This window comes from Synechococcus sp. H70.2 (assembly GCF_047462275.1).
Lineage (GTDB): Bacteria > Cyanobacteriota > Cyanobacteriia > Thermostichales > Thermostichaceae > Thermostichus.
The window spans coordinates 1-54,794 of the sequence record NZ_JANSIU010000008.1 but is presented as its reverse complement, the minus strand read 5'-3'; the positions used below and the strand labels follow the sequence as shown (position 1 = coordinate 54,794).

Sequence of the window (54,794 nt, the reverse complement as noted above, 5' to 3'; positions counted from 1 at the left end):
GCGCCTGCAGGGGAGAAAGCGGCTGCGGCAGGGGTGCCATCCAGCGGTAGGGCTCAGCGTTGTACTGGCGCAGGAAATCCCGCGCCTCCCGGTTGCTCTTGAAGTAGGGAGCGTATTTCTGCACAAAAGGCTCTGGCGGCCAGTAGGGCAGGTGGGTCTCCATGAGGTTGACAAAGCAAAAAAAGGGGGGCGCCCCCGCCGGCCGGCGGGCCATTTGCTGTAAGTAGCGATTGAGGTCGGCAATGGAGGCGGCAGTGTTGCCCTTGAAGTTCATCAGGCGGGTCCAGAGGGAGGCAAACCAGGGGTGCAGCGCCAACTGAAACAGGGTGTCGGAGCGAGCAAAGGCATTTTGCACGGGGTAGGAGAGGCGGCGCCAAAACTGGGTGTAGGCGGCCAGCCAGTGGTTGAGGGGAGCGGGCAGAGGGTTGCCCTCGGGGGGGCGGGTGGGTAGAGCCCCGCCGTAGTTGTAGAAGGTGTCAAAGCCGCGCCGCAGGCCGTTTTTCAGGATCCCCACTAGGGGGTTGTTGCAAAAGCCCACGGTGGTGTAGCCAACCCGCTTCAGCAGCTCCGCCAAGGTGGGTAGAGCAGGACTTAGCTCTAGGTCTGCCTGAACGATCTGGTGGGTGCTGGGGTACTCTCCTGTAAACAGGGAGGCGTGGGAGGGGATCGTCCACTGGGCAGGGGCAATGGCCCGCTCGAAGAGGGTGGATTCTGCAGCCAGCCGATCCAGGTTGGGGCTAGTGGGCACTTGGCGAGCCCGCTCTTCCTCCGACCAGTAGCAAGAGAGACGATCCGCCCGCTGGGTATCGAGGACAATCAGCAGGATGTTAGGACGCTCCCCCACAGGGATCTCTGCCATTTCTGGAAACCTCACCGCAACCCACCCCAGAGGGTTCTTCTATCTATCCTGACATGCTCCCGCCTGCCTTTTGGCCCTCAGGGCAGGGTGAGATGGGTTTGGCTGTTGCCTTGCATCCGGACAGTGCTGGTCTGCCAGTCCAGGAAGCCCCTGTCGCCACTCACGGTAAAAGCCTGGCCAGGCTGGCGGTAGCGCACCTTGCCCAGAGCTTGCAGTTGGGTGGAGCCGACGCGCCAACGGATCTCCTGGGCCTGGAGGAACCCCTCCCCGCTAGCGCGGGCAATTCTGGCTTTCCCATTGCCCCGCAGGCGCAACTCAGTTAGAGGCAGGGGAGCCCACAATTCCTCGCCGCTAAGGCGCACGCCTTGCTGGGGGGCATATACCTCTACGGCTCCCAGGGCCCGCACTTCCTTCCTGCCAAATTGCCACCAGAAACGGCTAGCAGCCAGCTCCAGCTTTGGATCCTGATATTCTGCCCGTACAGGTTGAGTGGGATCCCGGTTTTCCAACTGCATCTGCGCTTGGCCAAAGTCGATGCGCAAGCAATCCCCCCACAGGGATCCCTGGCCGTCCAGCAGCTCCACCTGCACCTGACCCTCAGCTTCGAGGAGGCGCTGTTCTGGCAGCCATTGCAGCCGCTCTGCCTGCAGGCGCAGGTTATCCCGCTCGGATTCCACCTCGACTTGTCCCCTCAATTCCAAGCGCCGTTGGCTGGGGTAGGCGGATCCCTGCTGGGCCCGGACGCGAATAGCGCGGTCATCTTCGTCAAAAAACTCTCCCTCGATAGCCTGCAAATGGGCGGATCCCAACTGCACGGGGGTGCCCTCGGGCGAGGGAGGCTCGTATTTGGCTAGGCGTGCCCGCAAGCGCCACAGCAAGCCACCGTCAGGCTGGGCCTGGGTGAGGGTGATGTCTTCGTAAATCAACTGGGGGGTGGAGATAGGCTGGCGCGGGGCCTCGGGATCCCTCTCCGGCCCGCCACAGGCAGCGCTCAGCAGGGCCAAAACCACTAGCCACCCTAGGATCTGGGAAGAGGGGGGCTGCATGGATCTCTCTTATGGGCTTTCTCCTACCCTAGCTCTACCCTGCCGCATCCCGCTGGCGGCAAACCCGTGGCATCATCAGGGCAAGGTATGGCAGGTACAGGTGTGGAGCAACTGTTGCAACTGTTCGTTTACGGCCTTGTCCTAGGCAGCATCTACGCCCTAGGGGCCATTGGGGTGTCGCTGACGTTTGGCATTTTGCGCTTTGCCAACTTTGCCCACGGGGATCTGATGACCTTGGGGGCCTATTTTGCCCTAACCTTTGTTGGCTGGGGCTGGCCTTTGGGGATCAGTTGGATCCCGGCCGCCTTGGCCACGGTGCTGTGCGCGGTGGGGATCGACCAATTGGTCTATCGCCGCCTACGCCGGGAGGCCCCCGTTATTTTGCTAATCTCCTCCTTTGGCACCGCCCTGATTTTGCGCAGTCTGGTGCAGATTCTCTGGGGACCCAACAACCAGGTGTATCGCCGGGGTATCCAAGTCCCCTGGGAGCTGGGTGGGCTGCGCATTAAGCCGGACTGGCTGGTGATTTTAGTGGGAACGGCGCTGCTGGTGGTGGCCCTGCACTTGTTTTTGCAGCACACGCGGGTGGGTAAGGCAATGCGGGCCATGGCCGACAATTTTGACTTGGCCAAGGTAACTGGCATCGATACGGAGCAGACTATTCTCTGGACCTGGGCCATCGGGGGGGCTTTGGCCTGTTTGGCAGGCATCTTTCTCGGCCTCGACACCCGGCTCCACCCCACGATGGGCTGGCGACTGTTATTGCCCGTTTTTGCCGCAGCCATCCTCGGCGGCATTGGTCGCCCCTACGGCGCCATTGCGGGAGGGTTAGTGATTGGCTTGGCGGAGGAGTTCTCTACCTTGGTCATTAGCCCCGCCTACAAGACAGGGGTGGCCTTCGCCATCCTGGTCCTGCTGCTGATCTTCCGGCCTACTGGGCTCTTGGGAGGGCGAGCCTGATGCTAAGCTATGCCATTTTCTTCTTGATCCTGGTCGGGATCTACGGCGTACTGGTGCTGGGCCTCAACATCCAGTGGGGCTACGCTGGCATGTTCAACATTGGCGTGGGGGCCTTTTTTGCCGTGGGGGCCTACGCCAGCGCTATTGTCACGACACCACCGACCCCTGAACACCTGGGGGGCTTCGCGCTCCCCTTTTGGGTGGGCTTTGCGGTAGCAGCGGTGGTGGCGGGAGCAATTGCTTTTTTGATTGGCTTGATTACCCTGAAGCTGCGCTCTGACTACCTGGCGATTGCCACCATTGGCATTGCCGAGATTATTGGCCAAATCTTGAAAAACGAGGGCTGGCTAACCAACGGCGTACGCGGTATTACCCGCATCCCCCGGCCCTTTCGCGGTTGGATCCCGGGGCAGGATACGCTGCTGTACCTAGGCTTGGTGCTCTTGGTGGTGGCAGGCGTCTACTGGTTAAGCGAACGGGCCTATCGCTCCCCTTGGGGACGGGTGCTGCGGGCTATCCGCGAGGACGAGCCAGCAGCCCTGGCTGCTGGCAAAGATGTCCTCCAGTTTCGCCTGCAGGCGTTTGTCCTGGGATCCATGCTCATGGGGTTGGCGGGGGCGCTCTATGCCCACTTTGTCAACTTCATCAGCCCGGAAGCCTTTCAGCCGGAGTTTGCTACCTTCATTGTCTGGGTGATGTTGATTGCCGGGGGCAGCGGCAACAACCGCGGCGCTCTGCTGGGGGCGCTGGCTATTTGGGGAGTGTGGTCGGCCAGTGAGCTGTTCACCAATCGCCTGCCGCCCCAGTGGGCTACGCGGGCCGGCCCCTTGCGCATTCTGCTCATCGGGATCCTGCTCCAGGTGATTCTTCTTACCCGCCCTCAGGGGCTGTTGCCAGAGCGCCCGCCCAAGCCTGTTTTGAACCCTTCTGCTTCCTCCAAGCAGAACCCAGCAGGATAGGATTGGGTCGGCTCCAGCCGTTGTTGACGCTTTGAGGCAACCCAGATCTCTGCCAGCATGACTCCGCGCTCCAAGGAAACGGACTCCTCCCTGTCGCCCCGCCACCCCGATGGGATAGGGTGCCCCCCAGCTGCGCCCATCAAAGAGGGCTATGCCCTGCCTGAGCATTACTTTAACCGCGAGCTCAGTTGGATTGAGTTCAACGCCCGGGTGTTACACGAGGCCCTGGACGAGCGCACCCCTCTCTTGGAGCGGCTGAAGTTTCTGGCTATCTTCGAGAGCAATCTGGACGAATTCTTTATGGTGCGGGTAGCGGTGATCCGCCGTCAGTTGGAAACAGGCGTGCTGCTACCAACCCCCGATGGCCTCACGCCCCAGCAGCAATTGCGCCAGATTTCTGAGCACCTGCGCCCCCTGCTTCACAAGCTGCACGAGTGCTTTCGACAAGAGTTAGTGCCCAAGCTGGCAGAGCAAGGCATTCACATCCGCAACTTCAGCGACCTGTCGGAGTCAGAGCGGCAGGAACTGCGGGAGTATTTTGATCGCCGCCTGTTTCCCGTGCTCACCCCCCTGGCGGTGGATCCAGGTCATCCTTTCCCCTATATCTCCAACCTCAGCCTTAACCTGGCGGTGGTGGTGCGGGATCCAGAAACGGGCAAGGAGCATTTTGCCCGCGTCAAAGTGCCCAACACCCTGCCCCGCTTTGTGCCCCTGCGGGATGGGGTAAGCTTTGTCCCCCTGGAGCAGGTGATTGCCCACCATCTGGAAGCGCTGTTTGTGGGCATGGAGGTGCTGGAGTACCATCCCTTCCGCATCACCCGCGACGCCGATCTGGAAATCCAAGAGGACGAGGCCGACGATCTGCTCGCGGCCATTCAGGAAGAGCTGCGCAAGCGCCGCTTTGGCTCGGTGGTGCGCATGGAGATTGCCAAGTCGATGCCCCCTGCCATTCGCCAGCGGCTGTGTGAGGAGCTCCATTTGGATGCTGACTTGGTGTACGAAGTGGATGGCCTTCTCAACCTGGGCGGGCTAATGGCGTTTCTTGACCTAGACCGGCCCGACTTGAAGGATCCGCCCTGGCGACCCGTCACGCCCCCTCGCTTACACACCACTTCGGTGAGGGAGGAGCCGGTGGATATTTTCGCGGTCATCCGGGAAGGGGATCTGCTGGTGCACCACCCCTACGAGTCTTTTACCGCCAGTGTCGGACGATTTTTGGAGGAAGCGGCCAACGATCCCCAAGTGCTCACCATCAAGCAAACCCTCTACCGCACTTCCGGTGACTCCTCGGTGGTGGGATCCCTCATCCAGGCTGCCGAAAACGGCAAGCAGGTAGCCGCTTTGGTGGAACTCAAAGCCCGTTTCGAGGAGGAAAACAACATCCTCTGGGCCAAGAAGCTGGAGAAAGCCGGGGTCCATGTGGCCTATGGCCTACCAGGGCTGAAGATCCACTGCAAGCTGGCCTTGGTGGTGCGGGAGGAGGAGGGAGCCCTGCGCCGCTACGTCCACATTGGCACCGGCAACTACAACCCCAAAACTGCGCGTATCTACACCGACCTAGGCCTATTTACCTGCGATGAGACTCTCTGCAACGATGTTACCGAGTTGTTTAATGTGCTAACCGGCTACTCGCGGCAGCGGCACTTCCGCAAGCTCCTGGTAGCTCCCCGCACTCTGCGCCAGGGAATGGAAGCCCTCATTCGCCGCGAAATGCAGCACGCTCAGGCGGGGGGCCAAGGGCGGATCATTGTCAAGATTAACTCCCTCACCGACCCGGAAATGATCCGGCTGCTCTACGAGGCTAGCCAGGCAGGGGTGGAGATCGATCTCATTGTGCGCGGCATGTGCTGCCTGAGGCCCGGGATCCAGGGTTTAAGCGAGCGCATCCGCGTCATCAGCATCATCGGGCGCTTTTTGGAGCACTCCCGCATTTTTTACTTCTACAACAATGGCCAGGAAGAATACTTCATTGGCAGCGCCGACTACATGACCCGCAACCTGGATCGCCGCGTCGAAGTGGTCGCCCCCGTGGAAGATCCGGTGTTGAAGCAGGAGCTAAAGGTAATCTTGGACATCTGCCTAAGGGACAACCGGCAGGCGTGGGAGCTGCGTCCCGATGGCACCTATGTGCAGCGACAGCCCAAGCCAGGCGAGCCTGTGCGCGCTACCCATCAATGCCTGATGGAGCGGGCTGCCCGTCGCGCTTAGCTGCAGCGCTCTGTGCCGAGCCCTGGCCTCTCTCCCAAAGGAGGGGCAAGTTCCAGGGCAGCTCAGGAGCGAGGCGGCTGAGCGGCTTCGCTCTCCGCTTGTAAGGAAGACTGCAAGCTCTCCAGCTTCTCTCGGCTGCTGCGGTTTAGCCACGCTTCAATTGCCTTCACCAAAAGCTGATCCCCTGAAAACCAGCCGCCGCCATTTACCGCAAAGGCCAAGAAGATGGCTGCATAAATGGCCGATAGCTCCAGGTAGGGAATGCTGAAGCCGGCTACTTTGATGTGGTGAAACATGGCCACCGCCATTGTGGCCACCAAGCTCAAGGCAGCAGGCCGCGTGAACAAGCCCAAGGCCACCAGAGGGGCTGCAATTAGCTCAGTGTAGGCGGCTACATAGGAGAAAAAGATTGGGAAGGGCAAACCAATGACTTCTACGTAAGCTGTTGCAAATCCTTCGATGTCCGCCAGCTTGTCAAGGCCGTTGTGGATCATGAATAGCCCTGCCACCACCCGCAGGACCGTCCAGCCCAACTGGGACCACCGCTGGGCAACGCTGTCCTGACGTAGGAGGGAAGCTAGCAGCAGGGGAAGCCGCTGGAGAAGTGTCATAGAGGAAACCTGCTCTGGGAGGGTTCGTTAATCATTGTAACGATTCTGAATTGTCTGTAACAAGAGGAGGCCTTTACAGGGGCGGCCCTCTGGCTAAGAGCGGGGATCCCTCCCCCCTCTAGAGCAGTTCTCGGGTAGGTGCCAGCGGGATCTTTCTGGCAGCTGCAGGCGAGCCCTTTTGAAAAGCTCCCTCACCGCAGCTCCCTGCGGCTGCAGGATACCTCAGGGGCCAGGTTGAGGCCAAAGTAGCTGCTGCCGGAAGCTCCTCCGCTCAGGGCTTCTCAAGCGCTTTTGACTTCGGGAGCGGCCTCTGTTCTGGAATGCTCTACCGTCCTAGACGAGAGTGGAGCTGCGGCTCAGATTTTTCAGTAAGCGAACAGGACGGCTCCAGGTGCAAATTGAGATCCGACTCTTCTAGCAGCAGGGGCACTCGTTCAGCTACCTCTAGGCCAAACCCTTTCAAGCCACTGATGTGGCGGGAGGTGTTGCTGATGAGACGCATCTTCCGCACCCCCACATCCCGCAGAATCTGGGCGCCGATGCCGTAATCGCGCAGATCCATCGCTGCTGGCGGCGCAGTTTCGGCTAGCCCCAGATCTTGACGGGCATACAACTGAATTTGCTCGATGAGGCTAAGCTCTGGTCGGCGCAGGTACACCAGCACTCCCTTGCCCTGGTGGTTAATCATTTTCAGGGCAGCAGTTAGTTGACGACGACAATCGCAGCGCAGGGATCCCAGCGCATCCCCCAGGGGGCACTCTGCCTGCACGCGCACCAGAACGGGCTCAGCGGCAAATTGGGCTGGATCCCCTTTCACCAACGCCAGGTGTTCTACCTGGTTGAGGGTGTCGCGGTAGCCGTAGACTTGAAACTGGCCGAACTCCGTGGGCAGGGTGGCGGTAGCCCCCCGCTGGACCAACCGCTCCGTGCGCAGGCGGTACTCAATGAGATGGGCAATGGTGATGATTTTGAGACGGTGCTTGCGGGCAAACTCAACCAACTGGGGCAAGCGAGCCATGGAGCCATCGGGGTTTTGGATCTCGCAGAGCACTCCCGCTGGGTAAAGCCCTGCCAACAGGGCCAAATCCACGGCTGCCTCGGTGTGCCCAGCTCGCTTGAGCACCCCACCCTCCCGCGCCCGCAACGGAAAGACATGCCCCGGTCGGCGCAGGTCTTCCGGTCGCGTACGGGGATGGATGGCTGCCTGGATGGTCCGAGCGCGATCGGCAGCGGAGATGCCCGTAGAAACCCCTAACTCTGGCCCAGCATCGATGCTGACCGTAAAGGCAGTCTGCTGACTGTCGGTGCTTTGCCCCACCATCAGCGGGATCTTCAGCTCGTCAAGGCGGGATCCCTGCATGGCCAGGCAAATGAGGCCCCGCCCATGGGTGGCCATGAAGTTGATGACCTCTGGCGTGGCAAACTGAGCCGCACAGATGAGATCCCCTTCGTTTTCCCGATTTTCGTCATCGACCACGATGACCATGCGGCCCCCTCTAAGGTCTTCCAGGGCCTCGGGAATGGAGTGGAAGAGGGTCTCTGTCTCTGCTGGTAGAGTGGTGCTCATGGAAGAAGCTACCCCAGGCCGACGCCTTCAGGACTTCTAGGACCTAGTACTTTGGAATAGAGGGATCGTAGGCTGCAGCCCAGGCGAGGATACCACCGCGCAGGTTTTTCCCCTCGATCCCGGCCGCCTTGAGGATCTTCAAGGCTTTGGCCGAGCGCGCCCCGCTCTTACAGTGGACAATGAGCTCTGAGCCGTTCAGGAGCCGACGCACCTGCTCCACCCCATCGCCGTTTTCAATCTGGGGCAAAGGGATCAGGTGGGCGCCTGGAATCCGGCCAATCTCCCACTCGCTGGGATTGCGCACATCTACCAGCACAAAATCCTTACCGGCGTCCATCCAGGCTTTCAGCTCGTCCACCGTAATCTCGGGGATCTCCGTCTGTTCTGCAGCCCGCGCCTGCGGGATGCCGCAGAACTGCTCGTAGTCTATAAGCTGGGTGATGGGCGGGGTGGCAGGATTCTTGCGCAGCTTTAGCTCGCGGAAGGTCATCTTGAGGGCATCGTAAAGAAGGAGCCGCCCACTGAGCGTTGTGCCGATACCCAGCAGGATTTTCACAGTCTCAGTGGCCTGGATGAGGCCAATGATGCCAGGTAGGATCCCCAACACTCCCCCTTCCGCACAGGAGGGCACCAAACCTGGTGGGGGGGGTTCGGGGTAGAGGTCGCGGTAGTTGGGACCGCCCTCATAATTGAAAACGGTTGCCTGCCCCTCGAAACGGAAGATAGAGCCGTAGACGTTGGGCTTGCCCGTCAAAACGCAAGCGTCGTTAACCAGGTAGCGGGTGGGAAAGTTATCGGTGCCGTCGACAATCACGTCGTATTCAGCAAACAGCTCTAGGGCATTGTCAGCCTTCAGGGCGGTGTTGTAAACGTCCACCTGGCAGTAGGGGTTGATCTCCAGGATACGGTTTTTGGCCGATTCCACCTTGGGCTTGCCCACCCAGGAGGTGCCATGGATCACCTGCCGCTGCAGGTTGGACACATCCACGACATCAAAGTCAACAATGCCAATCCGCCCCACGCCGGCTGCAGCCAAGTAGAGCAACAGGGGCGAGCCAAGACCCCCTGTGCCAATGCACAACACCTTGCCCGCCTTTAGCCGCTTCTGTCCTTCTAGGCCCACCTCCGGCAGGATCAGATGGCGGGAAAACCGCTCCATCTCCTCGCGGGAGAGAGTGACTTGGCTAGTGTCTAGGTTCAACATAGTCACAACCCTCCAGCAATGGCAGGAACGATGCTAATGACAGCCTTTTCGCCTACAGGAGTGTCTTCGCCCTGGGCTAAGTTGCGCACATCCTCGTCATTGAGGTAGATGTTGACGAAGTTACGCAACTTGCCGTCCTCCGTGTAGAGGTGGCGCTTGAGCTCGCCGTAGCGGGTAATTAGGTTGCGCATCACTTCGCCAACACTGCTGCCTTCGACTTCAACCGCTTCCAGGTTATCGGTGTAAGGCCGTAAGGGGGCAGGGATCAAGATCTTGGTTGCCATAGGAGTTTGGGGAAGGACTCTAGCAATCTCGAGTTAACTCTTGAGGCTTTGGGCCCAGCAGGCCAACCTGGTAGTCACCTCACCTCTCCAGTCCAGACTAGCGCCTTTTCCGACCCTCGCCCCCACGCACCCATTAGTCAAGATTCCGCTGGGGAGGGCTGCCAACGGCTGGCTCTAGCTGGCCAAGGCCCAAGCCAAGGCAGGGGGTGCCTCTGCCCAAACCTGGATTGGCTCCTGCTGAGGTTGTTCCTGCTCATCCAAAACCCAGCTTGCCACCTCCCCTGCCTTGCCGTTGTGCACGCTTACAATTACGCAGGAAAAGCCCCAAGGAAAAGCGTGCTGTCGGTCAAACTCGGAGGGGATGGCAGGGTGATTGGGATGGGAGTGGTAGGTGCCCAGGATCCCTAGGCCCTTGGCCAGAGCATGGTCGCTGGCTCGCTTGAAGTCAGCTGGCTCAATTAGGAAACGGCGGCGGCTGGATTCCCCATCCGCCAAGGGGTTTTCGGCCCGCTGCCAGCTGTTGGCCACTGGCCAAAGCTCGTAGACGACCTTGTCGGATCCGTTGAGCTTGCCAATTAAAATGCCACAGCCCTCGTCGGGGAAGGCTTGTTCGCCGTGCTGGCGGATGGCGCGAAGGTGCTCTGTCGAAAGGTGGAGGGCCATGAATCTCGCCTTTGCCGATGGAATTATCGTCCTTTTATTGTGACACAGAAAAGAGGCTTGGGAGCCTTGCAGAACCCCGAGCTGCGGTTTCGAGAAGAGAGTGACACCCTCCTAGCGCCAGCCCTAAGGAGGGGGCCGCGCCTTGCGGCAAAGCCTTGACTTGGCTCCTACAACTACTCCGGCCTGCCGTGGCGGGCAGCTGGCGCTGGAGGGATAAGAGGTAAGTAGTGGGGGCAGCCCTGGCAAGGCCCCTGGGGGTTGACAGCGCAGCGCAACCAGGCTGAGCGGGCGTTAAAAACACAGGAGGGATCCCCTAGCGGTTGGCCGAATTCTCCGGCCCGCTGGCGGCGCAGCAGTACTACTTGCCGGCGCCAGTCCCGCAAAAATCGGCTGTAAGCGCGTTCTTGCCAGCGGCGCTTGGCCGCATGGTGCAAGAGATGGGCAGTGAGGTTAGCCAACATGAAGCAGTCACCCAAAAAGAAGGCCAAGAGGCGTGGGGTCGTGGTGGATTGGCTTGGATCCTCCAAGATGGCACACCCCACAAGGAGAGGGGAAAATTGCAAACTCTCTTTGCCGTAGCTGCAAGGCTGCCTGGCCAACTGGAGGGGCTAGGAGCTGCTGAAGGGGTGCCAGCCGCTGGCTAGTAGGCAGGGGGATAAGCCGCCTATGATGGGGGTATAGAACAAGCTGGCTCCGACTTCTAGGAAGTTGCAGCGAGGCTCTCTAGTCAGCCGCCAGGGGATCCCGGCAAGCTAGCCCCTTAGAGGAGTATCGAGGTTGCAATGAAAGGTGCCTCTGGATCAGCGCAAGGGCAAAGTTCTCCCCCCTCTCCTTCGGATTACCTGATCCGAGGTACGGCGGCAGAAGGCAAAATTCGTGTGGTGAGTGTTGTTTCCACCCAGGCAGTCCGGGAAGCGAGGGAGCGGCACAAGCTCTCCTACGTAGCCACGGTGGCCTTGGGGCGAGCCATGAGTGCAGCCCTGCTGCTAGCGGCTGACCTGAAGGAACCCCAAGCCCGGGTTAGCTTGCAGATCAGGGGCGATGGCCCCCTTGGTGGCATTCACGTTGATGCCGGCGTGGACGGTACAGTACGCGGCTACGTGAGCAATCCGGCCATTGAGCTTCCCCTCACCCCTGAAAGCAAGTTGGACGTGGGCCAGGCGGTTGGGCGCTACGGCTATTTGCACATCGTGCGGGACTTAGGCTACGGCCAGCCCTATACCAGCACCGTGGAGCTGGTTTCGGGAGAGGTGGGAGATGATGTTAGCTACTACCTCACTTCCTCTGAGCAGATCCCCTCGGCAGTCCTGCTTGGGGTAAACCTTGATTCCCAACGGGTGCGCGCTGCCGCGGGAGTACTGGTGCAGCTTCTGCCAGGGGCACCAGCCAGCTTGATCTCGGAGGTGGAGGCGCGTTTAACCCAGGTGGGAGAATTTAGCCCCCGGCTGGCCCGCGGTGAGGGGTTGCGGGAGTTGTTGGAAATTTGGCTAGGCGACTTAGATCTAACGCTAGTGCCGGAGAGGCTTCCTGTCCGCTTCCATTGCCCGTGCAATTCCGAGCGAGTGAAGGGGGCGCTGCGCCTGCTAGGACGGGATGAGCTTATGGATATGATCCAAACCGACAAGGGAGCGGAGGTAGTTTGCCAATTCTGCAACAAGGTCTACTACTTTTCGGAAGACGAGCTGCGCTCCCTTGTGGCCGAGGTGTCGGCAAGCCAGTAAGGGCAGGGGTTTGATCCTCAGCTTGCCCGGCAAGCTTGGTTGGACAAGCTTTCATCCCTGTCCTAAGTTATGTCCTAAATTAGACTTATCCAGCTGGTGGCAAGATTAAGCTTTAGGGGGAGTTACGCCTATGAAGATTCCTCTACCACAGTTGGATCAAGAGCCCCCCTGGAGAGGAGTCCGAAGACAAAGCGGCAACAGGGGTTTAAAGTCCACCTGCGATAGTTGCCAGAAAAGGGATCCCTACCTTTTGCCCCATGTCCCCCGTTACTCCTGAGCTCTCGGTTGTCATCCCCTGCAAAAATGAGGCAGACAACCTGGAGCATCTGTTCGAGCGCCTGCGACTTACCTTGGATCCCCTAGGGATCCCCTACGAGATTATCTGTGTTAACGACGGCAGCCAGGACGACACGCTGGAAAAGCTCATTGCCTTCCATCGCCAGGATCCCCGCATCAAGGTGGTCAACCTTTCCCGCTGTTTTGGCAAGGAGATTGCCCTCACAGCGGGTCTGGATTATGCCTCCGGCAGAGCCGTTGTTCCCATCGATGCCGACCTGCAAGACCCACCAGAGCTGATCCCGGAGATGCTGCAGCTGTGGCGGCAGGGGTACCAGGTGGTGTACGCTGTGCGCCGTAGCCGCCGAGGGGAAAGCTGGCTAAAACGCCTGACAGCCAACGGGTTTTACTGGGTGATTGACCAGCTCAGCCAGGTGCCGATCCCGCGCAATACGGGGGATTTTCGGCTATTGGATCGTCAGGTGGTAGACGCCATTAAGCAACTGCGGGAGCGCACCCGCTTTATGAAAGGGATCTTCGCCTGGGTGGGCTACCGGCAGACGGCCATTTTTTACGACCGCGCCCCCCGCTTTCGCGGCAAAACCCAGTGGAACTACTGGCGGCTGTGGAACCTGGCCATAGAAGGCATTACCTCTTTTAGCTCTTGGCCGCTGCGGGTGTGGAGCTATCTGGGCTTGGCGATCTCGCTGGCGGCTCTGCTCTATGGCCTTTTCCTCGTCATTCGTACTTTGCTGTTTGGCTCCGATGTGCCCGGCTACGCCTCTTTGGCGGTAATGATCTTATTTTTAGGTGGGATCCAGTTGATTAGCCTGGGCGTGATTGGAGAGTATCTGGGCCGCATTTTTGAAGAAGTGAAAGGCCGCCCCTTGTACCTAGTCAATGGCTCCTTTGGGTTCGAGGCCCTGCAGCCTTCCCCTGCTCCAGAATCAGATCCAATGTCCACTCCTATTTGAGGGTTTTGCGTCCCGAAGCGGCATATTCTCGGTACTCGCGCACAAAGATCTCTTGCATCTGGGCTTGGGAAAGCTGGATCCCTTGGATTTCGGCGCGGGCAATAGCCTTCATGAGCTCAATATAGGCCAGGCCCAGGGAAAGGGTTAGGGTAGCCGCTGTGGTGGACTGGATAAGGCCGCCCACAAGGGATCCCGCGCCAGGAATCATCTTCAGCAAGTTCGAGACAATGGTCCGACCGGTCACCACTGCACCTCCAATCCCTGCCAAAGCCGCCATCAAAGAGTAGTAAAAAGAAGGGGAGGCTTTATAGCCGAAGATAAAGCTGATATTGGCAATCATGCCCACTTGTGCTGCTGCCAGTAGAGGGGCATCGGCAAAAGGAAGGGGTGCGGCGCCGATGAACGCTGCGCTGGCCACATAGCCCGATACATACTTAAAGGCAGCATCGGCCTTGAGATCCACCCGCAGCAACTGCTGCCGGATAAAGGCAAGACGTGCAGCCTCGGGCAGCAGCTCCGAGGTACAGCCAATCAGGTGCTCCAGTCCGTGGGCGGGGATGGTGAGGTGCCGGTTAATAACTTTTTCACGGGCCAGGAGAGGAACGATGTAGCGAACAGGCAGGTTCTGGTGCTGCAAATACTGGAAAAACTCGCTCTCTTCGGGATTGGGGTATTCCAGGCATTGGGTCAAGACTAAGATGACCGGTACATCTTTGAGTTCTAACTCTCTCAGCCACTCACGCTCGGTTTCCTCCAGCCGCTTCAGTTCGTGGTGGATGCAATACCAGACAATGTGGATGTGATGTTCGGGATCCTTGAGGCGCAGCTCGTCAATGAGCTGGGACACCTCGAGCCGAACCTGGATATTCTGGTCTCCCGCCAACTCCAGACCAGGTGTATCGTAGATGGTAATTGGGCAACCCTGCTTCGAGTATTTGCGAATGTGGCGGGTAACAGGGCTGCCGATCCCAGTACGGGCCAGCTCATCTTTAAACACCGCATTGACCAAGGTACTTTTGCCCACCCCGCTTTTGCCAATCACCAGGACATTGCAGTGGCCCATTTCTGCCTCTGCTTCCAGCAGGCTCTCTTTGAACAGCTGGCTGGCCCAATCCCAGGATTCCTGCCGCTTCGCTGCGGCCCGCCCAATTGCCCGCTGGGTTAAGTGAATGAGCTTTTCTACCCAAGAGTGGCTTTCCGGCCCTGCTGCAGACATGTTCTGTCCCTTCGCTAGGGAGTTATTGAGCTGACACCCCCTCCCAGTGTAGATCCTGGGGGAGACGGCAGCGGTCTAGGAACTAACACTTTATTGAGAGCTATTCACAAGAAATATGAGGCTGGACTATGCTGGGACAAAGAGGGTGCCAAGAGCTCCCGGATCTGCCCAGTCGAGCGAGTAGACTGAGGGACTAGCTCTTTTATTTTGGAGAAGCTCTATGTCTGAAACCTCAACTTTGCGCCAGGCCTTCAACAGCGTACGTGACAACCCCATCCTGCTTGGCCCCGAAGTGACCCAGCCAATCTGTGAAGGGATGAACACTCTCCTGGCCAGCTTTCAGGGGCTGTGCCTGCAGTACCAAAAGCATCACTTCGTGGTGGAGGGCACTGAGTTCTACCCGCTACACCAACTGTTCAAGGATCACTACGAGCAGACGAGGGAGCATGTCCACGACCTAGGAGAGCGCCTGCAAGGGCTAGGGGGTGTACCTGTGGCCACCTTCGCCACCTTGGCCCGCCTCTGCTGCTTTACCCCTGAGCCGGATGGCGCTTTCGCGGCGCGGCAAATGCTGCAAAATGACCTGGCGGCAGAGCAGGCCATCATTGATGTGCTGCGGCGCCAAGCCGCCCAAGCGGAAAGCCTAGGGGATCGCGCCACCCGCTACCTCTACGAGCAGATTCTGCTCAAGACAGAGGACCGCGCCTTCCACCTCAACCACTTCCTAGCCAACGACAGCCTAGTGTTTGGCTTAATGGACGGCAGAGCCTAGTCAGGATCTGGGGCAGGTTCGCCGGCCAGGTGACTTGTCCTTAGGCCTGAGGGCTTATTTTTGTAAGCATTTGTTGAAAATTTATATCATTACTGCTCGATTGGGTTTAGATTGATTTGCCGAGGTTTTGCTCCTGGCCATGAGCCCTGTATCTTTTGAGGGCGGCTATTGTTTGCAGATCCCCTTAGGGGAACGCTGGCGCATTGGGCGGCGGCTGGTGGAGTTGGGGATCCCGGCGGTTTGTACGAAAGAGGGCCATTTGCAGGTGCAGGTGGACACGCCTCTGGCCCTATTGCAGGTGCGCAGTGTTATCCGGCAGCATATGGCGCGGCGGCAAGAGTTGCTGGAAGAGCTGGAAGCTTGTTGGCGCTTGAGCAGGGAGGGTCGGGGAGAAGGTGGGCAAGTTGGCTAAGCAAAGGATCCCCTTTGAGGCGGAGGGCTATTTTTTGGGATTTCTTCCTGATAAGGATGGCCAGCTCAAGTACCTGCGCTGGCAGGTCGGCTCGGAAGTGTTTGCCGGCAAGATCCCCAAGCCGCTGCGCTCTGAGCTCTACCGCAGCCTCAAGCCGGGGGATAGGGTGCAGATTGCGGGGGAGCGGGAAGTGAATCTGCTGAAGGGGCGAGAGAAATGGGTGCTCTACCGTGTGGTTCGGATCCCAGCCATATCTCCCCCAAAAGCTGCTCCAGAATCAAAGGAAAAGAGGCAAGGGGTCGTCTTGGTCTGCCAGAAGTCCGACTGCTGTCGGCGGGGGGCGCTGGAGGTGATGCAGGCTCTGCAGACTTACCTAGCAGTCTATGAGGGCATCCGCGTGCAGGGGGTGGGCTGCCTGAAGAACTGCAAGCGGGGGCCGAACGTGGTGTTCCTGCCCGACAAGGCTCGCTACAGCGGCGTTTCTTCGCAAGAGATCCCGGCTCTGTTGGAGCGGCACTTTCCACTGGCGCACACAGGCACTCTAGGTGGCAACATCTGCCAGAAAAGGGGGCCGTAACCCTGCCTGCTGCCAGCAACCTCCCTGGGATCTAATCCTGGACGCGGACAACCTGCTGAGCCTGGGCAGAGTGCTCGGCGGCCTCGGCCACAGCCAGGGCGTGGAGCATTTTCCCAGTATCCACGTAGAGAGGACTGCCGCAGCGCAGGTGAGCCAGCACCAGGCGGGTATCTTGCTCAAACAAGCTGTGGCGGGATCCGGTCTCCAAGGGGTGGGCGCTGCCGGGGCGCAACAGCATTGCCTCTTCGCCGTTGATCAGCAAGCCGCCCCGCTGGCCATGGAACTCCAACAGGCGCTGGGAACACCACAGGGAATCCCCTTTGCCATAGGTCAACACGGCCAGTAGCCCATTGGCAAAACTCAGTTGGGCAGTGCAGTAGCAACTGTTGTAGCGGTGGGGCAAGTCTGGGCCCTCATAGCGCAGCTGGCAGCTCACCCGCTCGACCTTTCCCAACAAGTCCACCAGGCGGTGGATGCGGGAGACAGCCCCCATGAGGGGGAAGCCAAACAGCTCGGGCCGATAAGTCCAGCGGTCGGGGGCAGGGTGGGCGGCAGTAAGAGTAAGGTAGCGAACGGCAAACAACTTGCCCAGCCCTGGCAGCTCCCGCCTCAGCAGCTGGTGAACGCCGCTGAGGAGCTCAATGTGCTCCACGTGCAGCAGCAGCTGCCGCTCCGCTGCCAATTGCACCAGCGAGCGAGCTTCGGCAACGCTGAGGGCGAGGGGATATTCCACAACAGTGTGGATCCCGGCCTCCAGAGCGGCACGGGCAATGGCCGCGTGATCCCGATTGATGGTGCTAACAAACACCAAATCCAGCTGCTGCTCGCAAAACAGGGAAGACCAGTCGGAATAGGCAGCAGCCCCCAACTCAGCGGCAAAAGCAGCACTCCGCTCGGGCGTTCGGCCAGCAACTGCCACAATCTGCACCTGTCCATCTTTGCGCAAGGCTTCTGCCCGTGAGCGAGCGGCGTAGCCAGTGCCGATGATCCCCACCCGCAAGGCCTGGTTCCTCCCCTAGCCTGTTTCTGTCTGTAGCATCCCACAGAAGGGATCCCTTCCACCACCCCAACTGGGGGCCTTGGCAACTGCTCCCAGGCTATGGCCCCGGCTGCTTAGCTGCCGAACACGCGAACAATGCGGCGCATGGCTTCTTCTACGTTGGCGCGGCTGTTAAAAGCCGACAGGCGCAGATAGCCCTCGCCGGCGCTGCCAAAGCCAGATCCGGGAGTTCCCACCACATGGCAGGTGTGCAGCAGCTTGTCGAAAAACTCCCAACTGCTCAGTCCCTCCGGAGCCTTTACCCAGACATAGGGAGCGTTGACGCCGCCGTAGGCCTGGATGCCGGCTTTGGCAAGCTGCTCACGAATGATGCGGGCATTCTCCAGGTAAAACTGCACCAAAGCCCGCACCTGGGCTTGCCCTGCCTCGGAATAGACGGCTTCTGCCCCCCGCTGCACAATGTAAGCCACGCCGTTGAACTTGGTGGACTGGCGGCGATACCACAGGCTCCAGAGATCCACCCAGGAGCCATCGGCAGCCTGGCCCCGCAGCGACTTGGGCACCACTGTAAAGGCGCAGCGGGTGCCGGTAAAGCCGGCTGTCTTGGAAAAGGAGCGGAACTCAATGGCGCATTCCCTTGCCCCTGGGATCTCGTAGATGGAGTGGGGGATCCCAGGCTCCGTAATGTAGGCCTCGTAGGCGGCATCAAAGAGAATGAGGGAGTTGTGGGCGCGGGCATAGTCCACCCAGGCCTGCAGATGCTCCCGGGTTGCTACCGCGCCGGTGGGGTTGTTGGGAAAGCAGAGGTAGATGACATCAACTTTTTGCTCGGGCAGGCTGGCAGTAAAGTGGTTTTCTGCGGTCAGCCGCAGATAGACCAGACCCTCGTACTCACCCCGCTCGTTGGCCGGCCCCGTGTGGCCGGCCATCACGTTGGTGTCCACGTAAACCGGATAGACGGGATCCGTAATGGCAATGGTGTTGTCGTGGCCGAGAATATCGAGGATGTTGGCGCAGTCGCACTTGGAGCCGTCGGAAATAAAGATCTCAGAAGCGTCGATGTCGCAGCCACGGGCCTGAAAGTCGTGCTGGGCAATGGCTTGGCGCAGCCACTCGTAGCCCTGTTCTGGGCCGTAGCCGCGGAAGGTAGCCCGATCCCCCATCTCCTCCACAGCCCGGATCATGGCTGTCCGGCAGGCTTCCGGCAGCGGCTCGGTAACATCGCCAATGCCCATCTTGATGATCTGAGCTTCGGGATGGGCGGCGGCAAAGGCCTGTACCCGCCGGGCAATCTCGGGAAAGAGATAGCCAGCCTTGAGCTTGAGGAAATGGTCGTTGATCCTGACCATAGGAGCTGAGCGCTGCTGAGGAAAAAGAGCCGTCGGCCCTCCAGTGTAGCCGAAGCCAATTCCCTGCTGCTTCCGTCAACCCCCGTAACCTGCCTGGCTCACTGCCCCAGGCTATCTAGACTGAAGGCGCCCAGTGGCGAGGTCAGTTGCAACTCTCCCCGCTCCTGGGTTAGGCCGAGGGGGCGGCTGGGAAAGGCCACCAGGATTCCTTCTAGGCGCAGCGACGCCGCCACGGGATCGTAGGCCAAGCGCAGCTCGAGATCCCGCAGGTCGCGGCGCACCTCAATGCGGCGGATCCCTGCCTCCGTTAGGCCCAGGCGGAGCCGCCAGTGGTTTTGCCACTGCGTGCCAAGGGTCGCATCCAACTCCAGGCCATAGGTAGAGAACTGGCCTAGCTGCGGATCGTAAACTGCCTGCAGCGCGTAGCTGATCCCTGGCTCATAGCTGTCTAGACCCGAGCGTTGCTCTCGGTTGAAGGTGGTACTGCTGCGCCCCCGGTATTCTAGACGAATTGGCTGCAACTGCCCTTTGTTGAGGTCGTAGGACGTTTGCACCTGGATATTGAACAGCTCAGGGGTGGTGTTCCAAGTAAAGTTGGCGTTGAGGGTATCCCACTTTTGAGCGACAAAGTCATAGCCCAGGCTGGTGTCCAGGCGCAGCAGGTTTTTTACTTCCGCCTGCAGCTCCTGCAAGTTGCGGGAGGCAATCGCTTCCAAATCCTCCGGCGTGTCGTCGGGGAAAGTCAGGGCTATGGGCAGCTCCCCCGGCAAGTCATCTTCAAAGGCAAGGTAGCCAGGGGGCACGTTGAGCAAGAAGTTGCGGGGGGTGAAGAAGCTAATGCTGGCATTGAGGCGATCCACATCCTTGGGGCTGACAGAAAGGGTTTGAAAAGGGGCAGAATTGTTGCCGTAGAAGGTGCGGCTATACCGCAGGTCAATGGTGCTCCAGTCGGCGGGCTTGAGGCTGAGGCGGGGGTTGAAGCTGAGGCTGGATTCCTGGTCGGGAGTGGAGTAGAGGACTTGGGTGTAATCGATAGAGCCGGGTGCAAAGGTTATCCAGGGAGCCGGTTGTATGTCAGTGAACTGAAGGCTGGAGCGCAGCTCGTAGCGATTGAAGAAGTGGAGCTGGGATCCCCCCGCCTGAGCCGGCTGTTGCTCCTGAGTGAAGGTGAAAGCACTGTTAAGGAAGATATCGGGCGTAAGGCGAAGGGGATCGGCGCTAAAGGCCAGCTCAAAATTGCGGCGCGGCTCGGTGTCGCCATTGGAACTGCTGTAGCTGCGGTAGGTCAGGCGGTAGGTGCCGCCCCAGCCGGGTGGGGTGAGTTGGGCACCCAGGGTCAGCCGTGCGTCGGCAAAATCTGGCCCATCTTTGACACTCACCCGCTGGTTGTAGTCCAAGCGCAGATCCGACTGCAGCCAAGGCACGCCCCCGTAGCGCTGGGTGTGGCTGAGGGTGAGGGGAAAGCTATAGGTGCCATTTTCCTGGGATCCGCTGCGGTTGATGTTGAGGGTGGTGGTGGAGAGATCCCCCTGAAAGGTGGCGTTGAGGCGGAGGTCGGCATTGTCGTTGCGCCCGCCGGCAGGGCGGTAGGTGTTGTCTAGATTGAGGTTGAGCTGGCCCCGCAGTTGGCCTGCTTGGCCGAGGAGGTTGGCGGCGTAGAAGTCGAAGTTATGGTCGAGGCGGAAACGGCTGGAAAAACGCTGCTGGTCAGCTTCAGTTACCAAGTAAAACTGGGCTCGCCCGTAGTTGACGCTGTCGGGGATGGGGAGAATGTAGTCGTGCAGAAAGCCGATGCCTAGGCCTTTCTTCTGCAGGAGATCCAGCCGCAGGCCGCCGAAGTTGTACTCGTCGAAGCGGTAGGCCCAACTGGATTTGACAAACACCCCTTCCGCCTCACTGCGCCCCGGCAGCACCCATTGGTGATCCCGCAGGCTGTAGACAAAGAGGGGCAAGTAGGCAATCTGCAGCCCCGCCCGCAGATCGCCCTCTTCGCTGAGTTCGCCGCCGGCAAAGACGCGGGCGTCGTAAACGATAACCTGATCGTCAGGAAACACCTCCACCCGATCCCCTTGCACGTAGTAGGTAATGGGCGGCTCGGGCGAAGTGGTGATGGTAGCCTTCTTGAAGAAGATCCGCTCTCCCAGCAGGGCGGTGGTCTCTTGGCTGCGCACAAAAACCTGGGTACCCGGCTCCTCCCCCGGCAGGATCACCAGCGAGTTTTCAAATTGAGCGCTGCGACCGGGGATATCCAAGTCCAGGTTGCGCCCCTCGATTTGCCGGATCCCGCGCCCCTGGGGTCCGGGGGGCCACTCCATGCGAAAAGGGCCCTCGCTGCGCAGACGCCGTTCCCGCCGGTAAAACAACAGCCGCTCGCCAGTGATGCGGGTGCCGTCGGCCAACTGGATCTGGGCGTTTCCCTCAGCAATGCCCAGGTCTTGTTCGGCAATGTAGCTGAGTACATCCCCACTGACATTGACTTGATCCGGGTCAAGAGGGATCTGCCGTTGGGCAGTGGCTGCCAGTTGCTGACGAATTTGGGATCCCTGGCTGGCAGGCGGAGCGGCTTCTGGGCCGGTGGCAGAAGCGCCCAGATCCCGCAACAGGGGGAACCGCTCCAACAACTGGGGAGCCAGTAGAGATCCGGCAGTGGGGGTGAATGACTCAGTTCCGGTTTGAGCTGCCATCTGAGTGCCGGTGGAAGCAGGTGCAGGGGAAGGGGCGCCGCCCAAATTCCAGCTCCCGCCGGCTTGCGAGAGCAAGGTTGGGATTCGCTGCGCCGCCTCTTCCGAACCAAGCCCCTCTTGCCCTTGAGGGGTAACCGGATGAGCAGTAGCTAAGCTCTCGCCAGTGGCTCCTAGGCCGCGCCTAGCCTCGGTGGGACGCAGGCGGCGTTCTTCTTCCATCCGCAGGGCAGCCGCTTGGGAACGGGGAGAGCCGAGGGAGTCCAGAGTCGGAACAGTTGCAGGGGGCATCGCCGCTGAAGCGGGCCGGGAAGACGGCGTTGCCTGGGCCTGTTGTGCCTGTCGCCGGGCGTGGGCCGCTGCCCCCTCGGCCAAGAGCCGTTGCAGCCGCTGCCGATTCCGCTCTTCCGGCGTGAGCACCTTTTCGGGAGGGGATCCCGAGGAGACAGCAGGTGTCTTCCAAGAGCTGGAGGAGGCCGCTGCTGCACCCAGAGGCAACGCAGGCGCGCTCAGGAAAGATTGGGCCTCGGCTAGGGTGATGGGATCACCAGGGGGAGCAACCGATTCTGGGCTGGAAGCTCGGTGAGCCGGTTGTAACCGCTGGGCCGACGCTTGCGCTGCCCAAAAGTGCTGGTAGCCCTCCATCTTGGTGGGCAGGGGATCCGGCTGGGCAAAGACCGCCCTCCCCATTCCCACCCACAGGGAGCTGCCCCAGCAAAGGGCCAACCACTTGGCCCAAGGGCTGAAGCTAGGCGAGAAGTTGCCGGATCTCACCGTAAAAACCGCCACAGGAGAGAGAAGCCCGCCCCGCCGAAAATCATATTGGGCAACCAGGCAGCCAGCCAGGGATCGATATGCCCAACTCGACCCATGGCTCGTCCCAGGCTCATCAGTACATAGTAAATAAACACCAAAACAATCGCTAGCGCCACGCTGCCGTAGCGACCTGTCTGCCGCACCGTTTGCAGGCCCAGGGGAGCGGCTACCAAGATGGCAAAAAAGCTGGCCAGGGGGATGGCAAACTTGAGGTGGTAGTCTGTTAGACAGCGGGCCACATCGGCAGGAGGGCGCTGTTCCTGACGGTAGCGCTGGCACTGCTCCCACAGCTCCGCTGCCCGCTGCTCCTGGGGCACCTTTTCGGCATAGACCAAGCCCACCAGCTGGTTAACAATGTTGAGCTCCATCTCCGCCACCTGGCCTTCGTAGTAGGTGCGCCCCTGCTCGTCATAGCGACGGATCACCACCCCTTGCAGGTGCCACGCTTGGCCCACCTGCTGCGCCCTTTGGGCCGAGATCACTTGCGGGTAGCGCAGGTGGCCAGTCTCAGCCTTGCGATCCAAAATCAACAAATCCCGCATCAAGCCAGTCTTGGGGTCAATTGATCCAACATGAAACCAGAGATCGCTGTCTACTCGGACAACCTCTCCTGGGCTAAAGGGAAGGGCATCCTGAGCCAGGACAAGGTTGGTGTTGAGAGTCTTCACTTTTTGGTTAGTCTGGGGCACAATCACCTCATTAGTAAAGAGCGCTAAGCCACTAATGAGAAGACCAATGCAGAGCACGGGAAGCAACACTTTGCGATAGGGGATCCCGGCAGCCCGCAGAGCCGTGATCTCGCTGTCGGCCCCCATCCTGCCCAGGGTGAGCAGGGTGGCAAAGAGGCCGGCAATGGGAAAGGTAACTACCAAAACAGCGGGCAGATTGAGAAGGAGAATGTGCAAAATCGTGAGGGGAGGAGCCCCTTTTTTCACCAGTAAATCGGCGTAGATAAAAAGCTGGTTGCCCAGCATCATCACCGTGCCTCCCGCCACCCCCAAGAAGAAGGGGCGGATCATCTCCTTAAAAAGATAAAACTCCAAAAAAAAGCCCCCAAATTTTAGGGATCCCCACAAGCTCCCCCTACCAGCAGCGCCTTGGTGCCGTTTCCCTTTGGTCAATTGGGTGGGCATGTGCCTTTATTCCCTCAGACTGGCGTGCAACTTAGCCGGCCCCAGACGAGTGGCAGGCAAGGGTTGGATCCCTTCAGAGGGCGTCGGTGAGGCGAAATTGAACCATCCCCTGCTGCTGCTCGTCCCCCTCGACGGTGTACTCATCCCGCTCCAAGTTCAGGGTGACCAGCCTGCCGCTGAGGCGGTTGGCGCCCCGGCACATCTGATCCAGAGCATCGCGACCGGGCAGACCCTCACTGGTTTTGGGGGGAACGGGAGTGAGCTCGCCGCGATCGCAGAGGAGGACGGGAGCCTGATCGGCGGTGATCTTGAAAATTTGCCCTTGGTCGGAGTAGTCGGCCCGATCTCCCTCAATAGCGCGGTTAGCCTGGACGATTACCACATTACCGAAGAAGCGGGCATCGCCGCTGGCCTGGTCGATCTCCACGCGATCGGCATAGATCACCGTCGGTTGATCGACATCGGCCTGGGTCTCGGGGTTTTGTAGGCGCTGCGCCAGCCAGTCTCCCTCGATCTGCTCGATCACCACCTCTCCCCACAGCTCTACCTTGTCAGGGGTGATGGTGGCCCGGTTGGCTTTGGCTTTACGCCCCCGCTGGATAAACTCGACGGACCCACTGAACTCCGAGGTGCCCGTGCGGGAGTTGTAAACCAGGCGGGCAGCCCGCACCTCCGTTTCAGCCTGGCGCAGCTCCTCTAGCAGGGATCCGCCTCCGGCAGCCGCTGGGGAGGTGGCCCTCTGCTGGTAGAGAACATTTTCCTCAAAGACGAAGATCTTGTCGCGGTGGTTGCCCTCTAAGCGAGCGGCCGTGAGCACCCGCCCAGGCTCGCGCAGGGTCACTCCCCCCGTCAGCAGGCTTTGGGATTCGCGGCGGCGGTAGGTGCCCTGAGCTGCCTGGATGGTGGTTTCCCCTTGTTGAATTTCCAGGTTGCCCTCCCCGCGGGCAATTTGCGTGTTGCGGTCGTAGGTGAGACGGTCGGCAATGATGGTGACTTCCTGGTCCTGGGGGCTTGGAGTTGCCTGAGGACCAACCTGGGCCAAGCGCAGGTCGGCCAAGAGGGGATCCCAGCTGGTGTCACTGGCTACCTCCTGCAACACCACGCCGCCGGAGAGAATGCTCTGGGCCTGCTGGCGCAGGTAGGTACCCTGGGGAGCGCGAATCTCGAGGCTGCCTTCGCGGATGCGCAGGTTGCCTTTCCCCTCGGCCACCTGTTGGGTGCGGTTGTAGGTGATCTGGTCAGCGGTAATGGTGGTGGAGGTGGTACCGCCCGGGCCATCCGCAGACAAGACAACGAGCTTGCCCTGCTCGGCCCTGAGGAGGGCAAATTGGAAGTTAAACGAGCCGGAGCGGCCTTGCAGCACCATTTCCTGCCCTTTGACAGTAAACGGCGCTGGCACTTCTATGCGCTCTGCAGGGGTAATCCTCAAGGCGCTGGTCAGGAGCAAGCTGCCATCGTTGCTTCTAACCTCTACCCCCTCCTCCAGGTGCAGCTCGTCGGCGGTGGCGTCGTAGCGGGCCCGCTTGGCCCGCCAGGTCATCTGCTCGTTGCTAGCAAAAAATGGCTCCGGCACCCCTTCCCCGCGCTCAACCTTGTCTCCATAGAAGTAGCCCTGCACTCCCTGCTCGAACACCTGCTGCCCAGCAGCCAGCTTCACCTGTTCGGCAACGAGTCGCCAACGACGGCGCCCCCCCTGCTGTCCGATGATGTCCACCTTGCGGCTGACCGAATGGGGCTGATCTGGGGAAGAGGGCTTCACTTTTACTTCTTCAATCTCAATCGCCAAGGCCCAGGCCACCAAAGCCGCCAAGAGCCCGCTCCCCAGGAGCGCCACCCCCAGATTGGAATGGAAAAATTGCTGCATCCTCTCCCTTGCTGCTTCTCCAGCTCGATCCCTAGCTCACTCTGGGCAGTGGAGCCAACTCCTCAACCCGGCAGCTAGGCTGTAGCTTAGCGCAGTTTGCCAGCAGCAGGAGGATCCAGATCACAACCCCCTCTTCCCCTTAACCTAAGCGGCTGAGGATAAAGCCCAACCCCAGAAACAGCCCTAGGCAAAAGTGGAGGCCAACTGCAATGAACTTGGAATGACTAATCCGCTGCGGCTGATCGTAATAGGTGCCCAGCAGGCGGGAAAGCCGTACTGCAAAGGGGATCCCGGCAAAACCCAGCAGTGTCCAAGCGGGGAAAGTTCCTAGCCCCACAAACAGCAGCAGCAAGCCAAAGATACTGCCGCAGATCCAGGGGATGAGACGGGCAGCACGGCGGGTGCCTAGGCGAACCACCGGCGAGCGCTTGCCGGCAGCCAGATCATCTTCCACCTGATGGAAATGGGAGCAAAACAAGATTAAACTGGTCGCCATTCCCACCACCAGCGAGGCTGCCAAGGCCGGCAGCGACCAGGTCTGACTTTGGCTATAGTGGGCAGCCAAAACCGCCAGCGGCCCAAAGCTCAAAAAACAGAGGATCTCTCCTAGACCTTGGTAGCCTAGGCGTAGCGGCGGCCCCTGGTAGGCGTAGCCTAGCCCGCAGGCCAGCAGTACCAACAGCAACACTGTGGGATCCGCCTGCCGCCAGCTCAGCCAGAGGATCCCTGCCAACCCCAGGGCCAGGAAGGCATTGCCAGCCCAGAACACCTGCTCCGGCCTGCCGGTTAGGTTGACCAGCGAGTGGAGCTTGTTTTTGTCCACTCCTGTCTGGGCATCGAAGACATCGTTGCTGATGTTAACCCAAGCCAGAAGGCAAATGGCCGCCCCCAGAAACACCAGCAAAACCCCCACATCCATCACCCCCACCTGGGCATAGGCGATGGCGGATCCCACCCAGATGGGCATGATGGCCACACTGTACATGGGCGGCTTGAGGGCAGCCATCCACAACTGCCGCCGAGAGCAATCCTCCCAAGCGCCCTTCTCGGCAAGCTGGACTTGACTGGTCTCTGGAGCTCTGCAGGTTCTCTTCGACGGCTCCGGCTGTGCGAGCATGTTGGATCTGGCTCTCTCTGGGTTCTGTATTTGCTAGGTTAGGGTGCTTCCGCTCCCATCCCCAAGGATGCTAAGAAACTTTGCAATCTGTAAAGAAGCGCCTGGGATCCGGCGCTGGCGAGCCTAAGCCGCCGGCTGCTCTTTTAATCTACCTATCCTGAAACGCCCTTCTGCAGCTTCCCCTGCCGGTTGCGATGACGCTTGTCCTGTTTTCGGCCAAGGTGGGATCGTCCTCTTTTGCTTGCGCATGACTTCTTCTCTTTTCCCCTGGAAGGGTGCGTCCGGATGCCCGGAAGGGCCCAGAGCCTGGCCGCCCATTCACGCCTCGGCCGGGCCAGGAGAGGCAGAACACTTTTGGGATCCCTTGCTAGCGGCCTGCCAAGAGATGGCGCGAGCGCGAGGGATCCCCCAGATTCTCAGCCTATGGCAACCCATCGCAGGGTTAGATCCGCTGGCAGCGCTGGCCCGGCAGTTGGACTTGCTCGCCCCCAACCGCTTCCCCGGCTATTGCTACCTCTGCCACCAGACGCAAGGGGAACGGGTGCGGGTGCTGGGATGGGGATCCCTGCGGCAGCTCGACCTTTCGGGAAAGGGGAGATTTGAGGCAGCACGGGCCTTTGTACAAGGGCTCCAGCCCCATGTCCATAGCGCTCCCGGCTCCCCCCCAGCGTCCCCCCGCAGCCAGCAGGAGCGTCCCTTGTGCTTCTGCCGCTTTGGCTTTGCCCCCAACAGCGGTGGAGGGGCAGCGCTGGTTCTGCCCCGCTGGCAGCTATTGCAGGTGCAGGGGGGGTTGACGGTGGCGCGGCTCAACCTGGAAATTGGCCCCGACAGCGACCTGGCAGCACTGGCCAGCCAGATTGCTGCTTTTTTTGCCCGCATGCAGCGCCTTGCCGAGGCCCCCTTGCCTGCCTGGAAGCCCCAGCCACCCCTGGAGGTGGCAGTGGCGGAAGAGGCCCTCTTAGCGCGAATTGAAAAAGCCCTGCAAGCAATTCAGGCGGGATCTCTGGAAAAAGTGGTGCTGGCGGAAGCAGTGGATCTGGCCTTGCCCTCTCCCCCTGCTATCCCCTCGCTGCTGGCCTATCTGGAGGCCCATCACCCCGATTGCAGCGTCTTTGCCTTTGCCTTAGAAAGCAAGAGGGATTCTCCTCCCCAAATCTTTTTGGGAGCCAGCCCAGAGCGGCTACTCTCAGTGTGGCAAGGCTGGGTGCAGATTGATGCGCTGGCCGGCTCCGTTGCCCGCGGCGCCAACGGCCACCAAGACCGGATGCTGGCCAAGCAATTGCTCCGTAGCGCCAAAGACCGGCGTGAACACCAGTGGGTAGTACGCTCGATCCAGGAAGCTCTGGGCCGGCTGGGGATGGAGCCCCGCATCTCCCCTCAGCCACGGCTGCGCCGTTTGGCCAACATCCAGCATCTGCAAACGGTAATCGAGGCAGAGCTCCCCGCTGGTGTGCATCTATTTGACCTATTGGCCCAGCTCCACCCCACCGCCGCTGTAGGAGGCTATCCGCAGCAGGCGGCGCTGCAGTGGCTGGAGCAGGTGGAGCCCTTCGATCGCGCCAGCTATGCCGCCCCTTTGGGTTGGGTGGACTTGCAGGGCAATGGCGAGTTGGTGGTTGGGATCCGCTCAGCTCTGATCGAGGGGGAGCGGGCCCGCCTGTATGCTGGCGCCGGCATTGTGGCCGATTCCAACCCCACCCAGGAGATGGCCGAGATCCGCCTCAAGCTGCAAGCGTTGGCTCAGGCGCTAGCTCTACAGCCGTTGCGTAAACTACCCGAGCCCGACTGCTAAGCAGGACGGAGCAGGCTTTAGCGCTACGCAACGAAAGCGCTTCCCTGCCCGCTGGCCAAGCCACAAACACCAGTGACAGGTCTGTAGGCAGGCGGCACCACCGCCCTGTTGTGCCCACTCTCCCCCTGGATACGGGGGAGGTAGGCGGGTCTCCCTCCTGCTGGCTACAACCGCTCCCCAAACAGTTAAAGTTAAGGAGCTCGCCCTTCCGTTGGCCTTGACCTCTCGGCAGCATGGTGACCCCAAATCCCGTCCATTCCCCTCGTAGGGCTGGATCCCGCGCCCAAGTGGGGCTCTGGCCCGGCATCATTGAGCACTACCGGGAGTGGCTCCCCGTCAGCCCCCGCACCCCCGTAGTGACGCTGCATGAAGGTAATACCCCTCTGATCCCCTCTCCCGCCCTGAGCCGACGGCTGGGGCGAGACTGCCAGGTATACCTAAAGTTGGAAGGCCTCAACCCCACCGGCAGCTTCAAGGATCGGGGCATGACCATGGCGGTGTCCAAAGCCAAAGAGGCAGGGGCAGAAGCCATCGTTTGTGCCAGCACCGGCAATACCTCAGCAGCAGCCGCGGCCTATGCGGCTAAAGGAGGCCTGCGGGCCTACGTGCTGATCCCTGATGGCTATGTGGCCAAGGGCAAGCTGGCCCAAACCCTCATGTACGGGGCGGAGATCATCGCCATTCAGGGCAATTTTGACCAAGCGCTGGCCATGGTGCGGCAACTGGCGGAAGTCTACCCGGTGGCCCTGGTCAATTCTGTCAACCGCTTTCGGCTGGAGGGACAGAAAACTGCCGCCTTCGAGGTGGTGGATGCTTTGGGAGATGCCCCCGACTGGCTCTGTATCCCCGTGGGCAATGCCGGCAACATCACCGCCTACTGGATGGGCTTTTGCCACTACTACCAGCGAGGCAAGGCCAGCCGCCGCCCGCATCTCTACGGCTTTGAGGCTGCCGGCGCCGCTCCCATTGTCCTCAATCGCGTGGTGGAACATCCAGAAACGGTGGCCACGGCCATCCGCATTGGCAACCCTGCCAGCTGGGTAAAGGCCAAGGCGGCTGTCCAGGTCAGCGGTGGCAGAGTGGACAGTGTAACTGACGAGGAGATCTTGGCTGCCTATCGTCTGCTGGCAGCGGAGGAAGGGATCTTCTGCGAGCCAGCCAGTGCTGCTGCAGTGGCTGGATTGCTGAAATGGCGGGATCAAGTGCCCGTTGGCGCCCAGGTAGTGTGCGTGCTCACCGGCAACGGCCTCAAGGATCCCGACACGGCCGCCCAGCAGGGATCCGCCCCCATCCACACGGGGGTTGCCCCCGATTTGACTGCTGTAGCCCGCCTAATGGGCTTTTAGCGCCGCCCTGGGCGCTGGGGGAGGAATCTCAGGGGGTTTACTCGCCACTGGGGCTAGAAGGCTGCGCGGGCGACTGATAGTTGCGGATGGCCCGCTTGACCAAAGTGAGAAAGGCGTAGGCCCGTTGATCGTTGGGATCCAAGCGCATCACGGTCTGAAAGGCCTCTTCCGCCTGCCGCAGGACGTCTAGATCGATCTGGCCATCCACCTCTGCTTCCAGTTGAGCCTTTTGCAAGAGCAGTGCCCCGCGGTTGTAGTGGGCTGCAACATGGCTGGGATCCGCCGCCACCACCGCCTCCAGTTCGGCCAGGGCTGGATCCAGATAGCCACTCATACCCAGCACCCAGGCCAGCTTATAGCGAGCTTCGGTGTGCGTGGGATCCTCAGCAACTGCTCGGCGAAACGCCTGGATGGCCGCCGGAAAATCGCCCGCCTGAACCGCGGCAATGCCTTCTTGGTAACTGTTGCTGGCCATAGGCAAGTTTGAGTCCAAAGAGGAGGGATCCCTGATCTGCAGCTTAGCCCTTTCCAGATAGGATCTCCCGGTTTTCCCACCCCAATGGTGAGAAGCGGTTCAGCGCCTTTTCCCCGCTGGGCTTGCCATCCGGGGCAGGGGAAACTGCCTCAGCAGGGGATCTGAGATTGCGCGAAGCCTGCTCTGGCAAAACTCTGCCCTTTCCTAGGATGAACATAGCCGCTAATCAGGGGTGAACCATGAACGCCAAACTGCTCTTCCTGCCGCTGGCTTTGGGGCTGTCGATGGCTCCGGCCAGCGTTGTTTTCCCACAGACGCTGGGCCTCTACCCCCCGCTGCCAAGGCTACAACTGGCCGACACTCGCCTAGAAACCGGCAGCCGCTCCATCCTCGTCAACCCAGTACCTTCCGACTTGCAGGTAAATCTGGAGCTGGATCGGCGTGGCCCTAACCCCATCTACCGGCCTGGCGAGCCGATTTCCATTACCTTGAGCACCAATCGCGACGCCTACGTCTACCTCTTCAGCATCCAAGCCGATGGCCGCACCCATTTGATTTTGCCCAACCGCTTCTCGGGTGGAAACGAGTTTCTGCGGGCCGGCGAAGTGCGCACCTTCCCACCCCCCGGTGCCCGCTACCGCCTAACCATTGCCCCGCCCTTTGGCCAAGCCCAAGTGTTGGCGGTGGCCTCTCCCCGTCCCCTCAACTTTCAGGAGATCGCCTCTTTTGAGCAGGGCAGCTCCTTTGCCCGCCTGCGGGTACAGGGATCCCAACTGGGCGACACCATCGGCCGCGCCATTGTCGTTGAGGAGATCCCTGCCACCGAGTGGGTAGCTACCACGCGCTTCTATCGAGTTGCACCGCGGTAACCCCAGACTTTCTTCCAGAGCCTGGAACCGACAGCTAAGCAGGCTTGTCTCCGGCCTAGACCGAGCCGAAGCTAAAGCCTAGGAGGAGAAGAGCCACCAAGCTCACCCCCAACATCAGACCCGCGGGCAGAAATTTGCCGGTTTTGCGGTAGCGCAGCGCAAAAAGAAGGGATCCCAGCGCCGCCGTCCCCAAGCCCAGGCCCAGCCCCCAGCGGGGATCCATCCCCAGAAGTCCATAGCTAACCCCGCTGAGGACAGCTCCCACCAAACCTCCAACCAAGGACTTGAAGCTTTTGCCTCTCCCATAGCCGACTGCTCCGCCTACCAAAAGCAGCGCCCCATAGACCAGCAAAGTGATCCGTGCAACCACCATGACAGGGAAAATTCTCCTCCCCTACTTAGTTCACGACAATTTCACGGATCAGGGGCAGGCGGAGGGTGATATAGCGGTTGAGAACTGAGGTATCGACAGTGCTAAGGGCATGTCTTTTTTGGCAGGCACTTAGGAGGAGATTGACCAAGTCATCGTCACGCTGATTGAGCCAATCTGGTCTGCCAATCTCACTGACCAAAGACCAAAATTGGCGTATCATCTCAGGAGTCATGGCATCGTCCATTGCCTAGGGTAAGGACTAAACTGCAAAAGGGCAAGAGAAAGAGTCAGCTATAGCTTGCTTCCACGAAGCAGTAGCCAGGGGCTTTAAGTAGCCCTGCAGTTGGCAAGCCAACCACAGGTCTCTGGGCTGCTTTACAAGGGCAGCCCCCGCTAGAGCAATTACCTTGGCTGCATTGGAGTCCCACCCACCAGCTGGGTTGACGCCCTGTAGGCGACGCGCGCTGGTAACGCGAACGCGCAAGCGGCGCGGAGCACTAAAACGCTTCTCTTCCCCCTGACCACTCCACCAGCGCCAGGTCTGGGAGCTGTAGGCAGACAGCACCCGTACTACCGCGCCACCTGCTCTAATTGCCCTGTGAGCATTTGCTTTAGCGGCTCGGAGCGCTCTAAACTGCCACAACTGGTAGAATGTCCTACCGTTGGCTTGTTGCCGTTGCGTCTTGGAGCGCGGCTGCCGCCGCCTCTGCTCCTGCTTGGGGGCTGCAGGCTTTCCGGAGCAGTACACCTGGTTCTGAATGCAGACAGGGCTAACTATCTCCCGCGCAACCTGGCTGTTAGCATAGTGGCAAGCAGCGGCATTAGCGCTGGCGGTGCAGAGCATGTAAGCCCGCAAGGTAGCTCCAGCCGCCTGTGCCGGAGGGAGGGCTAGCTTGCAGACTAAGGTTAGGGGGGGTTGCATAGGAGCAGTCTAGCCACTTGTCTTAGCGGAAGGAAGTCCTTTCTCTGCTGGAGGGCACCGTTTTTTTCGGTAGTCCAACCTAGCGATCCCATTCTAGAGAAAACGCCCTCTCCACGAAGTCAACATTTCAGCTCCGTCACAACTTAGGATAAGATGTCACGCTTTCCCACAAAGTTCAGCAAACCCTGACTCTTCCTTCGGAGAGCTTCGAGCTAAAATCTTCCAGGACCAGTTAGTTATAGTTAGTTTGAATAGACATAAGACAATAGCTTCCCCGCCATCTTTCTTCCTCTGTCTTACTTACCGAGTCATAGGCCCAGCCACCTCTCTTGTCTCTCTCTCTTGAGCTTTACCTCTATCCTCCCTGTATCTTACCCATAGCACTGTCTCACCTCCAACTGGTAAGCTTAGCCCCCCGGCTTGTTGCTGGAGTAACTGCCTAATGGCAACTGATCTCCCTCTGCAGAGGCAGCTCCCCCCAGCGCAACCTCTGCTAGCTGACATCCTCCTAGCCCTGCAGGGGGGACATCTACGGCCCTGGGCAAGAGTGCGGACTCCGCTCCCCCCGACATGTTTCTAGGCCAAGCACCTGGTGGCTGCTCCTACCTCCAGGGGTATGACTTCCAGCATTCCCTGCCGTGGGTTGCCTTGGTTGGCGGCAGCAATACGCCCACCGTTACGAACGGACAACTCCACTGTCTGGGCTCACCCCAGCAGTGCAGAGCACCAAAGCCTAGGCTTGTTCCGCCTTGTGGTCAAGACCTCTCAGGTAGCTCCCCATCTCCAGAATGGATGACTACCCGTCCCCCCTGCCAATCCAAACTGAGGGGTTTCGCCTCCGCCTCAATATCCAGCTGGGCCCAGGCGCTAACCATGGCCGCTCCCACCCGTTCTCGCTCCTCAGGCGCACAGAAAGCTAAGAGGGTAGGCCCAGCCCCGCTGATCACCACCCCGTAGGCTCCTGCAGCTAGGGCTGCCGCTTGGACCGGCTTGAAACCAGTGATTAACTCCATGCGGGCCGGTTGGTGCAGCCGATCCTGCAAGGCCACCTTTAGCCAGTCCACCCGCCCCGACTGCAAGCTGCGGATGAGCAGTCCCAGATGGCTGCTGGAAAAAACTGCATCGGCCAAGCTGACGGACTTGGGCAGGACCGCGCGGGCAGCCTGGGTGGAGACCTTGAAGTTAGGCACCGCCGCCACAATCCCGATGCGCTCGTGCCACTCCACCGGGCAGAACACCCACTGCCCCTGCTGGCCCTGCACACAGAGCTGACAGCCGCCCTGGAGGGCAGGCACTACGTTGTCGGGGTGACCTTCGAGGGCAATAGCCAACTGGAGGAGGGTCTCAGGGGCCAGGTTGAGGGATCCGATGGCATTGGCTCCCAACAGGCCGCCGACAATGGCAGTGGCAGAACTGCCCAGACCCCGCGCCAGGGGCACGTTGAGGGTAATCTCAATTTCCACTCCTGGCACCGGCTTGCTCAGCAGCTCGAAGGCACGGCAGAAGGCGCGATACACCAAGTTGTCCTTGCTCTGGCTTACATGATCGCTGCCGCGATAGTGAATGCTAAGGCCAGCGGGGAGCTTGCGAAATTGGAAGTGGTTGTAGAGCTGCAGAGCTGCACCTATGCAATCAAATCCTGGCCCCAGGTTGGCGGTAGTGGCCGGGACAATTACCTCTACTCGCTCTTTGTCCAAGGGAAAGCTCCTTAGCCAACAGCGGGCAACTCATATCTACCTGTGGGCTCCCATTATCCTACAGAGGGCGGACCTTAGGCTCGCAGGGCCTCAATGGGATCCAGTTGCGCCGCTTTGCGGGCCGGGAAAATGCCAAAGACCAGTCCAGTTGCCGTCGAGAGGGAAAAAGACACAATTACTGCCACCGGATCGACAGTGGTGGCCAAGGGGGTAAATATCCGCACTGCCACCAGCAGGCCGCTGCTAAGGAGGATCCCGGCTACTCCCCCGCTGACCGCAATCAGGATAGCCTCGGTTGCAAACTGCTGCAGGATTTGCCGACTGTCGGCCCCAATTGCCTTGCGCAAGCCAATCTCAGGCGTGCGTTCTGCCACCGAGATCAACATCACATTCATGATCCCTACCCCACCCACCAGCAGGGAGAGCGCCGCTGTGCCGCTTAGCAATACCCGCAGTAGGGTTAAAATCCTAGCTGCCCCATCCAGCAACACCTTCTGGTTGCGGATGACGAAGTCATCCTCCCCCACCAGCTGGTGCCGCTGTCGCAGGAGGTTGCGGATTTGGAACTCGGCAGCTGGCAGATCCGCTTCAGAGCGGGCCGAGACGAAGATGGCCGTCAGCTCCAGCCCATAGGGAGAGCGCCGTCCAACAAAGCGGTTGGCCACCACATCCACCGGCAAAAACAGGCGGGCATCGTTGTTGCCAAACACTGTCGGCTTGGGGCGCAAAGTGCCAATGACCTCAAAGGGCAAGTTGTTGAGCAGCAGCGTCTCCCCAATAGCGGCGGCGGGATCTAAGCCAAACAGCTCACGGGCGGCCTCACTGCCCAGCACCACCACCGGCCGCTGCTCCTCGATGTCTGCCGGCGTGAGGAAGCGGCCCTCCTCGACCTCCAAATTGAGCACCGACAAATACTCTGGCCAGGTGCCTGTGGCCTCGTAGCGACGGTCCACCCCGCCCCGCACAGCTCGGACATTGACGACCAGGCTGGGAACAGCTGCCGCTACAGCAGGCACTTCCGCCGCAATGGCCCGCAGGTCGTCGAGGGTGAGAGGACGGGCATTGCTGGCATCCACTATGCCAAAGCTGGAAGAAAAGACGATGAGCAAATTGGTGCCCAAGGCGCGAAACTGGTCCACAGCCAGCTCTTGGGCAGCCTGGCCAAAGCCCGCAATAGCTACCACTGCTGCGTTGCCAATGAGGATCCCCAGCATACTCAAGCCTGTGCGCAGGCGGTGCCGTCGCACCATTTGCCAAGCCATTTTGGCGGCAACCAGAAGGCTCATGGGTGTGGCCTGCCTCCTGCAGTTCTACCAGGACGGCGCTCTTGCGGGAGCAAACTCTGCAGGGTTACTCCAGGCGGCAGCGCCGTAAAAACCCGATCCCCCGCCTGGAGGCCGGAGAGCACCTGGGTGATCCCGCCCTGGGTGAGGCCTGTCTTTACCGCTCGGTAGATGGGCCGCTGAGTTTGCGGATCCAAAAGGATTACTCCCTCTTGGCCTCCCTCCCGCAGGATGGCCACCGAGGGCACAGTGAGGGCTTGGGGGTACTGCTCTCCGAGAAAATCTACCGCGACATTCATGCCAATGCGCAAAAAGTCCGCCCCTGCCTCTGGCTCGATGAAGACCCGGAAGACTGTAACTTCCCGCACCACCACCGTAGCTGGAGCAATTCGCTTCACCTGCCCTCGCACCACGCGATCCGGATAGGCCAAAGATTGGATCTCCACCGGCTGGCCCACCCGCACCTGGGCAATCTGCGCCTCCGGCACCTCGGCCCGCACTTCAATCCCCTGGGCCAGCGTCAGGATGGAGCTGGAGGAAGCAGCGGTGGCTTCGGGAGCTACGGTTGTGGGAGTTACAAAGGATCCCACTTCCGCAAAGCGCTGCACCACCACACCGGAAAAAGGCGCCCGGATCTCGGCCTCGGCCAGGCGAGATTGCCGCTGGGCCAGCTCGGCTTGCGCCTGCGCAATCTGGGCTTGGATCTGCTGCAGCGTTTCTGGGCGGCTACCCGCTTGCAGCCGCTCCAGCTCTTGTTGGGCAGCTTGCAAGTCCGCTTGCGCTTGTTCCAGGCGAGCCAGCCGTTGATCCAGCTCGCTGCGGGCCACCACTCCCTCCTGCACTAGCGCCTGAATCCGCTCCAGCTCCTTTTGGGCCAAGTCCACCTGCGACTGCGCCGCCTCTACCCTGGCCTGGGCTGCCGCAATGACCTGGGGTCGCTCACCGGCTTGCACTTCCGCCAGTCGGGCCTGCAACTCTTGGATGCGGGCTTGGGCTTGGCGAATGCCACTGGCTAGATCCCCGTAGTCCATACGAGCCAGCACCTGCCCTGCCACCACCTCATCCCCCTGATCCACCAGCAGCTCCGCCAAGCGGCCTGCCTCCCGCGGGCTAACATTCACCTGGCGAATGGGCTGCACCTGGCCGCTTACCCGCAGCCGTTGGCTTAGATCCCTTACCTCGACGGGCACTGTCAACCTTTGCAGGCGCTGCACCCTCTGCCGCTCGAGATACCGCTGAGCCCAGATACCACCCCCTCCCAAGCTAGCCAGGAGCAAACCTAGGAGAACCCAGCCAGTAGGCCATCCTTTCCTATGGGATCCGGCCTGGGCCAAGGGCTGGTCTGCCGATTTGGCAGGGGGCAGGGATTCTGTCTGGGGCTTATTGGGATGCAGGACCACGAAGTCTCCCGCCTCTTTCAAGGGCTTACTTCTAGCCTACCTGGGCCAAAGAGAGGGGGCAAGCCAAGTCTTCTGAGGTGGGTTGGCTCTTCGGAACCCTGGAAACTTGTACAAAAAGCAAGAGGATTGCTACCATGATTGACTGCTGAGAGCGCCGGAGAGCCATGAACGCTCGCATTAACCCCGAGGCCATCCTCCGCTCTGTGGAGGCGGACTACCTGAAGTCGGATCTCCCCGAGATCCACGTCGGCGATCAGGTGCGGGTGGGGGTACGCATTCAAGAGGGTGGCAAAGAGCGAGTGCAAGCTTTTGAAGGCACCGTCATTGCCATGCGTCACACCGGTCTTAACCGCACCATCACAGTACGCAAGGTTTTCCAGGGTATTGGTGTGGAGCGGGTCTTCCCGGTTCACTCGCCGCGCATTGAGTCCATTCAGGTACTCCGGCGGGGTAAAGTGCGCCGCGCCAAGCTGTTCTACCTGAGGAAGCGGGTAGGCAAAGCCACACGCATCAAGGCCAAGGAAGATCTTCAAGGGGGAGCCCTTTAAAGATGGGGGCGAACCTGCTAAGCTGGGTAGAAGGCTGCTTCCTAATGCGTCCTTAGTTCAGTTGGTAGAACGTCGGTCTCCAAAACCGGATGTCGGGGGTTCGAGTCCTCCAGGACGCGTTACTGGAGAGTTGCAGTGGCGGACTGCCTTCTACGGGAGTAGGAAGCCCTTCTTGTCTCCAGCAAGGCCTAGGCTCTCCCTGTCTCCTTCTTGATGCGTTCCAGTTCTGCCTGCAGCTCAGCAATCTGCCGACGCAGGCGAGCTGCCTCCGACAGCTCAATGGCAGCGCTCCCTTTTAGCTCTGTTCCACCCATATCTTCGATAGTGATTTTGCGGGGGCCGCTAGCAGGCTCCCCCTCTTCCTTGCGCTTAGCATTGGCGGCAATGGCGTCCATGTAGGCCCGCGCCTCCTCGGCTCTCATTGCCCCCAACTCTACCAATTCATCCACTAAGGCTTGCACCTGCTTGCGCAGCTCCAGCAGGCGGTCTCTAGCACTCCCAGCCACCTTGGGGGCATTGTCGGCCACCAAAGCAGCCAGGCCCATCCCAAAGTAGAAAGCTTTCTCAGCCAAGTTGGCGAGGGGGTTGTCCTTCTCAGCCATAGGGGGTGCCCTGCCAGGGCCAGCGGAACAAAAATCCAGGTGCAGGAAAAGGGCGACCTGGGTTGACGCGCCTGCTCAGAGCATCCCGTAGTGCTGCTATCTTCCGATCCTGACACGGTTTGGGCGTCTAAGCCGCACGGACCCAGGTCTTCCAGTAGCCTAGCATTTTTTTCTCCTGCTTGAGTTGCTCTAGCGAGGGCCTGGCGGTTCCAAATAGACCGGGAGCCGCTCTCCCGCCCTCTCGCTGCGCTGTACCTCTTCTACCTGAGCTTGAGGGATCGCCACTGGCAGGGTAACCGGTTGAGCAACAAAACAACTGGCCACTGGCAGCGCCTGCTCTAGCTCGTCGAGGGGGCGTGGGATCACAGCCACGGCGTTGAGCTCGCCAATGCGCTCGGCCTCGTACATGCCCGCATCGATGGCAATGGCCACATTGGAGACTGTACCTCGAATGATGACCGTACATAGGCCGTCGCCAATTGTCTCGTAGGCGGCCAGCTGCACATCCGCTGTTTTCAGCATTGTATCAGCAGCCCCCACCATGGCCGGGAAGCCACGGGTCTCCAGCAGGCCCACAGCTAGGTTGCTGAGGCGGCTGTAGCCCCGACTTTGGGCCAATTGAGACAGCTTGCTGCTGATGGGCAGCACTGCCTCTAAGTTAGGCAGGGGCCTTGGGATCACCAGACTGGAGATCTCCTCCTGATTAAACTGGCGGGCTACCTCAATCCCTTCTTCAATGGCAATGCGCACATCGGCAATGTTCCCGCGCACGATTGCTGTGCAGTAGCCGCCCGAGATCTTCTCAAAGCCAATGAGAGTTACGCCTGCCGACTTGGTCATGGCGTCGGCAATGCGGACAATGACTGGGAAGCTGCGTGTCTGGATGAGGCCTAGAGCAGTGGACATGGCCCTCTACTTCTTTATGCCAGTGTAGCTCTCACAACCCTCCGTGCCGCGAGGAGAGGACTTGGCGGTGAGGGTAGATCTTGCCCAGCAGCCGATCCAACTCTGCCCGGCCTGGTATCCCGTTGAGCTTGCGCCCCCCCAACTCTTCTTGCCCTGGCGCAGCTGCCTCCTCCTCCCGAGGGGTTGCCTTGTCTCCACCCGCTGCTTCAGGAGAAGGAGGAGGGGCCTCGGACACCGTCGGTGGGGTAGCTGCCTCTTGCACCCTCTCTGCCTCCCTAGACTCTGTCTGGGGAAAGACAACCCTCTCTTGCTCTCTCCCCCAGGTGGGATCCCCAAGCAGCGAGCTGGGAGGGATCACTGCCTGGCTGAGGACGGAACAGTTGAGCAGGGTAGCCTCGGCGCCAATGCAGGCATTTTCGCGGATGGTGCCTTGCCCAATCACCAGCACCCCCCTCCCTAAAGTAGCCCCCGCCTCCACCACTAGGGATCCCCCACAGGCGTGGAGGATAGATCCTGCGCCAATGCAAACGTTCCGCCCAATGTGGATGCGGCAGCCGGGGTTAGCCCGCAACAGCACCCCTGCGCCAATGCTTGCTCCCTCCTCTATTTCTACCTCACCACTGACCACGTAGTGGGCTTTACCGTTCTGCGCGGGCCAGGCACGTGGCTGGGGGGAGAGGGGCAAGGGGGAAGCTAGGGTGCTTCTCATGGCTAGGGGGCTGGATGGAAACCAACCCGGAACCAACAGGGCTCGGGCAAGAGGGAGATCCCTCAAGGGGTTTGGATGATCTGCTCCAGTACCCGCCGCTTAGATTTGGGGTCAATGCCCAGCAGGCGCACATACTCGCCGCGATGCTCCTCTAGGCAGGCCTCCAGCGCCGCTACCACCTGATCCAGTTGCGTGGCTTCAATGGGGCTACAGCTTTGCCAAGAGGAGGTGCGGAAGCGGCGCTTGTCAGCATGCTCGGTGCCAATGCGGTAGCCTTGGCTAAGCAGTTGCTGGACTTGCGCCACCACCTCGCTGCTAAGACGCCTAGCCCCGGGTGCAGGGGAAGCTGCTGCCCCTGGCGAGCCTTGAGCCGCTGGCGCAGAAGTAGGCGGCTTACCGCTGGGGGTTTGGATGATGCGCTCATAGACCCGCTTCTTCCCTTTGGGGTCGATCCCCAGCAGGCGAACGTAGTGACCCTGGTGCTCTGCCAGCGCCGCCCTCAGCTCAGTTAACACCTCTGGCCCCCGCTGGCCACGAAGGATAGGCCCGCTCTGCCAGGAGGAGGTTTTGAAGCGGCGCTCGTCAGCGTATTCATAGCCAATGCGGTAGCCCTGGGCCAGTAGCCGGTGGACCTCCTCCTGCAGCTCCAAATCCAGGCTGGCACTGCTCCCTTCTGCCCCAGAAGCCGCACCTGCAGCTGCGCCCGCTTCTGCCGAACTGCTGCCTGCCTGATCTTGGGGCGTCTGAATCACCTTCTCCAGCACCCGCCGCTTGGCTTTGGGATCGATCCCCAATAGGCGCACGTACTCTCCTGCATGCTCGGCCAGGGCTGCCCGCACAGCCGTTAGGATCTCCTGGACGGAGCCGCTGAAAGTGCCCAAGGTCTGCCAGGAGGAGGTGCGGTAGCGACGAGCATCGGCCACTTCCAGACCAACGCGGTACCCTTGGGCCACCAGGGTTTGGATCTCCTCCTCTAGGCGCAGTTCCGCTCTACCGGAGCCTGGCATAGCAACCGAAACCCGGCTGGAGGATCCGGAGAGGGGTGCCGGCCCTTCTGGGGTTTGGATAATCTGCTCCAGCACCCGCCGCTTGGCTTTGGGATCGATCCCCAACAGGCGCACATACTCCCCACGGTGGGCTGCCAGAAGGGCCCCCAGCGATTGCACCACCTCGGCCTCCTGGGTGCTGAGGATAGGGCTTTCGCTCTGCCAAGAGGAGACCCGGAAGCGACGAGGGTCAGCGTATTCCAGACCCACGCGGTAGCCTTGGGCCAAGAGGGCGCGTACCTGCTCTACCACCTCTGGGCTAAGAAGGGAGCCACTGCCGTTGTGCCCATTGGCAAGAGAGGAAGAAGACTCCGGAGTTGAGGAACCAGAAGCGCGGGCTTGCAGCAGCTCGTTGCGGATAGGAGCAATACAGACAAGGTTTTCGCTGCAGTGGTAGCCCTCCAGCAGAGCTTGGTTGATGCCGATGACGTGCTGCGCAAACTTGGCATCGCTATCTTGGACATCCGGCAGCCGGTCGGCCTCCGCTTGGTTGGTGATGATGGAGCCGGAGCGCACATATTTGCCTGGCGGGATCTCCACATCCTGGATGAGGCAGTGCAACATGATGATGCAGCCATCTCCCACCCGCGCATTGAACACGGTGGAGCGGAAGCCGATGAAGCAGTTGTTGCCCACATAGGCTGGCCCGTGAATCAAGGCCATGTGGGCAATGGAGGTATTCTTGCCAATCCACACGGAGTAGGGCTGGCCATCTTCCCCGATGACCCGCCCTTTTTCCAGACCGTGGATCACCACCCCGTCCTGGATGTTGGAGCCGTCGCCAATGTAGAAGGGGGATCCTTCATCTGCGCGGATGGAGGTTCCAGGGGCAATGAGCACCTGGGCGCCGATGCGCACATCCCCGATGAGATTGGAAAAGGAATGGACGTAAGCAGAGGGATGAATGGTGGGTTCCGCCAAGCGACGCGACCAGGGCGTTGGCGGCGCGGCATAGGTTTGAGCAGGCATAACCGTGAGCCTCTAGACCAAATCAGAGGAGGAAAGGGAAGGATCCCAGCTAGCGTTGCTCGCGCTTGTTGTAGAGGGAGCGACCGTCGATGCTAACGGTGTCAATAATTGCCATCACCACTGCATCTAAAGGACGGGTTTCATTTCCCCGCGGTTGGCGAGCCGCGCTACCTTGGCTAACCAGCACCCATTCCTCGGCGCCGGCCCCCACTGGATCAGCAGCCACGGCATAGTCTGGCTGCGGCCGGCCCTCGAGATCGACATACTGCACCACCAGGAACTTGACGCCCGTCAGGCTGGGATCCTTCTGGGTGCTGGTGACGGTACCCCGTACAATCGCGATACGCATCTAGGGACGCGTGAAGGGACGAATGGCATTGACCCCTTCGCGGAATTGGGCCACATCCTCGGTGTAGCGAATGGGCAACACGTACTCCAGGTTTTCGTGGGGACGGGCAATGATGTGCCACGAGAGCAACTGGCCACCGTTGACCCGCTTTACGGCTTCGATGCCGGCAGCTACTGAGGCCTGTACCTCAGAGACATCGCCCCGCACGATCACGGTAACGCGCCCACTGCTAATTTTCTCGTAGCCCACCAAGGTGACGCGCGCTGCTTTCACCATGGCGTCGGCCGCTTCTACCACCGCTGGGAAGCCCAGCGTTTCAATCATTCCAACTGCGATGGCCATAGGGACTCCTTACACTGAGATGGGTTTAGGGGGGGGCTGGAACTCTTCCAGCTTGCGGCCTAGGTGCGAAACTGCTCCACTGCTTCGGTGTAGCGAATGGGCAGCACGTACTCCAGGTTTTCATGGGGCCGAGCAATGATGTGGTGGGAGAGAACCTCACCCCCACTGACCCGCTTGGCAGACTCCAAGCCGGCAGCTACCGAGGCCTGCACCTCCGAGACGTCGCCCCGCACAATCACGGTGACACGCCCGCTGCCAATTTTTTCGTAGCCCACCAGGGTGACACGCGCCGCTTTCACCATGGCGTCAGCTGCTTCCACTACTGCTGGAAACCCCCGCGTTTCAATCATTCCAACTGCAATAGGCATATCAACTCTCCCCTCTTGAACACCTAGTTCTTGAACACCGTGAAGATCAACCTAGCAGTCGCTGCCTTTAGCTTGCTGCCGGGATCTTGCAACCTTATCGGCTTAGGGAAGATCCTCTGCCCTAGCTTCAACTGATAGCTCTTTCAGTAAAACCAACCCTGACTCCCTTAGGCGCTTCTCTTTCCCTTCCTGCCTGAGAAAGACCTGCCTAGCAGCAGACCTCAGACAAGGTGGGAACGAGCCACTAGAAGCCATTGCGGTTTCACTGCAGCCATCGTTTAGGAGGGCAAAGCTGCTAACTCTGAGCTCAACGCTAAAACAATCATACAGAAAATTTGGCTGAGATGACTCAGAGCGAGGATCCCCAACCTAAGCAGAATGATATCCCCAATCGTCCTGAATAAAAATCAACATTTTTAATTAGAGTGATAGTTTTTATTAAGAAAGCATGACTGTTGTTAACCGTTCACAAATAGTTCCTGACATCTCCTTTCCCTAAAGCTCCCAGCTCAGCTACCCCTTCCTTGACAGCGCAGCGATGAGGGTACCTCCAAGCCATGGGCTTCCAAGAGGCCGGCTTGGCCTAGCAACTGCCTTGGGGATCCCTGAGCCCAGATACGGCCTTGATCCAGGAGGATCACCCAATTGCACACCTCAAGAATGAGCTCCAGATCGTGGGAGGCCAGCAGAAAGGTGTGGCCTGCTTGCTGCAAAAAGGCAATGAGCCGTCGTCGTGATCGCAGATCCAGGCCGGCAGTTGGCTCGTCGTAGAGCACCAGCTGGGGCTGCATCGCCAGGACTCCAGCGAGGGCAACTAAGCGCTTTTCGCCATCGGAAAGGTGGTGAGGTGGGCGATTGGCTAGATGCAAGGTGCCGGTCCTTTGCAGGGCTGCCTGCACAGCGGCCGTAATCTCCGCTTCAGGCAGGCCGAGATTGCGCAGTCCAAAGGCTACATCTTCGGCCACGGAGGGGGCAAACAGTTGGTCAGCGGGATCCTGAAACACCAGCCCCACCTCAGGCCGAAACTGGCCGGGCTGCAGCGGCTGACCCAACAACGTAATCTGACCGGCCCAGGGGGGCAAGAGACCAGCAAGGGCAAGGAACAGGGTAGTTTTGCCAGCACCGTTGGGGCCAATAACCCCTACACGCTGGCCAACTTCAACTCTTAGATCCAGCCCTTGCAGAACCGGCGGGCAACCAGGGTAGGCAACCCACAACTGGTGAACTTCTACCGCCAGCTCTGGAGTCATCCCTAGCGCAGCTCCAAATCCTTCCAGCGCCTCTGCAGGGCAGCAGGGGTAAGCTGCAAGGTGGGCACACTGGGGCTGGTTAGATCAATCCGGAGAATTTCCTCAGGCCTACACTCGCAGTAGCGGAGCAGATCCCGCATTTGGTTGAGGGTTTGAATTTGCAGGGGCAGGCGGTCAGAAAGCGGCCCCAGATAAACATTGCCCAGCTCGGTGTGCAGGGTAATCCCTCCTCCGGAGTGCCAATCCACTGCCCTGATTTGAAATTCAGAAGGTTGCAGGGCTTTGAGCAGTAGCGCCCATTGCTCCGGTGGATGGTTTTCCCAGCCCAGCAGCTCCAACTTAGGCAAAGACCTAGACTGGAGGAAACGGTAGGGATCCGGCGGCAGCCAGTTGCCCTGCAGATCCACCCACCCTGCCTGGCCGCCTTGACGAGCCCGAGCAATCGGCCGCCGTTCCCGCACTTGGACAATAACCCCCACCGGCAGCAACCGCCGCTGCACCTGGACGCTTTCAAAAGGAGAAGGGCGGCTGGGAGATCCCAGCAAGGCTTTTTCCAAGACAGTCGGCTGCACCTGCCAGATATTCACGGGATAGGTCAGAGGCAATTGCTCCCGTATCCAGTCGGGATCCACCCAGTAGCTGCCCCTTACCTGAATTTGCTCGGGCCGGCGAATCTGCCAGTAGGGCTGCCGCAGGCCCAACACCAGCAGCGTCAGAACGCCTACTGAGATAGCCAAGCGCCAGGACCCCTGCCAAAAGCGACTGCGCCGTTGCTGACGCAAAAGTCGCCTGCGCTGCAGAAGTTGTTCGTGCGTGGCAAGGTGGAGCATCTCCTGCTCCCCTTTAGCTTGCAATCTCCTCAACCTGATCCGCCCGCAGCCAAATTGGGGGAGTGGGGACAGCTCCAAACTTAATCTGGACGTAGTCCCCCCTAATGTCCACTACTTCCCCAGCAGTTTCAAAGACGTAGTTGGGGATCATCGGATCACTGGCCTGAGCTTCCAAGCTGCCTTGCAGTTTCTCACGGATAGCTCTTACCAGGGTGCCTCGCTTGATCGCCATTGGCTTTTCCTCTAGTCCTGATTGGCGGGTTAAGTCCGCAAGCTGATCCCTTCCCAAGACTCCCTTGCAACCAGCCTACTTTTTCCGTAAGCTGCGGGCCATCTCGCGGAACTTCTCTAGGTCGGATCCTCCTTGGCGGCGTGAGCCTGCTCCGCTGCTGCCATCTGAGGTGGGGGAGCTCTGCTCAGCCACAGGTTCAGCAGCCTTGGTTTGTTTTTCTAGCTTAACCTTGCTCAAGGAAGAAACCTCCTCCACCACCTCTATCTTGCTGCCAGAGCCAAAGTCTTTGAAAGTATGCTTCACGAGCTTAGGGGTGCGCATGTATTCGATGTTGCCAAGGGTCTTGGCCTCATCGGGGGGGAGGAAGAAGGTGTTGTCTTGCTTGCCTTGCTTTTTGGCCGGCTGAGCGACCTTCTCTGAGACGGGATTGGAATCTGCTTGGCCAGGCGAGCCGAAAAGGCGCCGGAGAATGCCTACCATTGTCGTTTTGCTTGCAGTACGAGGAAAGTTGAGCCGGGAATTCAGCCAGCCGCGCTTAGATAGGGTAACGGCTGAGCTCGGCTATGGAATCATGTTAAGCTAACTCAAGATAACATGCTCCCTCCCTCCAGAGCAGTCTTCTTGGCCAACTGTTTGGAAGGCTTCCACAGGCAGCAGAGGCCAGCGAGAACCTCCCCAGGATCCCTCGACAAGTTCAGGGATCCGAATAGCTGGCCGATAGACTTGCTCAAAAATGGTTTCGACTACACCGGTCTGAAGGTATTGGCTTGCCTCAGGACTGGCTTTGGGATCAGCGCTCCTAGATCCCCACCTCACCAGGCTAAAAAGCCGCTGCGAGCCTTACCTGGCAGGAGTTGAGAAGCGGACGTTATCCCTGGGCCTCCGAAAGCGTACTGTAATCTTGAGCGGGCTGCCTAAATTCAAGGCTGTGCCAATGCAGCGGGCCAAGATTTGAATGTTTTGCCTTTGTTCCAGCGATTCTAAGATCCCGGCGATGGACGAGTACCGCACATTCATCTTAAGCCAGATCCCAGTTCGAACGAGCTAGTATCTTACACACAACCTAAAAAGCAATCGAAGAACAGCAAAAGAAACACTGCATCGTTCTTTGCATAGAGGCTAGGATGACCTACCCCTCTCCCGCATCGGTAACCCTACGGATTTTGTTTCAGGAATAGTCAGCAACTTGCGGCAAGAGAAAGACTCAAGGCAATCCCGTAGCCTGGTTCCTTCCTGCGGCTCTGCTGTCTGAAACAGCCCCTGGCCCTAGTAGGTGTTGCTGTTCCACCTTAGAATCTTAAGTAGAGTTGAGTGCCCCTACTGCCGCCTGGCCGGGTGCCTTTCCTTGACACTCTGGAAAGGGGTGGCCCAGCCGCAGAGGCGGGGGCGACGGCCATTGCGTTTTGAGAGGAATCCATGTTGTTCATTTTTAACCTAGCGAAGCGTCTGCAGACCATTCTCCTTGCTCTTGCGGTTGGGGTGGCTGCGGTGGCTTTCCTGTCCAACCCTGCTGCTGCTGAAACCTACACGGTTAAGATGGGCTCGGATAAGGCCCAACTCGTTTACGATCCCCCCACGCTGACTATCAAGCAAGGGGATACAGTTCGGTGGGTTAACAACAAGGTCTATCCCCACAACGTCGTTTTTGACAAAGTACCGGGTGGTGATGCAGCCCTGGCAGCTAAGCTCTCCCACAAGGCCCTGCTCACCGCTCCCAACCAAGTGGTGGAGACGGCCTTTGTCGATGTCCCGCCGGGTGAGTACACCTACTACTGCACGCCCCACCGGGGAGCCGGCATGGTTGGCAAGATTATTGTCAAGGGGTGAGTCAGACCCTAAGCAAGGGATCCCACCTTCTGCTTGCTGGGGGGGATCCCTGGCCATAGTATAGAAAAAGCTAGCTCTCTCAAAAGTGAGAGGGCTTTTTTGCAAAGAGATGCCTAGCTAGCCTGGGCTTAGGCTAGACAGGCGCTAGCCCATACCTGTAGTCCCCCAACGAGTTTCCCATGACCACCCCTGTTAAAGGCTACCTTCTCCTGGCAGTTTCTTGCGTCAGCGCCATTGCCGCTGTGGGCTCAATCTTCGAGTTGGCGTCTGGTGAGCCAGACTTTGGTGTCGGCCCCACCAGTATCATCTTGATCGTTGCCGCTCCCTTGGCCGTTTGGCTGTTCCAGGCCGCAGTTGAGGCGGCGCGAGCTGCTAACGCCGCCGGCAAGGGGGGCAAGAAGAGAAAATGAGGAGCAGGTAGAGGGGAAAACCTTGGCTAAGGGGAGGAAATTAGCAGGTTTGCTGTAGCGAAACCTGGGATTCCTCGGCTGCTTCTGCTGCCGGGTGGAACTCCGGCAAGAGTTCCCGTTTTTGCACTCTTCCAAGAGCTGCTTCCAGCTCTGCAGTCGCTAGGGTACAACTTGAGCCGCTGCCGTTTAGCACGGTCTCCGTTACCTGTCCGCTTTTGTCAATCCGATACTCAATCTTGAGGTACTCGGGCATCTGCCTGCTCAACAACTCCTTTTCTCCTCCCTATTGTATTCCTGCTTTTTCCTCGGCTAGAGGGGCTGGGCTCTATGGCTTCGGCGCGTCCCCCCTTGCAAGCTGGCAGAAGGGATCCCGGCATCCGCCGCGATCTGCAATTGGGAGTGGGGGCACTGCTAGGCGTTGTCTTGATCGGTACCCTCTGGTACCACGGGGTGGAGCAGTGGCCTTGGGTGGAAGCCTTTTACATGAGCGTCATCACTCTAACCACGGTCGGCTTCATGGAGGTGAGGCCGCTGGGGGATCGGGGGCGTTTGTTTACAGTGGCCTTGATCCTGATGGGGGTTCTGAGCATCGGGTTCATGGTCAATCGCTTCACCGATGCCCTGATCGAGGGACATTTCGAGGAAGGGATCCGGCAGCGAAAGTGGAAGAAACAGATGGAAGCGCTGAACAACCACTACATCGTCTGCGGTTTTGGGCGGATTGGGCGGCAGGTGGCCCAAGAGTTTCAGGCAGAGGGGGTGCCGTTCTTAGTGATCGATCAATCCGCCGAGGCGATTCAGGTGGCACGAGAGTTGGGATATGTGGCTCTCCAGGGGGATAGCACCCTGGACGCCACCTTGCTGGCGGCGCGGGTACAGCAGGCTGAGGGGTTGATTGCCGCCCTCTCCACCGATGCCGAAAACCTCTATGTAGTGCTGTCGGCCCGCACCCTGAACCCCCGCATCCGCACCATTGCCCGCGCCAACACGGAAGAGGCTTTGCAAAAGCTGCAGCGGGCAGGTGTCACCCACGCCATTTCCCCCTACATTACGGGTGGGAAACGGATGGCAGCGGCTGCCTTGCGTCCCCGTGTGGTGGACTTTGTAGATGGGATCCTCTCCGGTCGAGATCGCACCTTTTATCTAGAGGAGTACGAGCTGGCGGCTGAAGAATGCCCCTACGTTGGCCAGACCTTGGGGAAGGCCAATCTGCGGGCCCGATCTGGCGCTTTGGTGGTGGCGATTCGGCGGGCAGATGGCCAGTTAATTGGCGGCCCCAGCGGGGACACCTTGTTGCTACCGGGGGATCTGCTGCTGTGTATGGGCACGGCTGAGCAGTTGCGCCGCCTGGGTCAGTTGCTCTATCCTCGCCCCTAGCTGAGCTGGACAGGCTGGCTAAATGCGCCTGAGGATGCTGGGACCGTGGGAATCGGTGCCACAGGTTTTTAAGAGTCCGTAGGTCTCGGCCAACTTTTCCCCCGTCGCCGTCTCTTCTGGGCTGGGAGCCCAAGGTTCCGGATTTTTGTAGGCGTAGTAGACCTCAAGGCCGTCGATTCCTAGAGCCGCTGCGGCGGGGACAATGACTTCCGCAGGTAGCCAATAGCGGAAGGGATGGGCCAACACTGCCAACCCCCCTGCCGCTTGAATGGCCCCAATGGCCTCAGCGGCAGCCAGGCCGGGAACTTGCTTGCCTTGGATGTAGGGAGCCAAAACGGCAGCAGCGGGGTCAAACCCGTAGCCAAGAATGTGCACCTCGCAGCCCAGCAGGTTGGCTGTAATCTCGATCCCCGACCACAGAATGGGATCCTCGGGGCGATCCAGGTGGGCGCGGGCCTGTTCGTAGCCCTTCAGGGTGTGGTGATCGGTGATGGCTAGGCCCCTGAGGCCATGTCGGCGCGCCTGCTCCGCCAGTTCCACGGGATCCATTTGCCCATCCGAACAGCGGGTGTGCAGGTGAAAGTTGTACTGCAAGGGACAAGAAAGGGGACCGATCCCTTGCAGCACCCGCCGCAGCTCCCCTAAAGAAGCCACCCTCCAGGGACTCCCTTGCAAACCAACCGGCATGGCTACCCTTGCCTCTCGAATAGGCCCCGCTCCAGAGCAGCTAAGCTCCGAAGCTTTATGTTTTGTTAAGCATGTCCACCTATTCTAGCCGGGTTTTAGCTGGGGTGGCAGCTACCGCTGCCTAGGGGTTGGCCAAGATCTCTTCGGCGGCCTTGAGGGCTGCTCCAGGAGAGAAGTCACTGTAGCCCAGGGTGTGCAGGGTGGACTCCAGAGCAGCCAGCGTGGTGAGAATGTCGCGGTCGCTTACAAAGCCTAGGTGGCCGATGCGGAAGATCTTGCCCTTGAGGTGGTCTTGGCCGGCAGCCAGGGCAATGTCGAAGTGCTTCTTGAGGGTACTGCGGAGGGTGTCGGCGTTGATCCCTTCGGGAGCCAGCACGGCTGTTACCGAAGGACTGGCCGCCGACTCTGGGTTGACCAAAAGCTTTAGCCCCAGCGCCTTGACACCGGCGCGGGTGGCCTGGGCCAAGCGGGCGTGGCGGCGGTAGATGGCTTCCAACCCTTCGGCCCGCATCAGGCGCAGGGTAACTTGCAAGGCGTAAAACAAGTTCACTGCCGGGGTAAAGGGAGTGGTGCCCTGGCGCAGGGCTTTTTGGGCCAGCTTAAAGCTCCAGTAGTACTTAGGAAAGCGAGAGCGCTCAGCAGCAGCCATGGCCCGCGGGCTGACGGCCACAAACCCCAGCCCCGGCGGGATCATGTAGCCCTTCTGGGATCCAGAGGCCACCACATCCAAGCCCCACTCGTCCATAGGCACTGGCATCGCCCCCAAACTGGTGACCGCATCCACAATCACCAGCGCTTCCCCATGCTCACGGGCGGCAGCTGCAATAGCCTGCACATCGTTGGCCACGCCGCTAGAGGTTTCGGAATGGGTAAGGATGACCGCCTTGATGGTCTTTTCGCGGTCAGCAGCCAGCTTTTCTTGGAAGACTTCGACGGGATAGGGCACCCCCCAGGGGGTTTCTATCCGCTCGCACTGCAGGCCAAACTGCTCCGACATCTCGGCCCAGCGCTCGCCAAACTTGCCGTTGACCCCCACCAAAACCCGTTCCCCTGGGCTAAGGGTGTTGAGGATCCCGGCTTCCATGGCCCCGGTGCCGCTGGAGGCAAAGACAAACACATCGGAGGTGGTCTGGTGCAGCCAGCGCAGCCCCTCCGTCACCTCTTCCAAAATGGCGGTGAACTCTTTGCTGCGGTGCTCGATAGGCCCCCGCGCCATGGCCAGCAGCGCACTCTCGGGAACCGGAGTGGGGCCAGGGATCATCAACATCAACTTGTCTTTCATGCGTGTCCCGCCAGGGAGGTCAGGTTTGAGAGGTGGCGGCCAGATTCGAACTGGCGCATAGAGGTTTTGCAGACCTCTGCCTTACCACTTGGCTACGCCACCCTATCCCTTAATCAGGCTATGTATTCTACCCGAAAATGGGATCCTGCTGCCAGGTGCTGGGGGCGTGGTAGGGCTTGGGTCGGCTTTTCCCCCGCAGGTCGTCTTTGCCGCGGGGGCTGAGGGTGGCTGCGCAGACCCCCAGCCTAGTCAGTTACAAGCAGTAGCCGCGGGGGGTGATCAGCCACCTGCTGTAGCGGAAGGTCTGGGAGTTGCCAATGAGCACTAGGGTAAACATGTCCACCTGCTCAGGATCCAACTCCCCTAGCGTGGTGAGGTGGAGGACCTCGCCGGGACGGTAGAGGTTGCGGGCCACCGCCACCGGGGTGTGGGGGGGACGGGCGGCCAAAAAGATCTGCAGGGCTTTGAGGAAGGGATCCAGCCGCTGCCGCGAGCGGGGATTGTAGAGGGCCACTACAAAGTCAGCGGCCGCCGCCGCCTGCAACCGCTTCTCGATGGCCGGCCAGGGGGTAAGGCGATCGGAGAGGGAAATGGCGCAAAAATCCTGCATCAGGGGCGCCCCCAGGCGGGCGGCGGCAGCCTGAAGGGCGGAGATCCCTGGCAGCACCTCCAGAGAGGGGCAGCTCCCATCCCAGCCGCTGCGGGCCAAGTACTCCAGCACCAGCCCGGCCATGCCGTAGATCCCGGCATCTCCCGAAGAGATTACTGCCACCTGCAGCCCCTGCTGGGCCAGGGCAATGGCCCGCTGCGCCCGCTGCACCTCCTGGGTGAGGGGGAAGGCCTCCCGAATTTGGCCGGGGTGCAGGAGGGGTGCCACCAAGTCCAGATAGAGCTGGTAGCCAATCACCACGTCGGCTTGGGCCAGAGCCAGGCGGGCAGCCAAGGTCAATTGAGCGGGATCCCCAGGGCCGGTGCCAATCAGCCACAGGTGCCCGGCGCGAGGGGAATACTCCTGAGCAGCGCGGGCAATGGCCAGGGTACACGCTCCCTCAGTCTCTGAGGCAAAGACCTGCTTGGGGCAGAGGAGGGTGGCCCCCTCCTGGGCTAGCTTGTCCTCCCCCGACCAGCGCTGGGCAGCCAAAAGAGCAGCCGCCTCTGCCACCGAAGGGGTGCCCACCGCCTGCCGCACCGCCTCCGAAGGGTGGGGAATTGGGATCCCGGCCAGGGCTTCGGCAGAGAAGAACTGGATAGGCCAGCCGTAGGCCTGGGCTAGCTCCAAGAGTCCCACTTCCTCCCGTTTCAGCTCCAGCGTGGCCAAGCCGGCAATGGCTTCGAAAGCTAGCCCCTGAGCCTGCAGCAGGCGGCGCAGGGATCTCTCCAGCCAGGCGCGACTGGTGCCCCGCTCGCAGCCCACCCCTACCCACAGCACCCGCGGGTGCCAGTGGACGGTGGGGATGGGGGGGCAGGGTGTTGTATACTCGCCAATCCGGACCTGGGCCACCGCCTGCTCAGGAGGGGTGGTGAAAAGGGGGTGATCTGGGGGCCAGGCCTGGCGCCAAAGCTGTGTGCCACAGGTTTGCTCAACGGCCACCGGCTCTCCCCGCGCCAGAGCGGCTGCCACTCCGTTCCAATCGCCGGTGCCCCGCTGCCAACCGTAGGGATCCCCCAGCCCATCCAAAGGCGGGATCCCCAGTCCTTCTGAGGCAGAGGTGAGGATGGGCTCGGCCCCCAAAGCAGCCGCCACTTGCCGCGCCAGCGCCTCAGCTCCCCCCACATGCCCGCCACAGAGGCTGAGGGCCCAGCGGCCCGCCTCATCCACCACCACCACCGCCGGATCCCGGTATTTGTCTTGCAAGAGGGGGGCAATGAGCCGCACCACCGACCCAACTGGCAGGACAAAGATACAGGCCTGCACCTGCGGCCAGTTCTGGGCCACCGCTGCCGCCAGGGAGCCCAGTTCCCCATAGTCTTGCCAGGGCGGAGGCAGAGGCTCTCCCTGAGGGTTGGCTTTGCTCCAACACACCCACTCCCCCGGCAGCAGCGAGAGCAAAACCTGGGCCAACTGGCGACCGCGGGGGGTGGGAGCAAACAGGGCAAACTTCATCCGCTGGGAGGGTGAGGGTCCTATACTGGACTATAGAACCACCCACAGACAGTGCCGATGTTGGGCCCTCTTGGACTGCTCTTGCCCCTAATTCCTCTAGAAGCTTTGCTTTCGACCAAGGGGCTAATGTTTTTGCTGCTATCGGCCTATGGCGGGGCCATGTGGACGTTTTTGAGCGGCGCGCCGCGGGTTTACACCATTATCGTGCCCGATCTAGAGCAAGCAAGGGGGTTTTACGAAAAGGTGTTGAAGCTGCCGGAGGCAGAGCTGCCGCTACAGTACTACTACGGCTACGAGCAGAGCGTCGTCAGCTCTAGCCTGGGCTCCATCTATTTCCCGGGAGATATTGGCCTTAGCTCTCGCCCTGAGGCCAAGGGCCAACCTGCCTCGAAAACCCTCGATACCGCCGGTCTCTGGTACCAGCTTTCCGACAGCGTGCAGCTGCACGTGATCCCTGGCTCTACCGATCCCTACCCGGCCTCCGTCCCCTACGGCAGTCCCTCCAGGATCCCCTCTGTACCTACCTACGGAGCGGCAACAGCAGTAGGCCGCAGCAGCGGCGTGCGCTATCGCCACACCAGCTACGAGCGGGAGGCCCTGAAGGCCCTCCTGCGGCGGATTAACAAACAAGGGATCCGCAACAGCGTCCGCTCCGAGAAACCCCTCGTCTTCTGGGTGCGGGATCCGCAAGGCCAAATTATTGAATTTGCCGAGCTGAAGAGTTGAGGCAATTCCGCCAACCTGCAAAGCAGCAACAGTCGAGGAAACACGAATGAAAGCAACACAACGGCTACTGCTCCTGGGCTTGGCTTTGCTCTGTCTGTGGGCGTGGGGTGAGCTGCCAGCCATGGCTCTGTCGCGGGCCAAGGACAATCCGGCAGTTACCGTGCAGTCCCCAGCCAAGGAGTTCATCACCACTGAGTCCGGGCTGCAGTACTACGACATTGTGGAAGGCACAGGCCCTTCCCCGCAGCCAGGGCAGAAGGTGGTGGTGAACTACGTGGGCAGACTTCAAGACGGTACGGTCTTCGACAGCTCCTACAAGCGCAACCAACCTTTCACCTTTACCTATGGGGTAGGGCAGGTAATCCGCGGCTGGGAAGAAGGGCTAGCCACGATGCGAGTGGGGGGTAAGCGGTACTTGCGTATCCCGCCGGAGTTGGCCTACGGCAGCCGCGGTGCTGGTGGCGTGATCCCTCCCAATGCCACCTTGGACTTTGAGGTGGAGCTCCTAGCCATCCAATAGACTCGGGACCCAAGCTAGGCTGGGTAGCCCCATCAAGGGGCGTGGGGTAAGATGGCAGGGCCCTGTGGGAACTCTGCTACAAACTTGTCTCCGTCTGTGCGGCCCAATTTTCCCCCCGAAGCTCCTAGTGCAGAAAAAGCCCGCCTGCGCCAGCACTTCCGCCAACTGCGGCAGGGGCTAGATCGCTCCCTAATCAACCAGAAGATAGTGGCTCATCTGGCCTCTCACCCCCAGCTTTTGGCGGCCAAAACCATCTTGGCCTACGTGGCCTTCGGCTCTGAGGTGGACTTGGGATCCCTATTTGCTGCGCTGCCAGAGAAACGCTGGGGGATCCCTCGCTGCCTGCCCCAGCGGCAGTTGCGGTGGCATCGCTACCACCCGGCCGAGCTCGTTCCCAATCGCTGGGGGTTGCTGGAGCCCTCTCCCGAGAGCGAAGTTATCGACCCTAGCGAGGCGGATTTGATCCTCGTGCCTGCCCTAGCCTGCGATCGCTGGGGCGGGCGCCTGGGCTATGGCGGCGGCTATTACGACCGCTTTTTGGCCTCCTTGCCAGACCCCGGCCTGCCCAAGTGGGGCATTGTCCCGCAGGCCTGTCTGCTGGAGCAGCCCCTCCCCCAGGATCCCTGGGATCAGCGCCTGGACGGGATCCAGACCGAGGAGGGGTTTTACCCGGCAAGGAATCCCCTAGACTAAGGGGGTAGGCCTAGGCCTTGGAGGAAAAGGAATGAGTCTGACCCAAAGGTTTTCTTCCCTTGCTTGGAGTCTGGCTTGGGTGGTCCTAGCGCTGCTCCTAGGGGGCTTTGGGATGATCCCGCTGAAACTAAAGGATCTCCACGTCACCCCCTGTCCCGATACCCCTGAGTACACCAACCTGGTCACCAGCAACGGCAACCCCATACCGGCCAGGTGCCTGTTTATTGAAGGCACGGTGGTCAACCGCTCCAAAAATACCGTGCTGAATGCAGATGTCTTTGGTCGCCTTTACGATGCCAACGGCAACGAGGTTTTGCCGGAGCGCACCCGCCTGGGGGCAATTGAAGAGGTTCCTCCTGGCGAAAGCCCCTTCTCCATTCGTATCTCGGTGCCCGTGACCAGCGCCCTACCCTTAACCCTAGAGCAATTCAAGGCCAGCGGCTTCAGCGGCACCGTGCGCCGATGAACTACCCCACCGCGCAGGCGGGTGGGGTTTCCCCATCCGCTTGACGGCGAGATTTTTGTCTCTTCCTCTGCCCCAGTTGCTTCATAGATCCCGTGTACCGGGTCTCTGAAGTAGAGCTGAAGCAT

Annotated in this window: 54 protein-coding genes, 2 tRNA genes, 1 other RNA gene and 1 pseudogene (1 of these 58 running past the window's edge); 20 read left to right on the top strand and 38 right to left on the bottom strand. The window is 60.2% G+C overall.

The window, feature by feature from the left end:
* Positions 1 to 859, bottom strand: partial view of a sulfatase gene (locus NW822_RS09040; protein WP_414404212.1) — the 5' portion only. Its footprint begins 803 nt before the window's first position; the window shows 859 of its 1,662 coding nt (coding positions 1-859); it begins with the start codon at positions 857 to 859; its stop codon lies off the left edge, out of view.
* A gap of 77 nt (positions 860 to 936) precedes the next feature.
* Entirely contained in the window at positions 937 to 1,905 is a 969-nt protein-coding gene (lptC, locus tag NW822_RS09035) for an LPS export ABC transporter periplasmic protein LptC (protein WP_414362880.1), read from the bottom strand.
* Between the two features lie 87 nt (positions 1,906 to 1,992).
* Here lptC and NW822_RS09030 point away from each other — a divergent pair, with 87 nt between their 5' ends.
* From NW822_RS09030 to NW822_RS09020, 3 genes are read left to right on the top strand one after another with little or no spacing between them, the layout of a single operon-like run.
* Positions 1,993 to 2,865, top strand: a complete 873-nt coding sequence (locus NW822_RS09030) for a branched-chain amino acid ABC transporter permease (RefSeq protein WP_414362882.1) — start codon at positions 1,993 to 1,995, stop codon at positions 2,863 to 2,865.
* Positions 2,865 to 3,824 carry a branched-chain amino acid ABC transporter permease gene (locus NW822_RS09025; RefSeq protein WP_414404211.1) on the top strand — a complete coding sequence of 320 codons (960 nt, stop codon included), beginning with the start codon at positions 2,865 to 2,867 and terminating at the stop codon, positions 3,822 to 3,824. Before NW822_RS09030 ends, NW822_RS09025 begins: the two co-directional genes overlap by 1 nt.
* Before the next feature lie 57 nt (positions 3,825 to 3,881).
* On the top strand, positions 3,882 to 6,032 hold the full coding sequence (locus NW822_RS09020; protein WP_414404210.1) for an RNA degradosome polyphosphate kinase: 2,151 nt from the start codon (positions 3,882 to 3,884) through the stop codon (positions 6,030 to 6,032).
* A gap of 62 nt (positions 6,033 to 6,094) precedes the next feature.
* Here the strand turns inward: NW822_RS09020 and NW822_RS09015 are convergent, their stop codons facing one another.
* From NW822_RS09015 to NW822_RS08990, 6 genes and pseudogenes are all read right to left on the bottom strand, one after another.
* A complete protein-coding gene (locus NW822_RS09015) occupies positions 6,095 to 6,643 on the bottom strand; it encodes a DoxX family protein (protein WP_414362887.1) in 549 nt (182 codons plus the stop codon).
* A 343-nt stretch (positions 6,644 to 6,986) separates the two neighbouring features.
* Positions 6,987 to 8,210: pseudogene (ribB, locus tag NW822_RS09010) on the bottom strand (3,4-dihydroxy-2-butanone-4-phosphate synthase); the annotation flags it as partial.
* A gap of 43 nt (positions 8,211 to 8,253) precedes the next feature.
* On the bottom strand, positions 8,254 to 9,414 hold the full coding sequence (gene moeB / locus NW822_RS09005) for a molybdopterin-synthase adenylyltransferase MoeB (protein WP_414362905.1): 1,161 nt from the start codon (positions 9,412 to 9,414) through the stop codon (positions 8,254 to 8,256).
* Positions 9,415 to 9,416: 2 nt separating this feature from the next.
* Positions 9,417 to 9,698, bottom strand: coding sequence for a MoaD/ThiS family protein (locus NW822_RS09000; RefSeq protein WP_414362888.1), 282 nt, complete (start codon positions 9,696 to 9,698; stop codon positions 9,417 to 9,419).
* A 174-nt stretch (positions 9,699 to 9,872) separates the two neighbouring features.
* Entirely contained in the window at positions 9,873 to 10,361 is a 489-nt protein-coding gene (locus NW822_RS08995; protein WP_414362889.1) for a M67 family metallopeptidase, read from the bottom strand.
* Positions 10,362 to 10,534: 173 nt separating this feature from the next.
* A complete protein-coding gene (locus NW822_RS08990) occupies positions 10,535 to 10,903 on the bottom strand; it encodes a DUF6464 family protein (RefSeq protein WP_414404209.1) in 369 nt (122 codons plus the stop codon).
* Positions 10,904 to 11,143: 240 nt separating this feature from the next.
* Here NW822_RS08990 and hslO point away from each other — a divergent pair, with 240 nt between their 5' ends.
* Both hslO and NW822_RS08980 read left to right on the top strand, forming a co-directional pair.
* A complete protein-coding gene (gene hslO / locus NW822_RS08985) occupies positions 11,144 to 12,082 on the top strand; it encodes an Hsp33 family molecular chaperone HslO (RefSeq protein WP_414404208.1) in 939 nt (312 codons plus the stop codon).
* 257 nt (positions 12,083 to 12,339) lie between these two features.
* A complete protein-coding gene (locus tag NW822_RS08980; protein ID WP_414362893.1) occupies positions 12,340 to 13,332 on the top strand; it encodes a glycosyltransferase family 2 protein in 993 nt (330 codons plus the stop codon).
* Here NW822_RS08980 and NW822_RS08975 read toward each other — a convergent pair.
* Positions 13,325 to 14,548: a YcjF family protein gene (locus tag NW822_RS08975; protein ID WP_414404207.1), complete on the bottom strand. Its 1,224-nt coding sequence runs from the start codon at positions 14,546 to 14,548 to the stop codon at positions 13,325 to 13,327. The two genes, NW822_RS08980 and NW822_RS08975, sit on opposite strands and share 8 nt — an antisense overlap.
* 220 nt (positions 14,549 to 14,768) lie before the next feature.
* On the opposite strand from NW822_RS08975, the gene NW822_RS08970 reads away from it, so the two are divergent.
* The 3 genes from NW822_RS08970 to NW822_RS08960 all read left to right on the top strand — a co-directional run bounded on the left by NW822_RS08970 (position 14,769) and on the right by NW822_RS08960 (position 16,309).
* Positions 14,769 to 15,320, top strand: a complete 552-nt coding sequence (locus NW822_RS08970; RefSeq protein ID WP_414362896.1) for a Dps family protein — start codon at positions 14,769 to 14,771, stop codon at positions 15,318 to 15,320.
* 139 nt (positions 15,321 to 15,459) lie between these two features.
* Positions 15,460 to 15,732 (top strand): Asr1405/Asl0597 family protein, encoded by a 273-nt coding sequence (locus tag NW822_RS08965; protein WP_414362897.1) that lies wholly within the window; start codon positions 15,460 to 15,462, stop codon positions 15,730 to 15,732.
* On the top strand, positions 15,716 to 16,309 hold the full coding sequence (locus NW822_RS08960; RefSeq protein ID WP_414362898.1) for a (2Fe-2S) ferredoxin domain-containing protein: 594 nt from the start codon (positions 15,716 to 15,718) through the stop codon (positions 16,307 to 16,309). The genes NW822_RS08965 and NW822_RS08960 overlap by 17 nt, the downstream gene beginning before the upstream one ends.
* 31 nt (positions 16,310 to 16,340) lie before the next feature.
* On the opposite strand, the gene NW822_RS08955 is transcribed toward NW822_RS08960, so the two are convergent.
* The 6 genes from NW822_RS08955 to menA all read right to left on the bottom strand — a co-directional run bounded on the left by NW822_RS08955 (position 16,341) and on the right by menA (position 26,158).
* Positions 16,341 to 17,303, bottom strand: a complete 963-nt coding sequence (locus tag NW822_RS08955; RefSeq protein ID WP_414404255.1) for a Gfo/Idh/MocA family protein — start codon at positions 17,301 to 17,303, stop codon at positions 16,341 to 16,343.
* A 119-nt stretch (positions 17,304 to 17,422) separates the two neighbouring features.
* Positions 17,423 to 18,658 (bottom strand): LL-diaminopimelate aminotransferase, encoded by a 1,236-nt coding sequence (locus NW822_RS08950; RefSeq protein ID WP_414404206.1) that lies wholly within the window; start codon positions 18,656 to 18,658, stop codon positions 17,423 to 17,425.
* 98 nt (positions 18,659 to 18,756) lie between these two features.
* Positions 18,757 to 22,029 (bottom strand): hypothetical protein, encoded by a 3,273-nt coding sequence (locus NW822_RS08945; protein WP_414404205.1) that lies wholly within the window; start codon positions 22,027 to 22,029, stop codon positions 18,757 to 18,759.
* A gap of 80 nt (positions 22,030 to 22,109) precedes the next feature.
* Entirely contained in the window at positions 22,110 to 23,198 is a 1,089-nt protein-coding gene (locus NW822_RS08940; protein WP_414404204.1) for an LptF/LptG family permease, read from the bottom strand.
* A 163-nt stretch (positions 23,199 to 23,361) separates the two neighbouring features.
* Positions 23,362 to 25,152, bottom strand: a complete 1,791-nt coding sequence (locus NW822_RS08935) for an LptA/OstA family protein (RefSeq protein WP_414404203.1) — start codon at positions 25,150 to 25,152, stop codon at positions 23,362 to 23,364.
* Between the two features lie 139 nt (positions 25,153 to 25,291).
* The gene (gene menA / locus NW822_RS08930; protein WP_414404202.1) at positions 25,292 to 26,158 is read right to left on the bottom strand and encodes a 2-carboxy-1,4-naphthoquinone phytyltransferase; all 867 of its coding nucleotides are present in this window, start codon (positions 26,156 to 26,158) and stop codon (positions 25,292 to 25,294) included.
* Between the two features lie 496 nt (positions 26,159 to 26,654).
* On the opposite strand from menA, the gene NW822_RS08925 reads away from it, so the two are divergent.
* Positions 26,655 to 28,061 carry an isochorismate synthase gene (locus NW822_RS08925; protein ID WP_414404201.1) on the top strand — a complete coding sequence of 469 codons (1,407 nt, stop codon included), beginning with the start codon at positions 26,655 to 26,657 and terminating at the stop codon, positions 28,059 to 28,061.
* 233 nt (positions 28,062 to 28,294) lie between these two features.
* Positions 28,295 to 29,407: a threonine synthase gene (gene thrC, locus NW822_RS08920; RefSeq protein WP_414361213.1), complete on the top strand. Its 1,113-nt coding sequence runs from the start codon at positions 28,295 to 28,297 to the stop codon at positions 29,405 to 29,407.
* A 37-nt stretch (positions 29,408 to 29,444) separates the two neighbouring features.
* Here the strand turns inward: thrC and NW822_RS08915 are convergent, their stop codons facing one another.
* Positions 29,445 to 29,882, bottom strand: coding sequence for a tetratricopeptide repeat protein (locus NW822_RS08915; protein WP_414361211.1), 438 nt, complete (start codon positions 29,880 to 29,882; stop codon positions 29,445 to 29,447).
* A gap of 239 nt (positions 29,883 to 30,121) precedes the next feature.
* On the opposite strand from NW822_RS08915, the gene NW822_RS08910 reads away from it, so the two are divergent.
* Positions 30,122 to 30,751 (top strand): DUF4384 domain-containing protein, encoded by a 630-nt coding sequence (locus NW822_RS08910; protein ID WP_414404200.1) that lies wholly within the window; start codon positions 30,122 to 30,124, stop codon positions 30,749 to 30,751.
* A gap of 55 nt (positions 30,752 to 30,806) precedes the next feature.
* On the opposite strand, the gene NW822_RS08905 is transcribed toward NW822_RS08910, so the two are convergent.
* The 5 genes from NW822_RS08905 to NW822_RS08885 all read right to left on the bottom strand — a co-directional run bounded on the left by NW822_RS08905 (position 30,807) and on the right by NW822_RS08885 (position 36,426).
* Positions 30,807 to 31,124: a TMEM14 family protein gene (locus tag NW822_RS08905; protein ID WP_414361208.1), complete on the bottom strand. Its 318-nt coding sequence runs from the start codon at positions 31,122 to 31,124 to the stop codon at positions 30,807 to 30,809.
* Between the two features lie 25 nt (positions 31,125 to 31,149).
* Positions 31,150 to 31,356 (bottom strand): hypothetical protein, encoded by a 207-nt coding sequence (locus tag NW822_RS08900; RefSeq protein WP_414361206.1) that lies wholly within the window; start codon positions 31,354 to 31,356, stop codon positions 31,150 to 31,152.
* A gap of 1,445 nt (positions 31,357 to 32,801) precedes the next feature.
* Positions 32,802 to 33,743, bottom strand: coding sequence for a homoserine kinase (gene thrB / locus NW822_RS08895; protein ID WP_414361204.1), 942 nt, complete (start codon positions 33,741 to 33,743; stop codon positions 32,802 to 32,804).
* A 74-nt stretch (positions 33,744 to 33,817) separates the two neighbouring features.
* Positions 33,818 to 35,029, bottom strand: coding sequence for an ABC transporter permease (locus tag NW822_RS08890; protein ID WP_414361203.1), 1,212 nt, complete (start codon positions 35,027 to 35,029; stop codon positions 33,818 to 33,820).
* Complete coding sequence (locus NW822_RS08885; protein WP_414404199.1) at positions 35,026 to 36,426, bottom strand: efflux RND transporter periplasmic adaptor subunit; 1,401 nt, start codon at positions 36,424 to 36,426, stop codon at positions 35,026 to 35,028. The genes NW822_RS08890 and NW822_RS08885 overlap by 4 nt, the downstream gene beginning before the upstream one ends.
* Before the next feature lie 164 nt (positions 36,427 to 36,590).
* Between NW822_RS08885 and rplS the strand changes: the two genes are divergently transcribed.
* Both rplS and NW822_RS08875 read left to right on the top strand, forming a co-directional pair.
* Positions 36,591 to 36,974: a 50S ribosomal protein L19 gene (gene rplS / locus NW822_RS08880; RefSeq protein ID WP_414404198.1), complete on the top strand. Its 384-nt coding sequence runs from the start codon at positions 36,591 to 36,593 to the stop codon at positions 36,972 to 36,974.
* A gap of 46 nt (positions 36,975 to 37,020) precedes the next feature.
* Positions 37,021 to 37,093: transfer RNA gene (locus NW822_RS08875), tRNA-Trp, on the top strand.
* A gap of 69 nt (positions 37,094 to 37,162) precedes the next feature.
* On the opposite strand, the gene NW822_RS08870 is transcribed toward NW822_RS08875, so the two are convergent.
* The 12 genes from NW822_RS08870 to NW822_RS08815 form a co-directional block, all read right to left on the bottom strand.
* The gene (locus NW822_RS08870) at positions 37,163 to 37,576 is read right to left on the bottom strand and encodes a hypothetical protein (protein ID WP_414361197.1); all 414 of its coding nucleotides are present in this window, start codon (positions 37,574 to 37,576) and stop codon (positions 37,163 to 37,165) included.
* A 51-nt stretch (positions 37,577 to 37,627) separates the two neighbouring features.
* Positions 37,628 to 37,725: signal recognition particle sRNA small type (gene ffs / locus NW822_RS08865), an RNA gene on the bottom strand.
* A 40-nt stretch (positions 37,726 to 37,765) separates the two neighbouring features.
* Entirely contained in the window at positions 37,766 to 38,482 is a 717-nt protein-coding gene (locus tag NW822_RS08860) for a carbon dioxide-concentrating mechanism protein CcmK (protein ID WP_414404197.1), read from the bottom strand.
* 31 nt (positions 38,483 to 38,513) lie between these two features.
* A complete protein-coding gene (locus tag NW822_RS08855) occupies positions 38,514 to 39,191 on the bottom strand; it encodes a hypothetical protein (RefSeq protein WP_414404196.1) in 678 nt (225 codons plus the stop codon).
* Positions 39,192 to 39,253: 62 nt separating this feature from the next.
* On the bottom strand, positions 39,254 to 41,206 hold the full coding sequence (locus tag NW822_RS08850; protein WP_414361192.1) for a ribulose bisphosphate carboxylase small subunit: 1,953 nt from the start codon (positions 41,204 to 41,206) through the stop codon (positions 39,254 to 39,256).
* A 49-nt stretch (positions 41,207 to 41,255) separates the two neighbouring features.
* A complete protein-coding gene (locus NW822_RS08845) occupies positions 41,256 to 41,555 on the bottom strand; it encodes a EutN/CcmL family microcompartment protein (RefSeq protein WP_414361190.1) in 300 nt (99 codons plus the stop codon).
* Positions 41,556 to 41,897: a carbon dioxide-concentrating mechanism protein CcmK gene (locus tag NW822_RS08840; protein WP_414361188.1), complete on the bottom strand. Its 342-nt coding sequence runs from the start codon at positions 41,895 to 41,897 to the stop codon at positions 41,556 to 41,558.
* 59 nt (positions 41,898 to 41,956) lie between these two features.
* Positions 41,957 to 42,265, bottom strand: coding sequence for a carbon dioxide-concentrating mechanism protein CcmK (locus NW822_RS08835; protein WP_414361187.1), 309 nt, complete (start codon positions 42,263 to 42,265; stop codon positions 41,957 to 41,959).
* A 509-nt stretch (positions 42,266 to 42,774) separates the two neighbouring features.
* Entirely contained in the window at positions 42,775 to 43,515 is a 741-nt protein-coding gene (locus NW822_RS08830; RefSeq protein WP_414404195.1) for an energy-coupling factor ABC transporter ATP-binding protein, read from the bottom strand.
* Positions 43,516 to 43,517: 2 nt separating this feature from the next.
* Entirely contained in the window at positions 43,518 to 44,345 is an 828-nt protein-coding gene (locus NW822_RS08825; RefSeq protein WP_414404194.1) for a cell division protein FtsQ/DivIB, read from the bottom strand.
* 13 nt (positions 44,346 to 44,358) lie between these two features.
* Positions 44,359 to 44,577: an NAD(P)H-quinone oxidoreductase subunit O gene (gene ndhO, locus NW822_RS08820; protein ID WP_414361182.1), complete on the bottom strand. Its 219-nt coding sequence runs from the start codon at positions 44,575 to 44,577 to the stop codon at positions 44,359 to 44,361.
* A 75-nt stretch (positions 44,578 to 44,652) separates the two neighbouring features.
* On the bottom strand, positions 44,653 to 45,057 hold the full coding sequence (locus NW822_RS08815) for a hypothetical protein (RefSeq protein WP_414404193.1): 405 nt from the start codon (positions 45,055 to 45,057) through the stop codon (positions 44,653 to 44,655).
* A 936-nt stretch (positions 45,058 to 45,993) separates the two neighbouring features.
* Here NW822_RS08815 and petE point away from each other — a divergent pair.
* Positions 45,994 to 46,404, top strand: a complete 411-nt coding sequence (petE, locus tag NW822_RS08810) for a plastocyanin (RefSeq protein WP_414404192.1) — start codon at positions 45,994 to 45,996, stop codon at positions 46,402 to 46,404.
* A gap of 179 nt (positions 46,405 to 46,583) precedes the next feature.
* On the top strand, positions 46,584 to 46,814 hold the full coding sequence (locus NW822_RS08805) for a hypothetical protein (protein WP_414361176.1): 231 nt from the start codon (positions 46,584 to 46,586) through the stop codon (positions 46,812 to 46,814).
* 40 nt (positions 46,815 to 46,854) lie between these two features.
* Here the strand turns inward: NW822_RS08805 and NW822_RS08800 are convergent, their stop codons facing one another.
* Positions 46,855 to 47,067, bottom strand: coding sequence for a DUF2997 domain-containing protein (locus tag NW822_RS08800; protein ID WP_414404191.1), 213 nt, complete (start codon positions 47,065 to 47,067; stop codon positions 46,855 to 46,857).
* Between the two features lie 74 nt (positions 47,068 to 47,141).
* Between NW822_RS08800 and NW822_RS08795 the strand changes: the two genes are divergently transcribed.
* Positions 47,142 to 48,191: a potassium channel family protein gene (locus tag NW822_RS08795; RefSeq protein ID WP_414404190.1), complete on the top strand. Its 1,050-nt coding sequence runs from the start codon at positions 47,142 to 47,144 to the stop codon at positions 48,189 to 48,191.
* 18 nt (positions 48,192 to 48,209) lie between these two features.
* Here NW822_RS08795 and NW822_RS08790 read toward each other — a convergent pair whose 3' ends face one another.
* The 4 genes from NW822_RS08790 to cobJ all read right to left on the bottom strand — a co-directional run bounded on the left by NW822_RS08790 (position 48,210) and on the right by cobJ (position 52,264).
* A complete protein-coding gene (locus tag NW822_RS08790) occupies positions 48,210 to 48,845 on the bottom strand; it encodes a PHP domain-containing protein (protein ID WP_414404189.1) in 636 nt (211 codons plus the stop codon).
* A gap of 154 nt (positions 48,846 to 48,999) precedes the next feature.
* The gene (locus NW822_RS08785; RefSeq protein WP_414361169.1) at positions 49,000 to 50,160 is read right to left on the bottom strand and encodes a pyridoxal-phosphate-dependent aminotransferase family protein; all 1,161 of its coding nucleotides are present in this window, start codon (positions 50,158 to 50,160) and stop codon (positions 49,000 to 49,002) included.
* 30 nt (positions 50,161 to 50,190) lie between these two features.
* A tRNA-Cys gene (locus tag NW822_RS08780) sits at positions 50,191 to 50,262 on the bottom strand.
* 151 nt (positions 50,263 to 50,413) lie between these two features.
* Positions 50,414 to 52,264: a precorrin-3B C(17)-methyltransferase gene (cobJ, locus tag NW822_RS08775; RefSeq protein ID WP_414404188.1), complete on the bottom strand. Its 1,851-nt coding sequence runs from the start codon at positions 52,262 to 52,264 to the stop codon at positions 50,414 to 50,416.
* A gap of 126 nt (positions 52,265 to 52,390) precedes the next feature.
* On the opposite strand from cobJ, the gene NW822_RS08770 reads away from it, so the two are divergent.
* From NW822_RS08770 to NW822_RS08755, 4 genes are all read left to right on the top strand, one after another.
* On the top strand, positions 52,391 to 52,990 hold the full coding sequence (locus tag NW822_RS08770; protein ID WP_414404187.1) for a hypothetical protein: 600 nt from the start codon (positions 52,391 to 52,393) through the stop codon (positions 52,988 to 52,990).
* A 46-nt stretch (positions 52,991 to 53,036) separates the two neighbouring features.
* Positions 53,037 to 53,510, top strand: a complete 474-nt coding sequence (locus tag NW822_RS08765) for an FKBP-type peptidyl-prolyl cis-trans isomerase (protein ID WP_414361164.1) — start codon at positions 53,037 to 53,039, stop codon at positions 53,508 to 53,510.
* Between the two features lie 84 nt (positions 53,511 to 53,594).
* Positions 53,595 to 54,203: a 5-formyltetrahydrofolate cyclo-ligase gene (locus NW822_RS08760; protein ID WP_414404186.1), complete on the top strand. Its 609-nt coding sequence runs from the start codon at positions 53,595 to 53,597 to the stop codon at positions 54,201 to 54,203.
* Between the two features lie 31 nt (positions 54,204 to 54,234).
* On the top strand, positions 54,235 to 54,669 hold the full coding sequence (locus NW822_RS08755) for an FxLYD domain-containing protein (protein WP_414361160.1): 435 nt from the start codon (positions 54,235 to 54,237) through the stop codon (positions 54,667 to 54,669).
* Positions 54,670 to 54,794 lie beyond the last annotated feature (125 nt).

What these genes read in the sequence shown, in the direction of transcription:
- lptC (WP_414362880.1), bottom strand. Translation starts at nt 1,905, where the DNA reads ATGCAGCCCCCCTCTTCCCAGATCCTAGGGTGGCTAGTGGTTTTGGCC.
- NW822_RS09030 (WP_414362882.1), top strand. Translation starts at nt 1,993, where the DNA reads ATGGCAGGTACAGGTGTGGAGCAACTGTTGCAACTGTTCGTTTACGGC.
- NW822_RS09025 (WP_414404211.1), top strand. Translation starts at nt 2,865, where the DNA reads ATGCTAAGCTATGCCATTTTCTTCTTGATCCTGGTCGGGATCTACGGC.
- NW822_RS09020 (WP_414404210.1), top strand. Translation starts at nt 3,882, where the DNA reads ATGACTCCGCGCTCCAAGGAAACGGACTCCTCCCTGTCGCCCCGCCAC.
- NW822_RS09015 (WP_414362887.1), bottom strand. Translation starts at nt 6,643, where the DNA reads ATGACACTTCTCCAGCGGCTTCCCCTGCTGCTAGCTTCCCTCCTACGT.
- moeB (WP_414362905.1), bottom strand. Translation starts at nt 9,414, where the DNA reads ATGTTGAACCTAGACACTAGCCAAGTCACTCTCTCCCGCGAGGAGATG.
- NW822_RS09000 (WP_414362888.1), bottom strand. Translation starts at nt 9,698, where the DNA reads ATGGCAACCAAGATCTTGATCCCTGCCCCCTTACGGCCTTACACCGAT.
- NW822_RS08995 (WP_414362889.1), bottom strand. Translation starts at nt 10,361, where the DNA reads ATGGCCCTCCACCTTTCGACAGAGCACCTTCGCGCCATCCGCCAGCAC.
- hslO (WP_414404208.1), top strand. Translation starts at nt 11,144, where the DNA reads ATGAAAGGTGCCTCTGGATCAGCGCAAGGGCAAAGTTCTCCCCCCTCT.
- NW822_RS08980 (WP_414362893.1), top strand. Translation starts at nt 12,340, where the DNA reads ATGTCCCCCGTTACTCCTGAGCTCTCGGTTGTCATCCCCTGCAAAAAT.
- NW822_RS08975 (WP_414404207.1), bottom strand. Translation starts at nt 14,548, where the DNA reads ATGTCTGCAGCAGGGCCGGAAAGCCACTCTTGGGTAGAAAAGCTCATT.
- NW822_RS08970 (WP_414362896.1), top strand. Translation starts at nt 14,769, where the DNA reads ATGTCTGAAACCTCAACTTTGCGCCAGGCCTTCAACAGCGTACGTGAC.
- NW822_RS08965 (WP_414362897.1), top strand. Translation starts at nt 15,460, where the DNA reads ATGAGCCCTGTATCTTTTGAGGGCGGCTATTGTTTGCAGATCCCCTTA.
- NW822_RS08950 (WP_414404206.1), bottom strand. Translation starts at nt 18,658, where the DNA reads ATGGTCAGGATCAACGACCATTTCCTCAAGCTCAAGGCTGGCTATCTC.
- NW822_RS08945 (WP_414404205.1), bottom strand. Translation starts at nt 22,029, where the DNA reads ATGGGGAGGGCGGTCTTTGCCCAGCCGGATCCCCTGCCCACCAAGATG.
- NW822_RS08935 (WP_414404203.1), bottom strand. Translation starts at nt 25,152, where the DNA reads ATGCAGCAATTTTTCCATTCCAATCTGGGGGTGGCGCTCCTGGGGAGC.
- menA (WP_414404202.1), bottom strand. Translation starts at nt 26,158, where the DNA reads ATGGCTGCCCTCAAGCCGCCCATGTACAGTGTGGCCATCATGCCCATC.
- NW822_RS08925 (WP_414404201.1), top strand. Translation starts at nt 26,655, where the DNA reads ATGGCGCGAGCGCGAGGGATCCCCCAGATTCTCAGCCTATGGCAACCC.
- thrC (WP_414361213.1), top strand. Translation starts at nt 28,295, where the DNA reads ATGGTGACCCCAAATCCCGTCCATTCCCCTCGTAGGGCTGGATCCCGC.
- NW822_RS08915 (WP_414361211.1), bottom strand. Translation starts at nt 29,882, where the DNA reads ATGGCCAGCAACAGTTACCAAGAAGGCATTGCCGCGGTTCAGGCGGGC.
- NW822_RS08910 (WP_414404200.1), top strand. Translation starts at nt 30,122, where the DNA reads ATGAACGCCAAACTGCTCTTCCTGCCGCTGGCTTTGGGGCTGTCGATG.
- NW822_RS08905 (WP_414361208.1), bottom strand. Translation starts at nt 31,124, where the DNA reads ATGGTGGTTGCACGGATCACTTTGCTGGTCTATGGGGCGCTGCTTTTG.
- NW822_RS08900 (WP_414361206.1), bottom strand. Translation starts at nt 31,356, where the DNA reads ATGACTCCTGAGATGATACGCCAATTTTGGTCTTTGGTCAGTGAGATT.
- NW822_RS08890 (WP_414361203.1), bottom strand. Translation starts at nt 35,029, where the DNA reads ATGAGCCTTCTGGTTGCCGCCAAAATGGCTTGGCAAATGGTGCGACGG.
- rplS (WP_414404198.1), top strand. Translation starts at nt 36,591, where the DNA reads ATGAACGCTCGCATTAACCCCGAGGCCATCCTCCGCTCTGTGGAGGCG.
- NW822_RS08870 (WP_414361197.1), bottom strand. Translation starts at nt 37,576, where the DNA reads ATGGCTGAGAAGGACAACCCCCTCGCCAACTTGGCTGAGAAAGCTTTC.
- NW822_RS08860 (WP_414404197.1), bottom strand. Translation starts at nt 38,482, where the DNA reads ATGTCCACTGCTCTAGGCCTCATCCAGACACGCAGCTTCCCAGTCATT.
- NW822_RS08855 (WP_414404196.1), bottom strand. Translation starts at nt 39,191, where the DNA reads ATGAGAAGCACCCTAGCTTCCCCCTTGCCCCTCTCCCCCCAGCCACGT.
- NW822_RS08850 (WP_414361192.1), bottom strand. Translation starts at nt 41,206, where the DNA reads ATGCCTGCTCAAACCTATGCCGCGCCGCCAACGCCCTGGTCGCGTCGC.
- NW822_RS08845 (WP_414361190.1), bottom strand. Translation starts at nt 41,555, where the DNA reads ATGCGTATCGCGATTGTACGGGGTACCGTCACCAGCACCCAGAAGGAT.
- NW822_RS08840 (WP_414361188.1), bottom strand. Translation starts at nt 41,897, where the DNA reads ATGGCCATCGCAGTTGGAATGATTGAAACGCTGGGCTTCCCAGCGGTG.
- NW822_RS08835 (WP_414361187.1), bottom strand. Translation starts at nt 42,265, where the DNA reads ATGCCTATTGCAGTTGGAATGATTGAAACGCGGGGGTTTCCAGCAGTA.
- NW822_RS08830 (WP_414404195.1), bottom strand. Translation starts at nt 43,515, where the DNA reads ATGACTCCAGAGCTGGCGGTAGAAGTTCACCAGTTGTGGGTTGCCTAC.
- NW822_RS08825 (WP_414404194.1), bottom strand. Translation starts at nt 44,345, where the DNA reads ATGCTCCACCTTGCCACGCACGAACAACTTCTGCAGCGCAGGCGACTT.
- ndhO (WP_414361182.1), bottom strand. Translation starts at nt 44,577, where the DNA reads ATGGCGATCAAGCGAGGCACCCTGGTAAGAGCTATCCGTGAGAAACTG.
- NW822_RS08815 (WP_414404193.1), bottom strand. Translation starts at nt 45,057, where the DNA reads ATGGTAGGCATTCTCCGGCGCCTTTTCGGCTCGCCTGGCCAAGCAGAT.
- petE (WP_414404192.1), top strand. Translation starts at nt 45,994, where the DNA reads ATGTTGTTCATTTTTAACCTAGCGAAGCGTCTGCAGACCATTCTCCTT.
- NW822_RS08805 (WP_414361176.1), top strand. Translation starts at nt 46,584, where the DNA reads ATGACCACCCCTGTTAAAGGCTACCTTCTCCTGGCAGTTTCTTGCGTC.
- NW822_RS08800 (WP_414404191.1), bottom strand. Translation starts at nt 47,067, where the DNA reads ATGCCCGAGTACCTCAAGATTGAGTATCGGATTGACAAAAGCGGACAG.
- NW822_RS08795 (WP_414404190.1), top strand. Translation starts at nt 47,142, where the DNA reads ATGGCTTCGGCGCGTCCCCCCTTGCAAGCTGGCAGAAGGGATCCCGGC.
- NW822_RS08785 (WP_414361169.1), bottom strand. Translation starts at nt 50,160, where the DNA reads ATGAAAGACAAGTTGATGTTGATGATCCCTGGCCCCACTCCGGTTCCC.
- cobJ (WP_414404188.1), bottom strand. Translation starts at nt 52,264, where the DNA reads ATGAAGTTTGCCCTGTTTGCTCCCACCCCCCGCGGTCGCCAGTTGGCC.
- NW822_RS08770 (WP_414404187.1), top strand. Translation starts at nt 52,391, where the DNA reads ATGTTTTTGCTGCTATCGGCCTATGGCGGGGCCATGTGGACGTTTTTG.
- NW822_RS08765 (WP_414361164.1), top strand. Translation starts at nt 53,037, where the DNA reads ATGAAAGCAACACAACGGCTACTGCTCCTGGGCTTGGCTTTGCTCTGT.
- NW822_RS08755 (WP_414361160.1), top strand. Translation starts at nt 54,235, where the DNA reads ATGAGTCTGACCCAAAGGTTTTCTTCCCTTGCTTGGAGTCTGGCTTGG.